Consider the following 57671-nt stretch of genomic DNA (forward strand, 5'->3'; position numbering starts at 1 on the left):
CCGCGCCGCCGTACGGTCGAGGCGACTGGGTCATCCAGTTCGTCGCGAACTGATCGACGGCGGTGTGCCGGGCGGTGGCGAGCCGCCCGGCTCACCGCCGCGCGGCGGCCTGGGTTCGGTGGCAAGCTCGGGGAGCCACCGTCCGAGGAGCCGCCCGTGGATGACGTCGAGCTGGCCATTGTGGACACCGTCCGCGACTTCGTCGACCGCGACGTCCGCCCGGTCGTCCGCGAGCTCGAACACGCCGACACCTACCCCGAAGAGCTCATCGAGCAGATGAAGCGGCTGGGCGTCTACGGCCTGGCCATCCCCGAACCCTACGGCGGTCTGCGGGTTTCCACCGAGTGCTACGCGCTGGTGACCGAGGAGCTCGCGCGCGGCTGGATGAGCCTCGCCGGGGCCATGGGGGGCCACACCGTCGTCGCGAAGCTGATCCTCACCTTCGGTACCGAGGAACAGAAGCAGCGGTACCTGCCGCGGATGGCGACCGGCGAGCTGCGCGCGACGATGGCGTTGACCGAGCCCGGCGGTGGTTCCGACCTGCAGGCCCTGCGCACCACCGCGCGCAAGGACGGCGGCGGGTACGTCGTCGACGGCACCAAGACCTGGATCAGCAACGCGCGCCGGTCCGGCCTGGTCGCGCTGCTGTGCAAGACCGACCCGGAAGCCCGGCCGGCGCTCAAGGGCATCAGCATCCTGCTGGTGGAGAAGGTGCCCGGGTTCACCGTCTCGAAGGATCTGCCCAAGCTCGGCTACAAAGGCGTCGAAAGCTGCGAAATCACCTTCGACGACTGTCGCGTGCCGGCGGCCGCGCTGCTCGGCGAGACCGAGGGGGCGGGGTTCGCGCAGATGATGCGCGGGCTGGAGATCGGCCGCATCCAGGTCGCCGCCCGCGCCACCGGCGTCGCGCGGGCCGCGTTCGACGACGCCTTGGCGTACGCCCAGGAACGCGAGTCCTTCGGCAAGCCGATCTGGCAGCACCAGGCGGTCGGCAACCACCTCGCGACGATGGCGGCCAAGCTGACCGCCGCCCGCCAGCTGCTGCTGCACGCCGCGCGCCGGTACGACGCGGGTGAGCGCGCCGACCTGGAAGCCGGAATGGCGAAGCTGTTCTGCTCGGAGACGGCGATGGAGGTCGCGCTCACCGCGATCCGCGTCCACGGCGGTTACGGGTACTCCACGGAGTTCGACGTCGAGCGCTACTTCCGGGACGCGCCCCTGATGATCGTCGGGGAAGGGACCAACGAGATCCAGCAGAACGTCATCGTCGGGCAGCTCGTCGCTCGCGGAGGCCTGAAGTGAACCTGTCGGACGCGGTCGCCGGCTGGCAACCCGATGCCGTCGAGACGTCCGAGGTGATCGGCGCGTGGCCGGCCACGGCGTTCGCGGCGCTGCTCGACCAACCCGCGCCGGCCGGGCCGTTGCCTCCGTTGTGGCACTGGTTCCACTTCCTCGAGCCGACCCCGCAGGCCGCGCTCGGCGACGACGGCCACCCGGCGGAGGGTCACTTCCTGCCGCCGATCCCGGACCGGCGCCGGATGATCGCCGGTGGCCGGCTGGACGTCCGCGCGCCGATCCGCATCGGCGACCGGATCGACCGCCGGAGCGAACTGGCCGAGGTCGCCGTGAAGGAGGGCCGCAGCGGGCAGATGGCGTTCGTGACCGTCCGCCACGAATACCGCCGCGGCGCCGAACTCCTGCTCACCGAACACCAGGACGTCGTCTACCGGTCCCAGCCCGCCGGGCAACGGCGGCAGCTCGCCGAGCCGGCGCCGGCCGCCGAGCCGCCGCACGAGTGGAAGATCAGCACGCCGACCGGGCCCCGGTTGCTGTTCCGGTTCAGCGCGCTGACCTACAACACCCACCGCATCCACTACGACCGGCCGTACGCGACCGACGTCGAGGGGTATCCGGGGCTGGTCGTGCACGGTCCGCTGCTTGCGTTGCTGTTGCTGGAGATTCCCCGCCGGCACGGTGACCGGCCGGTGACGTCGTTCGCGTACCGGTTGTCCAGCCCGGTGTTCGCGGGTGCGACCGTGCTGACCCACGGGCGTCGCGACGGCGGGAAGCTCGCCCTGTCCGGCATGGTCGAGGGCGGCGCCACCGCGATCACCGGCACCGCGACCTAGGCTCGCTTCCGCGCCATCCACTGCCAGACGTGGGTGCCGCCGGCGCTGGGGTCGTTGCGGGCCACGTAGATCCACGACCAGTGCCCCGGGAACTGGTGGCCGTTCCAGATGACGTGGTCGTAGAGCGTCAGGGTCGAGCGGGGGATGAGCTCGTGCGCGTGGACCGAGTTGGCCTGCGGGTCCACCGTGTCGTCGTCACGGGAGGCGACCAGCCAGGTGGGCGTGCGGATCGCGGTCAGCTCGGCGTCGGGGATCAGCGGCGGGTTGCCCTCCTGCCGCGCCTCGACGACGCCGCAGATCGGCACCGACGCCGCGAACGTGGCCGGGTAGACCGTGGTCATCTTCAGGCTCATGTAGCCGCCGTTGCTGCAGCCGACGACGTGGACGCGGCGCGGATCGACCGGCCGGGTGCGGAGCAGGTCCTGGATGATCTCCTGGATGAGCGGGGCGAAGCGGGGGCCGTCGTCCATCCAGGCGGCGGTGCACTGCGGGGCGACGACGTAGGCGCCGTCGAAGATCTCCTGCGCTTCCGGGGTCGAGAAGCCGAGCGCGCCGCGGTTGGCGCGCAACGTCGTCTCGTTGTCGTAGTAGCCGTCGGGCAGGGACGCGCCTTCGCCGCCGCCGTGCAGCCAGACGATGAGGGGACGGCGGCCGTGTCGTGCCGCGGGGGAGTACAGCCGGTACTTCATGCCGGAGCGCGAGGCGTGGTGGCTGAAGGCGTCGACCTCGGGGTTGACCAGCCGGCCCTGGGTGAACCGCGTGAAGGTGATCGGGCGGCCGTGCCGGCGGAGTGGAGCGTTCTGTGTGATGGTGTAGACCAGATCGAGCCTTACGTTGCGGCTCTTGCTGTTGAGGTAGCCGAGCGTGCCGCCGCCGGTCCGGCCTTCGCCGTGGTTCAGCTCGAGCACGATGTTCCCGCGCCGGTCGAGCCGCGCGGCCGTGACGGGCCGGTCGAGGTCGTAGCCGACGTCCTGGCCGCCCGTGTCGATCGGGCTGGTGGCCTTCGCGTGCACGGTGAACGTGGTGGTGGTCAGGCTCGCCGGGTCGATCGGCCCGGTCCGGGACGTGCCGAGGGTGAGCGAGGTGATCTGTTCGCCGCCGTCGAGCGTCTCGGCGTCGAGGGTGAAGCCCACGCCGGCGGCCGGGGCGGCGAGGGCGGTACCCGGCAACGCGAGGCCGGCGGCGACGCCCGCGCCGGTGACCAGAACGCTGCGGCGGCTGAACGCGGTGACCATGCGAACTCCTTTGTCCGTGGTGCGGATTCAGGTGGAGCGGTGCCGGTCAGGCACGTCAGTCTAGCGCCGCGCCGGTCGCGGGAAAGCGGTTTCCCCCGTGCGCTCGCACCCCCGGGACCGGGCCTTCGAAGCGTTCGACGTCGACGGCCGCGTGCTGGCCCGCGCACCCCTGCGACAGCCGTGACGACGGGATGTCCGCGGTGAGGACGTTCGGGTTGCCGTGCGCGCACAACGGCCCGGTCGGGTGGTCCTCGACCGGGTCGAACCACGCGCCCGTCGCGAGCTGGACCACGCCGGGGCGGAGGGCGTCGTCGAGGACCGCGCCGGCGAGGCAGGCGCCGCGGGCGTTGAACACCCGGACGACGTCGCCGGCCGAGATCCCGCGGGCCGCCGCGTCGGCCGGGTTGAGCCGGATCGGCTCACGCCCGGCCACCTTGCCCGCCTGGCTGACCTCGCCCGCGTCGAGCTGGCTGTGCAGGCGCGTGTGCGGCTGGTTCGCGATCAGCCACAGCGGCCCGGACTCGGTCGGCGGCAGCCAGACCGGGTGGCCGGGGCAGTCCGCGTAGCCGAAGCCGGCGACGGTCGCCGACGTGATTTCGATGCGGCCGCTCGGGGTCTTCAACGGATGCGCGTCCGGGTCCGCGCGGAAGTCCGCGAACAGCGTGTGGTGCTCGCGGCCGGGTGGCAGCCGCAGCTCGCCGGCGGCCCAGAACTCGTCGAACGACGGCTCGTCGCGCCAGCCGCCGTACAGGTGTTCCAGCCACTGCCTCGGGGTGCGGCCTTCGGTGAACTCCTTTTCCACCCCGAGGCGGAGAGCCAGCCCGGCGAAGATCGCGTAGTCGTCGCGTGCTTCGCCTGCGGGCTCGGCGATCCGGTGCATCGCGATCAGGTGGGTGTCCCGGCGGCCGGAGCCGAGGTCCTCGCGCTCCAGCGCCGTCGTGGCGGGCAGGACGATGTCGGCGTGCCGGGCCGTCGCCGTCCAGTGCGGTTCGTGGACGACCACCGTGTCCGGCCGGGTGAACGCGCGGCGCAGGCGGTTGAGGTCCTGGTGGTGGTGGAACGGGTTGCCGCCGGCCCAGTACACGAGCCGGGTGTCGGGGTAGCGCCGGGTCTCGCCGTTGTACTCGTAGGTTTCGCCGGGGTGCAGCAACAGGTCGGCGATGCGGGCGACCGGGATGAACTCTTCGACCGGGTTCACGTCCTGGGGCAGGTACGGCACCCGCAGCTCGGGGCCGGTGTCGCCGACGTCGCCCATCGAGCCGTAGCCGTGCCCGAACCCGCCGCCCGGCAATCCGATCTGGCCCAGCATCGCGGCCAGCGCGATGCCCGCCCACACCGGCTGTTCGCCGTGTTCGGTGCGCTGCAACGACCACGTGACGGTGACCAGGGTGCGTTTCGCGGCCATTTCGCGGGCGAGTGCGACGATGTCGGTGGCCGGGATGCCGGTGATCCCGGAGGCCCACTCCGGAGTCTTGTCGTGCAGGTAGCGCTCGAAGCCGGGGTAGCCGACGCAGTAGCGGTGGAGGAACTCCTTGTCGTGCAAGTCTTCCACGACGAGTGTGTGCGCCAATGCGAGCATCAGCGCCGTGTCGGTGGCGGGCCGGATCGGGTACCAGTTGGCGTCCACTGTGGACGGGAGGTCGTCGCGCAGTGGGCTGATGAGCGCGACCCGCCCGCCGAACCGGGCGAGGTGGCCGGGGGTGCCGTGGACAGTGACCCCGCCCGGCGTGACGAAGACGTTCTTTTCCGGCACGCCGCCGAAGGCGACGATCAGTTCGGTGTGTTCGGCGATCGTCGGCCAGGTCGACGCTTGCCGCAGCACCGCGTGCGTGTCGCCGACGACGTGTGGCAGCAGTACCGAGGAAGTGCCGTTGCTGTAGGTGTTGCGCGAGGCGGTGAAGCCGCCGATGGTGTTGAGGAAGCGGTGCAGCTGGCTTTGCGCGTGGTGGAACCGGCCGGCGCTCGCCCAGCCGTAGGAGCCGCCGAAGATGGCCTGGTTGCCGTGCTCGGTCCGGACGCGGTCCAGTTCGGCGGCGAGGCGGTCGAGGACGTCGTCCCAGGGCACCTCGACGAACTCGTCGCGGCCGCGGCGGTCGTCCGGGCCGGGACCGTGCTCGAGCCAGCCGCGGCGCACGGCCGGCCGGGCCACCCGGCTCGGGTGGTCCAGCGCGGCGGCGAGGTTGCCCAGCAGCGGCGACGGCGCCGGGTCGGCAGGGTGCGGCTCGACGCGCAGCCGGCCTTCGGCGTCGATTTCGGCGGAGAAGGCGCCCCAGTGCGATGTGCTCGGCTTCATGCCCCGACGGTAACCGCGCCGGCCGCCCGGTATGGACCACGTCCTGGTGGTGGGACGCGCGCGACCGCACTCGCCGGTGCCGCGGCGGCGCCGGTTGTTTCTCCCGGCCCGGCCCGGCCCGGCCCGGCTCGGTCTGGCCTGGCTCGGCTCGGCTCGGCTCGGTCTGGCCTGGCTCGGCTCGATCTGGCCCGGCCCGGCCCGGCTCTGCTCAGCCTGGCTCGGCTCGGTCCGGCCTGGCTCGGCTCGGCCTGGCTCAGCCTGGCTCAGCTCGAAAAGCCAATCGAGGCGGCCCGGCGGCGGAACCACGTCCCGCTGCTGGGCCGCGCGGCCCAGCCCAGCGCGGCCGCCGGCGGGCCCGCCCCGGCTCAGTCCAGCGCGGCCACCTTCCGCAACAGCACCGAACGTTCGCGCTGGTTGGCGCACAGCCGGGCGGCCAGTTCCAGCTCCGCGCGCGCCTCGCGGCGGCGGCCGAGGCGGGTCAGCAGCTCGCCGCGCACCGTCGGGACCAGGTGGGATCCCGGCAGCCGGTCCGTTGCGACCAGCTCGTCCACGATCGCCAAGCCCTCCTCCGGGCCCGACGCCATCGCCACCGCGACCGCCCGGTTGAGCTCCACCACCGGCGACGGCGCGACCCGGCCGAGTGCCTCGTACAGCACCACGATCCGGTCCCAGTCGGTCGCCTCGACCGAGGCCGCCGACGCGTGGGTCGCGGCGATCGCGGCCTGCAGGCCGTACGGGCCGAGGCCGCGGACCGACGCCTTGGCCAGCGCGGCCAGCCCGCGCCGGATCGCCGCGAAGTCCCACCGCCGCCGGTCCTGGTCCTCGAGCAGGATCGGCGAGCCGTCCGCGTCCGTCCGGGCCGGGAAGCGCGCGGCCGTCAGCTCGCACAACGCGAGCAGGCCGTGCACCTCCGGCTCGTCCGGCAGCAGCGCGGCCAGCGTCCGGGCCAGCCGGATCGCCTCGTACGCGACGTCGGGACGCAGCAGCCGGTCGCCCGACGTGGCCGTCGAACCCTCGGTGAAGATCACGTACAGGACGCTCAGCACGCCGCCCAGCCGTTCGCGGCGCTCGGCGGGCGGCGGCAGCTCGAACGGGACGCCGGCCGCGGCGATCGTCTTCTTGCCCCGGGTGATGCGGGCCTGCACCGTCGGCACCGGGACGAGGAACGCGCGGGCGATCTCCTCGCTCGTCAGGCAGCCGACCACGCGCAGGGTCAGCGCCACCCGGGCGTCGGGGGAGAGCACCGGGTGGCAGCTGACGAACATCAGCGCGAGGACGTCGTCGTCGATCCGGTCGGGGTCGGCCTCCTCCGCTGCTCCCGGGTCGGCCGCCAGCAGGGCGTACCGGTCCTGCAGCGCCGTCCGGCGCCGGATCGCGTCGATCGCCCGCCGCCGGGCCGTGGCCTTCAGCCAGCCCGCCGGATTGGCCGGCGGGTCGAGCGGCCACGACCCGAGCGCCTCGGCGACCGCCTCCTGGGCGGCGTCCTCGGCCAGCCCGAAGTCGCCGGTGAACCGGGTCAGCGCGGCGACGATCCGCGCCGACTCGATCCGCCAGACGGCCTCGACGTCGGCCGGGCCCATCAGTTCCGGCCGTCGGTGCCGGCGCCGTCCGGGACCTCGTCGGAGCCGGGCACCCGCCGGACCTCGACCTTGGCCCCGCGCGCCGCCGGGACCCGCTTGGCCCACTCGACCGCCTCTTCCTTCGAGGCGACGTCGATCAGGAAGAAGCCCCCGAACAGCTCCTTCGTCTCGCCGTACGGCCCGTCGGTGACCACGGGGGTCTCGCCGCCGAAGTCGACCACGACGCCCAGCTTCGGGTCGTCGAGCCCTTCGGCCGCGACGTAGACCCCGGCCTTGACCAGGTCTTCGATGAACCGGCGGCTGGTGGCCATCATCTCGTCGATGGTCGCCATCATCGCCGCGTTCGACTCGTCGGTGCCCCGCATGATCAGCATGTACTGCGGCATCGTGCTCTCCTCGTCCGCGGGGCCGCCTCTCGGCCCTCGCCCCCTCTTGTCGAACGGGCGACGCGCGGATCAACACGGCCGAGGAAAAACTTTCCGACGCCCGGTCCCGGTGGGGATCGTACCGCCGCGCGGACGAGGTGGGCCGAGGTCATCTTCCGGCTTGCGGGCCGATCATCGAGTTCACGTCGATCGGCTTCGGGATGGCGCCGAGCTGCAGCAACAGGTCCGGCACGCGCTGCAGGCGCCGCGAGTCCAGGATCGAGCCGTAGCCCGGCAGGGTGAGCAGCTTGGCCGTGTCCTCGTCGATCTTGGCGAACCGCACCAGCAGCGGCTCGACCTTGGCGCGGTCGATCAGGGCCTCGTGGGTGGCCTTCTGCATCGCGCGCTGGAACGCGGCCAGGGTCTTCGGGTTCTCCCGGACCCACTTCCGCGTCGCTCCGTAGCCGGTCAGCGGGAAGTCCTGGGTGGCGCCGGTGTTGATGTCGATCACCGGAATCGCGCCCGCCGTCTTGGCGGCCTGGGTGATGTACGGTTCCGGCAGGTAAGCGGCGTCGGCCTCGCCCTGCTGCAGCGCGGCGGCGATGTTCGGCAACGGGATCAGCACCCATTTCACCTTGCCGAAATCGACGTTGTGGTCCTGCATCACCGAGCGCGTGAGCAGATCCGACGCGGTGTTCTTGGCCGTAATCGCGATCTTGCTGCCGGCCAGGTCGAAGATTGTTTTCACCGGCGAATTCGGCACCGTGACGATCGCATTGCTCTTGGCGTTGACCGACGTCGCGTCGGCGACCAGCTGCATGTCGGCGGTACCGGTGCCGGTCGCGGTGAAGAACGGCGGGTAGGTCGAGAACGCGATGTCGGCCTCGCCCGAGATCGCCTTCGTCAGCGAAGCCTGGCCGCTGGCGGCGATGACGGAGTCGACGGTGAGACCCTCGGCCTTGAAGAAACCTTCGTCCTGGGCCAGCCAAAACGGCCCGAGGTCGGTGGTGGGCAAGATCGACACCTTGAGCGTCGACTTCTCCAGGTCGCTGCTCGCCGCGGCGTTCGGCTGGGCCGATCCGAGTGCCCCGCAGCCGGTGAGGACCGTGACGGCGGCGAGGGCGAGCGCGGCGCGAACCCGGCCACTGCTCCTGACGATTCCAAACAAGGCCTGCTCCTCGAAGGAGGTGAGTGAGGGTACCGAATCCAGGGGAGTCGTGTGAATCATTCCCCGGCGTCAGGCAGGCCACTGTAGGAGCCGGTTCAACGCTTGACAACGCGGGATGCGGGCGAAAACGGGATTTCACCAGAATGGCCGCAGGCATTCTTGATCGACGATCTTGCCGGTGATCCGGAGATAACGAAGAATGCTACGAATCGCCGTGGCGAAAAGGCGGTGGGCCGCTGTTTTCCCGGGCGGACGGCCGCTGGGGGCGCGGATTCGGGTCCGCTCGGCGGGGTTTGCCGAACGTCATTGCGTGACCGGGGCCGGGGGTATCGATGGGCCATTGGGGTTAACCGATGATCTGCGGCGAAGGGATGGCTCGGCTGCGGAAAACGTGGTCCGACGGCGGCGGCCGGAGCGGAAAACAACGGATCCGCGGCGGTCGGCCACGGCTGGCCCGGCGGGGGCCGGCTTTTGGGAAACCTGACGGCCGCCGAGCGCCCCCTCGTGGGGGTTTGGAGTTTCGGAATAATCGCAAACGCGCTCGCGGGAAGATCGTGCGGCCGGGTCGAAATCGTCGAACGCCGGCTTTGGCGGGTGGGTGGCGCTCGGGGGCGAGAAATCCCGAATGCGCTGTCGATCCCGGAGGTGTCCCGTCATTCGTCGGCCGAACCGCCGTCGCGCCGCGGTTTCACCGGTTCGGTCGCATTTTGTCGCCGGTGGCGTACACTGCGGGCGCACCCGGAGCGCCCGCAGTGAGAATGGTCGACATTCGCCATTCCGCCGCGACGGCCCGGCGGTTGGTGATCCCTCCTCGTCCACCAGCGGAAATCACGGCCGGATCACGAGTCGGCGAATTTACCGGAATTGATGTTTACCCGGACGATCGGAGTTGTTCCGGCAAACCTCTTGTTGGGGAACAACTTTTACTTCTATTATTCCGGGTGTGCGACCGCTCACGGACGGTACCGAACTGCTGGTCGGACGGGACAGTGAGCTGTCCTGGCTGGTCGGCTGGATCCGTGGTGTCGCGGCCGGTCGAGGCAACGCCGTGCTGGTGGACGGCGAGCCGGGGGTCGGCAAGTCCGCACTGGTGCGGGCCGCCTGCGCCGCGGCCGCGGACGCGGACTGCCAGGTGTACTGGGGAGCCGGTGACGAGCTCGGCCAGGCCCTGCCGCTGCTCCCGCTCCTGGAAGCCCTGGGTGTCACGCAGGGTGCGCGGGATCCCCGTCGGCAGGCCATCTCCGAGCTGCTGCGGGGCGGAGCCGTCTCGGGCCGGGGCGCCGACCTCGCCGCCGCGGCCGCCGAGCAGCTGATCGCGCTGGTGGACGAGCTCTGCCAGGCCGGGCCGGCCGTGCTGGTCGTCGACGAGCTGCAGTGGGCCGACCGCACGACGGTGGCGGTGTGGAGCCGGCTCGCCCGGGCGGTCCGGCAGCTCCCGCTGCTCCTGATCGGCGTGCTGCGCCCGGTGCCGCGCCGCGACGACCTGCGGTCGCTCTTCCGGATCGTCGGACCCGACCGGCGGCTGCGGCTGGGCCGGCTCGCCGAACCGGCCGCGCTCGAGCTGGTGGCGGCGCTGGCGGGCGGTAAACCGGGCGCCGAGCTGGCGCAGCTGGCCGACGGCGCCGCCGGGAACCCGTTGTACCTCACCGAACTGGTCGACGCGCTGAGCCGGAGCTCGTGCCTGGAGGTCGACACCGCGGGCATCGTGGAGCTGACCGGCGCGGCGACGCCGGACTCGCTCCCCGAGGCGATCGCCGACCGGCTGGGCTTCCTCGGCGAGCAGGCGCAGGGCGTGCTGCGCGCGGCGGCGCTGCTCGGCGTCGGCTTCTCGGTCGCGGACCTGGTGGCCGTGACGGACACCCCGCTCGCCGACCTGCTGCCCGCCCTCGACGAGGCCCGCGCGGCCGGGGTGCTCGTGGCGGCGGGCGACGACCTGGCGTTCCGGCACCCGCTGATCCGCACGGCGTTGTACGACGAGATGCCGACGGCGGTCCGGATCGCCTGGCACCAGGCCGCCGCGTGGGCGCTGGCCGAGGCGAGCGCCCCGGTCGAGCGCGTCGCGCGGCAGCTGCTGCCGATGGTCTCGACCACCGACAGCCGGGTGCCGGTGCCCGCGTGGGCGGTGCGGTGGCTGCTCGAAGTCGCCACGCTGCTGATCGGGCAGGCGCCGGTGGTCGCCGTCGCGCTGCTGCGCCGGGCGGTGCGCGACGCGCCGCTCGACGACGCCGTGACCGGCGCGCTGGCCTGCCGGCTGGCCGACGCGTACTACCAGGTGGACAACCTGGCCCAGGCCGAGCGGATCGCCTGCCGCGCCCTGGATCGCGTCCGCGACCCCGACGTGCGCGTCGACCTGCACACGACGGTCGTCCAGTGCCGCGGGGCGACCGGTCGCGCCGCCGAATCCCTCGCCGCGCTGAACGAGGCGCTGACCCAGCCGGGCCTGGAAGCCCGGCACCGGGCGAAGCTGCTGGTGCTCATCGCGCGGACGCACCGCGACCTCGGGGACGTGCAAACCGCGGGCGAGGTCGCCACGGCGGCGCTGGTGGAGCTCGGCCCGGCCGAAGACCGCTGGGCGACCGGGTGGGCACTGCACCTGCTGAGCCTGGCCGCGATGTCGCGGGGCGACTGGGCCGGCGCGCTGCCGCTGTTCGAGCGCGCGATGGCCATCGTGCGGGGCGACCCCGCGCTGATCGACCTCACCCTGCTGCTGCGCATCAACCAGTCGGTCACCCTCGGCGCGCTCGACCGCCTCAGCGACGCGCTCGCCGCCGCCGCCCAGGCGCGGGAGCTGGCCGATCGCACCGGCAGCGTCGTGCGCCTGGCGCAGGCCCAGAGCGGGATCGGGCACGTGCTGCTGGGGGCGGGCCGGTGGGACGACGCGCTCGCCGAGGTGGACGTCGTCCCGGACGACCGCAAGGAACCGGCCGTGGTGTGCGGCGACCACGGGGTCGCGGCGATCATCCACTTCCACCGCGGCGAAACGGCCGACGCCCGCCGCCACCTCGACGTCGCGGCGCTGCACGCGGAACGCATCGGCGACCGGGTGGTGGATTCGCTGGCGCGGGCCCGCGGCCTCGCGTTCGAGCACGCGGGCGCGCCGGAGCGGGCGCTGGCGGTGCTGACCGCGGCGATGCCCAGCGAGGACGCGAGCCAGGAACTGCTGGCCGAGGCGGCCCGCCTCGCCACGGCGACCGGCGACGACCGCACGGTCGCGCAGATCGAGGCCCGGGTGAGCGCGCTCGCGGCCGAGTCGCCCATCCCGCACCGCCGCGCCCTGTCGTTGTACTGCCGCGGTTTGCTGGACGAGGACGGGACGATGCTGCTGCGAGCGGCCGACGCCTACGACGAGGCGGGCCGCCCGCTGTCCCGGGCGAGGGCGCTGGAAGCCGCGGCGATCGCGTTCGCCAAGGGCCGCGAAGAAGACCGCGGTTCGGCACGGGCGGCGTTCACCCACGCGACCGACGTGTACGCGGAGCTGGACGCGCAGTGGGACGTGGCCAGGCTGCGCGCGATGTTCCGGGCATTGGGCATCCGCCGCGGCCCGACGGTGAAGCACCGCCAGACCACGCACGGCTGGGACAGCTTGACCCCGACCGAGGGCCGGATCGCGGCGCTGGTGGTGGAGGGGCTGTCGAACCCGCAGATCGCGGCCCGGCTGTACCTGTCCCCGCGCACGGTGGGCACGCACGTTTCGCACATCCTGAACAAGCTGGGCGTCCACTCGCGGATCGACATCGCCCGGGAAGCGGCCCGCCACCAGCCGGCGTCGGGCTGAGCGGTCGGCGAAGTGCCCGGCTCGGAGGTCTTGAATGACTCATTCAGGACCTCCGAAGACCTGAATGAGTCATTCAAGGCATTCGCCGGGGCGGGATCGGCCGCGGCACTCGGCTGCCGGGGCCCTGGCTCGGCCGGGGTGGGACCGCCGTAGGCGGCCGGGTGCGTGTGGGCGCGGCCTTCCGGGCGTCGGCATCGTCCGGAAGGCCGCTCGCCACCAGCCCGCGCCGGGCTGAGCGGCGGCGGTGACCTCGGCCGGTTTGGGTGCGGCTTCCCGCGCGTCGGCATCGCGCGGGAAGCCGCTGCTCGGCAACCCGCCTGGGGCTGAAGTCAGACTCCGACCTCCGGCGCGTTCCCCTGGGGGCGCACGGTGATCGTGCGGGCCACCCGGGCCGGGGTGCGGCGCGTCACGGCCACGTGCCCGCTCGTGATCTGGCCCAGCAGGATCGCCAGCACGAGCACCAGCGGCGTCTGCCACGTGCCGGTGTGCGTGTGCAGCCAGCCGCACGCCAGCACGCCGAAGCCGGCGATCAGGTATCCCACGCCCTGGACCATCGCGGACAGCGACAGCGAGCTGTCCTTGCTGCGCAACGAGATGGTCGTCAGCACGAACGCGAGCGAGCCCATGCCCGCGCCGGTCGCCACGGCCCACAGCCAGGGCGCCGCCGCCGGGGCGAGGAGCAGGCCGGTCACCCCGATGACGTTGGGCGTGGCCAGGACGACGACGAGCAGGGTCTGGTTGCGCCACCGGCGGGTCCAGCCCGGGACCAGCAGCATCATCGGCAGCCCCATGGCCATCGACACCGCGAGGCACGTGCCGGCGGTCGTCGGCGAGACGCCCGCGTCGCGCAGGATGCCCGGCAGCCAGCCCATGACCAGGAACGTCACCGTCGAGATCAGTCCGAAGTGGATGGTCAGCGCGGCGGCCGGCGGCCCTCCGGCCGCTTTTTGGGGCGCCACGAGGGATTCGTCGGGAGTGCGTTGCCACATCTGCATGGTCAGCAGCGCCACGATCGCCCACAGCCCCAGGGCGTACCGCCACGACGACGACATGACCACGGCCGGCGTGACCAGCGCGCCGGCCGTGCTGCCGAGCCCGAGCCCGAAGGTGAAGGCGGCGGAACCCCCGGCCAGCAACGGCAACATGGTGCCGAGCACGGCGATGGACAGGCACGCCAGCGCCGTTCCGACGAGCAGTTGAGACGAGCCCCCGAGCACCCGGCCGGCCAGCGACAGCACCAGCCCGGCCAGGCCCACGGTGACGGTCCGGTGGGCGCCCACCCGGCCGCACAGCCACGGCGTCGCCCAGCCGCCGAGCCCGATGGCCCACAGCGGCAACGCGACGAGTACCGCGGCGACGAGGCTGCCGGCGACGGAGATGTCCGGCAGGGCCGCACCCAGGCTCGTGACGGCGGGCCGCAGGTTGATGGCCAAGAGGAAGATCACAACGGTGGAGGCGGTGGTGGTAGCACGAGACATCGCTCCTCCTCGGCTTCGAGGTCGGAGCGGCGGGCCCCGTGGAACAATGCTTCGCGGAACGCGTGGATCAGACATCCGTCACCTGACGGATGGCCGGAAGGTCCGTTGTGCGTCAACGGTTCTACGTCGTCCACCGGACCTGCGAATGGGCGTGCATCGGCACGACCGGCCGGTTCGCGGTGACACTGGGGAGTCGGCTGACGCGCAAGCACCCATCCGGGCGACCGCGGACCGGCCGGGTGGTGTCAGTGCGTCAGCAAGTCCAGCACCAGCGCCAGCGGCGGCCACGCGGCGCGGCCCCGGCGGGTGCACGCGAAAGCCCGTTGCCGGACAGCCGGATCGGCGAGCGGCAGCAGGGCGACCCCCGGCCGGGTCGGCCGCCCCACCGGCAGCAGGCCGACGCCGCGGCCGGGCGCGGTGATGAGGTCTTCGACGAGTTCGAGGCTGTCCGCGCGGTGCGCGACCCGCGGCGTGAACCCCGCCATGGACGCGAGCGTGCGGAGCACGTCCTCGTCGGCGGTGTTGCGGGAGTTGCCGATCCAGTCGTGGTCGCGGAAGGCGTCGAAGACGGCGAGAGTCCCTTCGCCCCGCACCCGGCGCGCGTCGGCCGCGGGGACGCCGAGGCCCCACGCCGCTGTCCACAGTGGACTCACGGCGACCGCGGGGTCCACGGTGGCGGGCGCGAGGTCGTAGTCGTAGACGAGCGCGAGGTCGAGGTCGTCCGCAAGCAGGGCCGCCAGTGCTTCGGCGGGCTCGAACTCGCTCACGAGCACCCGCACACCGGGGTGGCTCCCGGCGAGCCGGGCCACGGCGGGCAGCACCGAGCGCCGGACGGCGGTGGCGAACCCGGCGACGCGGACGGTGCCCGCCGGTTCGGCGTGCGGGTCGAGGTCGGCGTGCGCGGCCTCGACGGCGGCCAGGATCGTCACGGCGTGGTCGGCCAGCCGCCGCCCGGCCGGGGTCAGGCGCACGCGGCGGCCGTCGGGTTCGAGCAGCGGCGTGCCGACCTCCCGGGCCAGCACGGCGATCTGCTGGGACACCGTCGACGTCGTGGTGCCGAGCACGTCCGCCACGGCCCGCATCGACCCGTGCCGGGACAGCTCCAGGAGGTATTCCAGGCGGCGCGTGTCCATGGCCGGATTGTCCATGATTCCTGAATGGACTGTCCAGCACCGGCAAGTGGACGCGAACGGTGTGTGGGTTATTTCCTGGAACTGTGCCACCCACGACCCGTTCCGGAGCGACCCTCGCGGTCGCGGCCATGTTGTGCGTCCAGCTCGGTCTCGCCGTGTCCATCGGCCTGTTCGACCGCATCGGCCCCGAAGGAGCCGCCTGGCTGCGGCTCGCGTGGGCCGGCGTGCTGCTGGTCGTGCTGGTGCGGCCGCGGCCGTCGTCGTTCCGGCGGACGACGTTCGCGGCCTGCGCGGCGCTGGGGGTGGTCACGGCCGGGATGACCATGCTGTTCATGGAGGCGGTGGCGCGGCTGCCCCTGGGTACGGCGAGCGCGCTGGAGTTCCTCGGGCCGCTGACCGTGGCGATCACCCGCGGCCGCGGGGGCAGGAAGGTGTGGCCGGCCTTCGCCGCGGTCGGCGTGGTGCTGCTGACGCAGCCGTGGCAGGGCGGCGCGGACCTGGCCGGCGTGGGGTTCGCGCTGGCCGCGGCGGTGTGCTGGGCGAGCTACATCCTGCTGACGCAGCGGGTCGGCGACGAAGTGGCGGGGGTGCGCGGGCTGGCGGTGTCGATGCCGGTGGCCGGGCTGGTGGCGACGCTGGTGTACGGGCCCGCGGTGCTCGGGCACCTGACGTGGCAGCTCCTGCTGACCGGGCTCGGGCTGGCGGTCCTGCTGCCGGTGGTGCCGTTCAGCCTGGAGATGCTCGCCCTGCGGCGGTTGACGACATCGGCGTTCGGGACGCTCATGAGCCTCGAGCCCGCGATCGCGTTGGTGATCGGTTTGGTGGTGCTGCACCAGGTCCCGGACGCGGCCGCGGTGGCCGGGGTGGCGTTCGTCGTGGTGGCGGGGGTCGGTGCCGAGCGGACCGGTGCCCGGGAGCCGGTGAAGCAGCCTGCCGTGTCTTGAATGACTCATTCAGGACCCCCGAAGACCTGAATGAGTCATTCAAGACGTTCGGTGGCAGGGTGGCCGGGTGGCGCAACTCAGAGCGGGCCGGCCCTGCGAAGCAGCCGGCTCGAGGGAGCCTGGCGGCTTACCTCAGGGCGTCGAGGCGCCCGGCTCGTGCGAGCCCGGTGGCTGACCTCGGAGCGTCGAGGCGGCCTGAGCGAGCCCGGCGGCTCACCGCAGCTCGTCGACCAACCGCCGCGCCGCCATCGCCGCCCCATCGGTGCGCATCTGCGCACCCAAAGCCGCCGCCCGCGCTCGCGTCTCGGGCTCCAGCGCCGTGTCGAACGCGGCGCTCAGTGACTCGAACGTGGCCGTCGCGCCGTCGAGTGCCGCGCCTACCCGGCACGCGGCCACCCGCTCGGCCCAATACGGGTTGTCCGCCACCCGGATCGGGACCACCACCTGCGGCACCCCTGCCCGCGCGGCCGTCTGCGTCGTGCCCGCGCCGCCGTGGTGGACCACCGCCGCCAGCTCGCCGAACAGGCGCTGGTGGTTCACGTCGCCGATGGTGAAGCAGCCGGCCACGGCCAGGTCCGCCCAGCCGCGGGACACCAGCACCCGGTACCCCCGCGCGCGGCTCGCCTCGACCGACCAGCGGGCGATGTCCGGCGCCGGGCCGATGCTGCCGAAACCCACGTAGACCGGCGGTTCGCCCGCCTCCAGGAACTCCACCAGCGACGGCGGCAGCGGCCGCTCGTCCACCCGCGTCCACGCCCCGTCCTGGACCACCTCGAGCCCCGGGACCGCCGGCCCCAGGACCGGGTCCGCCGCCAGCCACGGCCGGTCGGAGTAGACGTGGTCGCGCACGTTGTCCACCGGGGCCAGGCCGAGCGCGGCCCGGTGGCGGTTGAGCGGCTCGCGGAACTGCGCGTTCACCCGCTGGGCGTCCACCGCCCACGACGCCGTGTGGTCGCTGCCGTCGCCCTCCGGCCAGCCCGGCCGCGGCGGCGGCGCGTGGTGCGGCGACGGCAAATTCACCACCGAATAAGTCACGTACACGTAGGGAATCCCCGCGGCTTCGGCCACCGACCGCGCCGCGACCTGCGCCAAGCCGGCGGCCACCAGCGCGTCGCAACCTTCGACAACCGACGGGAAAACCTCGAACTGCGTTTCGACGAGTTCGGCTCGGTACCGCGTCAGCTCGGCCGGGGTCGCCCCGCGCGTCAGCGCCCGCACCGGCGGTCCGACCGGCACCGCGTCGATCCCGAGACCGGCGATCCGGTCCGTGAACTCCGGCGGGACGCACATCCGCACGTCGACGCCGAGGGCCCGCAGCCGCACCGCCAGGGCCACCAGCGGTTCGACGTCCCCGAGCGTTCCGTACGTGGACAGCAGCACCCGCGTCACCGCGGTGCCCCCGCGTAGAAGCCGACCGGCATCGTGACGTCCGCGCTCGCGGCCCCGCACTCCAGCATCCACAGCGCCGCGGCCGGGCCGAGCTCCCGGCCCAGCACCCCGAGCGCGGCCGGGTCCGGCGCCACCGCCCGCGCCTGCGCCACCCCGCGCGCGAACGCCTCCGGGTCCCAGCCGCGCGCGTCCCCGTCGCCGAGGGAGCGCGCCCCGCCGGTCAGCGCCGCGACGGGCATCGCCTCCGGCACGCCGAGCAGGCCGTGGGTGCGTTCGCCCACCAGCACCCCCATCCAGCGCGAGGTTTCCGGGGTGGGCCGCGGCCCGGTCCACCGGGGCCGCCCGTCGAGGTCCGGCAGCTTCGCCGGCGCACCGGACACCGCCCAGCGGCCCGCCCACTCCACGGCCAGGCCCGGGGCGCTGCGGGAGGCGGGGTTGTGGAACCGGGCCATGTCCCACCGGGTCCCGACGGCCACCGCGGCCAGGTCGCGGTGCGGCCAGACCCGCGCCTCCCACCAGAACCCCCACGGGAACGCCGCGGTGTGCCCCCACCACCAGTCCTCGCCCAGGTCCGGGTCCGCGAGCTCGAGCGTCAACCCGGAGAACGACCGCACGCCGTGCGGACTCGGCCGCTCGACCCGCGGGGTCACCATCGCCGCGAGCGAGTCCGGCGAGACCACGCCCCCGCGCAGCAAGGATTGCAGCAACCGCGCGAAATCCGCCGCGCTGGTGTACATCCCGACTCCCGGGTACGCCGCCGTGCGCAACGGCGGGCTCGGCACGCAGAAGTCGCCGAAAGCCGCGTACCCGGTGGCGCCGGAAGGGGTCCCCGTGCCGTCGTCGATGCCCGTGGAAGTCATCCCGGTCGCGGCGAACACCTCCCGGCCGACGCGGGCACTGTACGGCTCGCCGGTCAGGTGCTCGACGACGCCGCCCAGCACGCCGACGCCGAAGCTCGAGTACGAGTACGGGCCGGGCGCCGTCACCAGCGGCAGCGCCCCGCCGTACTCCACCGAACGTCCGGCCTCGTGCCGCCGCCGGACGTAGTCGAGGATCGGCTCGGCCGGCGCATCGCACGCCGTCGCGGTGACGATGTCGCTGTAGTAGCCACCCTGGTGCGAGGCCAGCATCGCGGTGGTGACGGGCTGCGCGTCGCCACGCAGTCCCGCGGGCAGCACGTCGTCGACCGGCGTGTCCAGGCCGACCACACCGGCCTCGACCAGCTGCATGAACGCCAAGCCCGTGACGGGTTTGGTGAGCGAGCCCGCGGGGGCGGGCGTTTCCGCGGTCATCGGCGTGCCTGCGGCCAGGTCGGCGAACCCGGTCGCGGCCGTCCGCAGGTCCTCGCTCGTCGCCACCGCGACGGCGACCCCGGGCGTGCCGGTGACGGCGGCCAGCCGGGGCAGAACGGCGTCGAGCGCCCCCATCACGTCGTCGAGCACGCTCACCCCTCGGTGGTGTTGTAGTTGACGATCCGCTCCACCATGAAGGCGCGCGCCCCGGCCAACGGGCTGTCCGCGTCGCGCCGCGCCACGTCCGGCAACCGGTGGGCCTCTGCTTCGGCGACCACCACCGTGCCCCACAGCGCGTTGAACCCCGAAGGATCGGCGGGCTTCTCCGCGGCGGCCTCGACGGTCACGACGCCGTCCCCGCCCGAAACGGCGAGGGCACCCATCTGCCGCAGCACGCCGGGGTCGCTTTCCTTCGCCGCCACCACGCTCCAGTCCGCCTGCCGCACGGCGGCGACCAGGCTGCCGACGTCGCTGACGACGATGTCCGGGAGCACGAGGGCCACCGGTCCCCGCGTCATCGGCAGGGCGCACCGGATCGCGCCGTCGAGGCCCGGCGCGGTCACGTCGTCCTGGAGGACGAAGACCAGCTGGAAGGTCCCGGCGTAGCGCGCCAGGTACTTCACCGTGTCCAGCTTGTGTGTCCCGAACACGACGACCACGCGCACGCTGAGGCCGCTCTTCACCAGCTCGACCGCGGGCTCCAGGCTGCGGTCCAGCACGGTGACCCCGGGCGCCAGGCAGTGCAGCTCCTTCGCGTACGGCGCTCCGAAGCGCGTTCCGAAGCCGGCGCAGGGCAGGATGATCGAAACGTCGGGGTCGCTCACCGCAGCCGCACCTCCAGCGCGACCCGGTGCCGCCCGCGGGGCAGCGGCACCCACGCCGGCTCGCCCACCGGCTCCACCGCCGGGAAGCGGTCGAACAAGCTGCGCAGCGCCACCTCCGCTTCCACCTTCGCCAAGGCCACGCCGAGGCAGAAGTGCGGCCCCCAGCCGAAGCCGACGCTGCCTTCGCGGCCGCCGTGCTCGGCCTGCCAGCGGACGTCGGCCGCGTGCGGGTGGGCGAACCGTGCCGGGTCGCGGTTGGCCGCGCCGAGCACCGCCTGCACCGCGTCGCCCGCGCTGATCCGCACGCCGCCCACCTCCAGATCGGTTGCGGCGTAACGCAGTCGCGCCAGCTGGACCGGGCCGTCGGTGCGGACCAGCTCGCGCACGGCGGCCGGCCACAGCGCGGGCTCGGCGCGCAACAGCTCCCGCTGGGCGGGGTCGCGCATCAGCGCGAGCGCCGCGTTGGACAGCATGTGCGCCATCGTTTCGTGCCCGGCGAGCACCAGGAACACCACGAGCGCCACGACGTCGACGTCGGTCAGGTCGTCCTGGGCGACGACCTCGCTGAGCAGGTCCTCCCGCGGTTCGGCGCGGCGCCGGTCGACCAGGGCGTGGCAGTAGGCGAACATCTCGCCCAGCGTCGGCGTGATCCGCGCCGGGTCGCCGTCGACCAGCACCTTGCCCCAGCGCCACCAGTCCGCCCAGTCCGTCTCGGGGACGCCGACCAGTTCGCAGACCACGGCCATGGCCAGGGGATAGGCGTACTCGTCGAGCAGGTTCGCCGTCGGGCCCAGGCCGTCGAGCAGCTCGTCGACGATCTGCTGCACCCGCGGGCGCAGCTTGGCGACCCGCGACGCGCTGAACGCGTGGCTGATGCTGCGACGCAGCCTCGCGTGCTCGGCGCCGTCGAGGCTGAGCAGGCTGGCGCGCAGGTAGGGCAGGTGCTCCGGGGGCGTGCCCAGCGCGAGGAACGCCTCCTCCTGCGTCTGCGCGCCCTGCCCTGGCAAGCCGGTGGGGTCGTTGCGCACGGCCGGATCCGACAGCACCGCGCGGACGGCGTCGCTGCCGGTGACCAGCCAGCCTTCGCCGCCGCCCGGCAGCCGGGCCCAGCAGACCGGGGACTCGGCGAGGACACGGTCGTACCCGCCCATCGGGTCGTCGAGGACGGCCGGATCGCGGACGTCCACCACAGGTTCGGACGACATGTCAGCCTTTCAGCGGGCCGCCGTTGATGGCGACGCGGTGCCCGAAGCGGGTGTGCGGGTAGTAGTCGTAGGTCGCGTGGTGCTGGACGCAGCGGTTGTCCCAGAACACCAGCGTGTTCGGCTCCCAGCGCACGCGGCACGCGAGCATCGGCCGGTTCGGCACGACGGAGAACAGCAGGTCGAGCACGGCCTGGCTTTCGTCGGCCGACAGCTGCGGGATGCGCGAGGTGTAGGCCGGGTTGACGTACAGCAGCGGCCGGTCGGTCTCCGGGTGCCGCACGACCACCGGGTGCTCGCTGACCGGCGGCTCGTAGCCCTCCGGGATCTTGTGGCCGCGGAAGGCGTGGGCGCCGTCGTGGATCGCGGTGAGCCCGGTCAGGAACTCCTTCAGCTTGGGGGAAAGCATGTCGTACGCGAGGTGCATGTTCGCGAAGAGCGTGTCGCCGCCGCTGCCCGGCTCGGGCATCCGCGTGATGTGCAGCATCGAACCGAGCGACGGCTCCTCGTCGGCGGTGCCGTCGGCGTGCCAGCCGTTGCCGAACACGGTCGCCGCCTCCGGGGCGGTCGCGACCTCGAGGATGTAGGGGTTGCCGTGCTCGGGCGGCGGGTTCACCGGGCGCAGCTCGCCGAAGTTCGCGGCCAGGCGCTGGTGGTCGTCCGGCGTGATGTCCTGGTCGCGGAACACCAGCACGTGGTGGTCCAGGAACGCCGTCTTGAGCTCGGTGAGCTGCTCCTCGGTCAGTTCCCGCGTGAGGTCGAGGCCGGTGACCTCGGCGCCGATGACCGGCGTCAGGCCCCGCACGGCCAGGGTCCGGTAGTCGCGTGCCGGCCGCGTCGTGATCCGCTTGACGGCGTCGAGTTCGTACTGCTCCATGGTTTCCTTCCCTCTGTGGGTCTCACAGTCCGATGGCGGCGGCCACCGCGGTGACGTGCGGGGCGCGCACGATGCCGTAGTGGGTGGCGGGCAGTTCGTGCCAGTGGCTCGGTTCGGGCAGCAGGGTTCGCCAGCCGCCGCGGTCGGCCACCGGCAGGCCGGGTTCGGGTTCGGCGGCAAGCCAGACGTGGCTGGGGGTCGCGCCCAGGCGGGGCAGTTCGTGCCCGGCCATGCTGCGCAGGTTGGCCCGGCACGCGCGGGCGAGCCTTCGCACGTGCTCGCCGGCGGTCCCGCCGGAGGCGCCCAGCTCGCGCTCGAACACCGTCTCCAGTTGCGCGTCGCTGTAGTCCGCCGCGCTCGCGCCGGGTGGCGGCGGGTCGATGAGGTGCAGGGCCCGCACCGGCTGCCCGGCCGCCTCGGCTTCGGCGGCCATGCCGGCCGCGACCCAGGCGCCGAACGACCACCCGGCCAGCTGCTTTTCCCTGCCGGGGAAGCGTTTTTCCAGCGCCGCGTGGTAGCGGCGGGCGCGGTCCGTGATGGACCATCCCGGAGGTTCCGGCCGGCTCAACGCGGGGTCGGCGATCACGCAGACGCCGAGTTCGGGCGGGAGGGCCGCGACGAGCGGGCGGTAGGCGTGGACGTCCCCGCCGACCGGATGGACGAGGCAGAGGACTTCTGCGGTCGTCCCTTCGCGCCAGACCTGCACCTCGACGTCGCCGGTGCCGGCGGCTTCGGAGAGCTTGGCCAGCAACGCGGCCATCGTCACCTCCGGGCCGAGCCAGGCGAGGTCGAGGTCGACGCCGTAGAGGCGTTTCACCGAGTCGACGACGTCCAGCAGGGTCAGGGAGTCGGCACCGAGGTCGTAGAGCGGCACGTCCGGATCGAGTTCGGCGACGCCCAGGAGAGCGCGGACCTCCTCGGTCAGGTCCGCTTCGGCCGGCTTCGCCGCCCTTGGCTGGGCTTCGCGTTCGTGGAACGCCCGGGCGTTGTCGAGTCCGGTCGTCGCGACCAGGAGCTGCGGCAGGCCTGGTGCCAGTGCGCGGGCGAAGGTGCGCCGGCCTTCGTCGTCGCTCAGGCCGACGGCCAGGTGGGCTTGGTGCCGGGCGTCGGTTTCCAGGGCCGTGACGGCCATGCCGCTGTCGCGCCAGACGTCCCAGCCGATCGAGAGCCGGAGGGTCGGGCCGGCGCGGTGGGCGAGGGCGTCGAGGAACCCGTTGGCGGCGGCGTAGTCGAGCTGGCCGGTGCCGCCGAACTGCGCGGACAGCGACGAGCAGTAGACGGCGAGCTTGGGCTGGTGCCGTTCGATCAGTTCTTCCACGAGCAGAGCGCCGGCGAGCTTGACGTCTTGGGTGCCTTCGCCGCGGGTGGCGATCAGGCCGCCGGTCGGTGCCCCGGCCGCGTGGACGATCCCGGTGAGCGGGGCCGGGATCTCCTCGGCGGTGATCTTCGTGAGGTCGGCGGCGAGGAGGTCGACGCGGTCCGCCCACGGCTTGAGCGTGTCGGGCAGTCGTGGGTTGCGGGCCAGCAGGATGACGCGGCCGGTGGTGCGGGTCAGCAGTTCTTCGGCGACGGCGGTCCCGACGCCGCCCGTGCCGCCGAGGACGAGGTAGGTGCCGTCGGCCGGCGCTTCGGGCTCTCCGGTTTCGACCGGTGCGGTGTCCTGCGTCCACCAGAACCCGCTGCGGCGGGCGACCCGCTGCGGCGGGGTGGGGCCGGTGAGCAGGTCGGCGGTGTGGTCCAGGTCGGGGTGGTCGAGGTCGACCCAATGCCCGCGCAGGCCACTTTCCTGGGGGCCGACGGCGGTGATCCCGGCGAGCAGCCCGGCTTCGGGTCGCGTGACGGCGCTGTTCGCGGGCGCGGCCCCGGCGGAGAGCCACCAGGTCCGGAGTGGACGGTCATGGGCGGCTCGGAGGAGCGCGGCCGGGGTGTCGAGGCAGGCCCATTTCGCTCGGTTCAGGGACTTGTCGCCGACGGGGCCGGTGATGCCGAGGGGGAGGGTGTGGAGCCAGTCGATTTCGGTGTCCGGCAGGGAGTCCAGGACCTGGCGGAGGTGTGTCGAGTCGGCGGGGTCGGCTTCGAAAGTGTCGGGGCTTCGGCGGGCGAAGCGCTCGGCGGCGTGGACTCGGACGACGCGCGAGTAGGCGGCGTCGAGGGCAGGGGCGGTGAGCGGTCCTTCGCCGGAGATGACGAGGACGCGATCGGTCCTGCGGTCGGCGGCCGTCGCCCGGCGGAGCCGGACCCAGGTGGGCTGGTGCAGCCACTCGCCTTCGGGGCGCCGCGCGACGGCGGACTTCCGCGGGAAGTCGAAGTCGCGGGTGGCGAAGGCGGGCGGCGGAAAGTCCCACGGCGCGGGGGCGGGGGTCTGGCCCCAGTCGACGGGATGGCCGGCGAGCCAGGCAGCAGCCAGCTCGGCCGGCTCTGATGACGTGAATGACTCATTCATGTCGCCAGATGACATGAATGACTCATTCATGTCGTCGACAGAGCCGATGTCGACACCCGCACCGACCTCCCGCGGCTCAGCCGCGCGCAACCACTCGACCGCCGCAGCCGCGTCCTCGCAGGCCACCGCCAGACGCCAAGCCCCCTCCGGCCGCCCCGACTGCAAGTGCCGCAGCACGTCCACATAGGACTCCGGATGCGCCGCCAGATACGCGGCCACCCGGCCCGCTTCCAACCGCAACGCCTCCGCACTACGCGCCGAAAGCACCAAGCACCGCACCGGATCCGGCCGCGCCGGCGGCACCGGACGGACCGACTCCAGCACCACGTGGGCGTTGGTCCCCCCGATGCCGAAGCTGCTCACCCCCGCCACCCGCGGCCCGGCCGGCCACGGTTCGGCGGCCGTCGGCACCCGGAACGGCCCCAGCTCCAGCGCCGGGTTCGCGGCCCGGAAATCCACCGTCGGCGGCACCACCCCGTGGTGCACCGCCAGCGTCGCGCGGATCAGCCCCACCACGCCCGCCGCCGCGCCCAGGTGGCCGATTTGGCTCTTCACCGACGAAAGCGCGCACGCGGAGACGTCCGGCATCGCCTCGCGCAGGGCCGCCACCTCGATCGGGTCGCCGAGGCGGGTTCCCGTGCCGTGCGTCTCCACGTAGCCGACGTCCGCACCCGACCGCCCGGCCCGCCGCAGCGCCGCGCGGATGGCCGCCCGCTGCCCGGCCGGGGACGGGGCGCTGTACCCCTGCTTCACCGCGCCGTCGTTGGTCAGCGCCGAGCCGGTGATCACCGAGTACACCGTGTCGCCGTCCCGGCGGGCCGCCGAAAGCGGCTTCAGCACCACCACGCCGACGCCGCTGCCGCCCACCGTGCCGTCCGCGTCGTCGCTGAACGGCCGGCAGTGCCCGTCCGCCGAGAAGATGTGCTGCGGCCGGTACCGGTACCCCTCGGCCAGGGTGACGTCGACGAGCACGCCGCCCGCCAGCATCACCCCCGCCTCGCCGCCGCGCAGCATCGCCGCCGCCTGGTGGACGGCCACCAGCGAGCTCGAGCACGCCGTCTGCGTCGTCAGCGCCGGACCGGTCAGGTCCAGGTGGTAGGCCACCTTCGTCGCCAGGAAGTCCTTCTCGTGGTGCAGGGCCAGCTGGAAGCCGTCCGGCAGCGCGGCCGGGTCGGCTTCGCGCAGCAGCTGCTGGAAGTACGTGTTCTCCCCGCAGCCCGCGATCAGCCCGACGCCGGCCCCCGACGTGATCCCGGCGTGGGAAAGGGCCTCCACGCACGTCATCAGCAACTGCCGCTGCTGCGGGTCCATCAGCGCCGCGTCCCGGTGGCTGACGCCGAAGTACGACGGGTCGAACGCCAGCGGGTCGTCCAGGAGGCTGCGCGCGCCGACCAGGCCCTCGGCCGCCGCGAACTCCTCGATACCCCGGCGACCCGAGACGACCGAGTCCCAGAACGCCGCCAGGTCCCGCGCGCCGGGCAGCCGCACCGCCATGCCGACGACGGCCACCGGCTCGTCGGCCGCGAGCCGGGAGGCCGACGTCGCCGCGGCCGGCCCGCTCTCGAGGTGCCGCGTCAGGTCCCGGAGGGTGACGTGCTCGAAGAGGTCCGCCACGGTGAACCGGTAGCCCGCTTCCGCGCACCGCAGGTGGAACCGCATCAGCGACAACGAACTGGCGCCGGCGGCGAAGAACGTCTCGTCGGGACCGATCGGCGCGCCGGTCACCTCCTCGAACAGCGCCGCCAGCTCGCTCGACGGCCGGGTGGCCGTCCGGTGCAGATCCGTCCCCGCCGTCCGGGGAGCGGCGTCCCGGTCGAGCTTCCCGCTGGGCGTACGCGGCAACGCGGCCACGACGCGGAAGCGGTCCACCCGCGCGTGCGGCGGCAGCAGCGGCACCAGGAAGTCCGCCAGTTCGGCCGCGGACGGCGTCCGGCGGCACTCCAGGAACGCGGCCGGCCGGTCACCCTGGACCGTGACGACCGCGTTGACGACGTCGGGGTGCCGCAGCAGCGCCGCTTCGACCTGCCCCAGTTCGAGGCGGTGCCCGCTGAGCTTGACCTGCCGGTCGGCGCGGCCGTCGAAGTGCAGCAGCCCGGCGCGGTCGAAGTGCGCGAGGTCGCCGCTGCGGTAGTACAGCTCCGGCAGTTCGGCGAACTTCTCCGGAGCCCCTTCGCCGAGGTAGCAGCGGTTCGCCGCGAGACCCCCGATGAGCAGCTCGCCGACCTGCCCGGGCGGCAGCGGCGCGCCCGTCGCGTCGGCGACGCGCAGGACCGCGTTGGCCACCGGGCGGCCGATGGCGGGCCGTTCGGGCCACGACGCCGGATCGCCGTCGAGCGTCAGCGCGCTGACGACGTGGGTTTCGGTCGGCCCGTAGTGGTTGTGCAGCCGCGCGCCGGGCAGCCCGGCGAACCAGCGGCGGATCGCCGGCGTGCACACCAGCTGCTCGCCGGCGGTGATCACGTCCCGCAGCCGCGCGGGGTACCGCCCGAGCCGGACGCCGTGCTCGGCCAGCAGTTGCAAAGCCACGTACGGCAGGAAAATCCGTTCGATCCCGGCCGTGTCCAGCTGCGCCAGCAACGCCGGGACGTCGTGCCGCCACTCCGGCCGGATCAGGTGCAGCCGGCCGCCGCCGCAGAGGGTCGTGAAGATCTCCTGGAACGACACGTCGAACGACAGCATCGAGAACTGCTGCGTCGCCGCGGGCGGGGCGTCCTGCCACTGCAGCAGGTTGGCCAGGGTGCGGTCCGGGACGCGCACACCCTTCGGCACGCCGGTCGAGCCCGACGTGAACAGCGTGTAGAGCGGCCGGCCGGCGCGCCGGGCCGGGACGTCCGGCACCGGCCCGTCGGTGAGCGTGACGAACCGCCGCTCGACGTCGGTCTCGAAGGTCTCGTCCGGGGCGAGCAGCACGCAGCGCGGCCGCACCCGCTCGAGCATCGCGCGCAGCAGCTCCGGCGGGTACGCGGGATCCAGCGGCACGGCGGTGATGTTCAGCCGGGCGAGCGCGAGCAGCGCGACGACGTGCTCGGCCGACGGCCGGAAGTACAACGCGATGTCGGTCGCGTCGGCCGGCAGGGTGGCCGCGAGCCGGGCCGCGTGCGCGTCCAGTTCGGCGTAGGTCAGCGTGGCGTCGCCGGTCAGCGCGGGGGCGTCGGGCGTCCGCGCGACCTGCCGCGCGAAGCCGTCGGCCACGGTTTCCCACGTCAGTTCCGCCACGGCAGCACGGCCGTGGTCACGGTGGTCCGGAGTCCGGGCGTCGCCGTGCAGGGCGCGCTCGAAGACGTCGCCGAGCGCCGCCGCATCGGCTTCGGTGAAGTGTCCTTCGCCGTATTCCCAAAGACAATCGAAGCCGTCCGGCCGTTCCACAACGGACAGCGTCAGTGCGCACTTCGCCTCGGCCGCTTCGATCCACTGTGGACTGACCGAGCAGCCGGGCAGCTGAAGCGCGCCGAAGTCGGTGTTCTCCAAGACGAACAGGTAGTCGAAGGCCGCGTACCCGGGGTCGAGGTCGGCGAACGCGACGTCCTGGTGGTCCAGGGCCGCCCCCGACGCTTCGCCGAGCCGCCGGAGCTGGGTGTCCAGTTCCTCGTCCGGGTCCACGGAAAGCGGCACCCGCACGGTGTTGGCGAACATCCCGACGCTGTCTTCGAACTCCCGCACCGGCCGGTTCGCCACCGGCGCGGCGATCCGGGGCCGGGTCCGCCCGGTCACCGCGTACAGGCTCCACGCGAACACGCCGAGCAGGAGCTGAAACCGGGTCAGGCCCAGCTCGCCGGCCCATTCGTCGACGCGCTCGCGGCCGATGCGCGTCGTGTGCAGCCGCCCGGCCAGCGATGCTTCACCGAGGGGCTCGGCGTCGTCGGACCGCTCGGTCAGCCGGTCGCGGTAGCCGGGGGAGGCGAACCAGCTGGCCTGCCAGGCGGCGAAGTCGAGGGGCGTGTGCGAGTCTCGCGGCGAGTCGCCGGACAGCTCCCGGAACAGGATGTTGAGCGACCAGCCGTCGACCGCGATGTGGTGCAGGCACAGCAGAAAGGTGCCGTCGGGACGCCAGGCCGCGCGCAGCAGCCGGCCCGAGGCCAGGTCGAACGGTGCCGTGAAGAAGTCCTCGCCGGGCTCGGTCCACGGGTCGTACGCCGGCTTCGCCACCTGCCGCAGGCCGTCGGGGGTGGCCTCGAACGCGGTGCGCAGCGCCGGGTGCCGCTCGACCAGGCCGCGCACGTCCCGGCGCAGCGCCTCGATGTCGGGGCCACCGGTGATCCGGAACGCGAGCGGCACGTGGTAGGCCGTGGACGCGGGATCGCGTTGCTGCACCAGCCAAAGCCGCTGCTGCTCACTGGTGGCGGGTGCGGTGGTCGCGGTGGTCGGCGCGCCCGGCTCCGGGTAGGCCGCGCGGCCCGCCCCCGCGATCGCCGCGGCGAGATCGGCGAAGGTGCCGCGTTGCACGACCGACGGCGCCAGGTCCACGCCCCAGCGTTCCCGGATCGCGAAGCGCAGCCGCAGCGCCTTGAGCGAGTCGCCCCCGGACCGCAGCCACGTGTCGCCGGGACGGAGATCCGGGACGTCGAGGGTTTCCGTGACGACGGCCAGGATCTCGCGCTCCCACGCCGTCGCTTCGCCGCCGGTGTCCGGTCGCCACGCCGGGAAGCCGCCGGCCAGGAGCGCGGTTTCGTCGACCTTGCCGTTGGCGTTGCGAGGCAGCTCGCCGACGCGGAAGACGTGGTGGGGCCGCATGTAAGCCGGCACGGTTTCGGCCAGGTGCGCTTCGAACGCGTCGAAGGACAGCTCGCCGGCCACGACGAAGGCGAGCAGCTCGGCGGTCGCGGCGCGGCGCACGGCCACGTGGACCTGCCGGATCTCCGGGTGCGCGAGGAGCCGCTGCTCCAGCTCGCCCGGCTCGATCCGGAACCCGCGGACCTTCACCTGGCGGTCGGTGCGCCCGACGTAGGCGTACCGACCGCCCGGCAGCACGCGGACCAGGTCGCCGGTGCGGTAGAAGCGCGCGCGGCCCTCGTCCAGCCACGGCAGCCGGACGAACCGCTGCCCGGTTTCCGCGGGCAGGCCGCGGTAGCCGAGCGCGACGCCGGCCCCCGAGATGTACAGCTCGGCGACCTCGCCTTCGGTGGCCACTCGCTCGTCCGTTTCGAAGACCGCGATCGCGCCGGTGCCCGGCAGCGGACGGCCGATCGGCACGACGTCGCCGTCGAAGCCGCGCGGGATGGCGTAGCTGAGCGCGAACGTCGTCGTTTCCGTCGGCCCGTAACCGTTCTGGAGCCGCGTCGGCGAATCCGGGTTGGCGCGGTACCAGCGGCGGATCAGCGGGGCGTTGAGCTGTTCGCCGCCGATGACGACCCGGCGCACGGTCGCGAAGCTGCCCGGCACGGTCTCGGCGACCGCGTTGAACAGCGTCGCGGTCACGAACATCGTGTCGATGCGCTCGCGCACGAGGGCATCGGCGAACGCTCGCGGGTCGCGGACGGTGTCGTCGTCGAGGATCACGCACGTGCCGCCGGTCAGCAGCGGGACCCACACCTCGAAGCTGATGGCGTCGAACGCGGGGTTGGCCAGGCAGGCGAACCGCGTGCCGATGTCGAGCCAGCCGGGTTCGGCCAGGCGCAGGACCCCGGCGTCGCGCACCTCGACGCCCTTGGGCCGGCCGGTCGTGCCGGAGGTGGAGAAGAGGAACGACGCCGGCGCGGGTTCGGCGGGCACTCCGACCTCGGTCGGCGTCAACTCGGGTAGCTCCTCGCAGACGACGACCGCGCCCGCGTCGGCGAGGATGGCGTCGCGGCGCGAGGGCGGGCTCTGCCGGTCCAGCGGGACGACCTGAGCGCCCAGGCGCAGCACGCCGAGCAGCACGAGGACGAGATCCGCCGACCGCGGCAGGGCGACGGCGACCGCGTCGCCCGGGCGGACTCCGCGGCGCGCCAACGACTCCGCGACCGCCGCGGCTCCCGCGTTCAGCTCGGCGTAGGTGAGCCGGCGGTCGCCGTCGGACACGGCGAGGGCGTCCGGGTGCCGCAGGGCCCGGTCGTGGACGCGGCGGGCGATCGACGTCATCGGGCCGCCAGCTCGGCCGAGATCAGCTTGGCGACCAGCGGCAACGCGGCACTCTCCAGCATGTCCCAATGCCCGCAGTCCGCGGGGACCACCTCGAACTCGCCACGGGCGCGGCGGCGCCAGAACTCCGCGCTGCCGGGGATCGTGTCCTCGCCGACGGCCTGCACGAACACCACTCGCGCCGCCGTCTCCCCGGGGTCGTGCTCGCGCGCGGTCAACCGGTTGTGGTTGTACGTGCGGTGGTAGCGCTCGATCTGCGCGTCCTCGATCCCGGGGTACATCCCGTTGAAGCGAACCAGTTTCTCGCGGAACTCGGCGGCCGGCACCGGTTCGATCGCGGCCTTCGCGGCCGGGTCGTCGGTGGCGTTCGTGTCGAGCAGGACGACGCTGACGCGCCCGGCGAGCCGGCGGCCCATCTCGTAGGCGACCAGCCCGCCGTACGACAGTCCACAAAGGACCAGCGTCTCGTCCGGTCGCGGGTCGACGAGCCGCAGGTACTCCTCGGCCATCGCCTCGACGCTCGGCAGCGGCTCCTCATCGGCGTTGAGCCCCGGGGACTGGATCCCGAGCACCCCGGCCTCCACGGGCAAGGCGGCGCTGAGCGGCAGGTAGCAGAACGCCGTCCCCCCGGCCGGGTGCACGCAGACGACGCGGGCTCGGCCGTCGCCTCGGCGGAACTCGATCAGGCTGCCGGTCTCGGGTGGACGGTCCGCGCGCAGCAGCGCGGCCTGCTGCTCGATGGTCGGGTGCAGGATGACGTCCCGGATCGGCAGCTCGCGGCCGAACTCCGCGCCGATCGCGTGGGCCAGCTTGATCGCCGAGATCGACGTGCCGCCGACGTCGAAGAAGCCGTCCGAGACGCCGATCGCGGGGTGCAGCAGCAGGTCGCGCCAGATGGCCAGCAGCGCCAGCTCGACGTGGTCGCGCGGGGCGGTGGTGTTGACGGTCGCGGGCGCGCTCGCCCGAGCGTGCGCCAGGACGGCGTCGCGGTCGAGCTTGCCGCTGCGGCTCAGGGGCAGCCGCTCGAACTCGGCGAACACCGACGGGATCATGTAGTCCGGCAGCCGGCCGGCCAGCGCGGCCCGCCACTCGTGCGGGGTCCGGCCGCCACCACCCGCGACGCCGGCGACGAGCCGCGGCTCGCCTTCGCGGTCCACCAGCACGGCGGCTTCCTTGACCCCGGGAACGGCGAGCAGCGCGGCTGTGACCTCGCCGGGCTCGATGCGGAACCCGCGCAGCTTGATCTGGTCGTCCCGGCGGCCGGCGTACTCGGCTTCGCCGCTCGGGAGCCACCTCGCGAGGTCCCCGGTGCGGTACATCCTCTCGCCGGGCGTGAACGGATCCGCGACGAACCGTTCGGCGGTCAGCCCGGGCCGGTGCAGGTAGCCGCGGGCCAGGCAGTCGCCGGCCAGGAAGACCTCACCGGCCACACCCGGCGGCACCGGTCGCAGCCGCTCGTCCAGCAGGTACAGCCGGGATCCGGGCAGCGGCCGCCCGATCGGCGCCGGCCGGTCCCGCGGCTGGGGGTCGAAGTACGCGGTGGCGTAGAGCGTCGCTTCGGTGGGTCCGTAGCCGAAGCAGATCCGCAGGCCGGGCCGGGCGGCGGCGAACCGGGCGAGCGCGGCCTCCGGCAGCGGTTCGACGCCGGTCAGCAGCTGGCGCAACGCGAGCCCTTCGACGCGCGTGGGATCTTCGTCGATCCATCGGACGTAGGCGGGTGGCAGGAAGGCCTGGACCACCCGGTGGTCCCGCAGCCACGCCATCAGCGCCGCGGGATCGGGCCGGACGTCCTCGGGGACGACGTGCAGCACGGCGCCGGTGGTCAGGGGGAGCAGCAGTTCGTGCACCGACGCGTCGAAGCCGATGCTCGACCACGCCGACGTCGCCTCACCGGGGGTCGCGCCGAAGCGGTCGAGCCACTGGTCGAACAGCGCGAGGACGCTGTGGTGGGTGACGGCGACGCCCTTGGGACGCCCGGTCGAGCCCGAGGTGTAGATGACGTAGGCCGTCTCGCCGGGGCTCGTCGCGACCGGTCGCCGGGTCTCGTCGCCTTCGGCTTCCAGCGCCGTGACGTCGTCTTCGAGGACCAGCACCGGGCGCGCGTCCTCGACCATCGCGGCCCGCCGCGCGGCCGGCTGCGCCGGGTCGAGCGGGAGGTAGGCGGCGCCGGTCTTCAGCACGCCGAGCACGGCCACCACCAGCTCGGCCGACCGTCCACTGAGGACGGCCACGACGTCGCCCGGCCCGGCTCGGAGGGCGTTCGCCAGCTTCGTGCTGCGGCGGTCCAGCTCGCGGTAGGTGAGGGTCCGGCCGTCGCAAACGAGCGCGGGCGCGTCCGGGGTGGCGTCGGCGTGGGTGGTGAACCGGTCGACCAGCCCGCCAGGACGCCGGCGCGGGCTCGGGCCGGTGCTCCAGGCGGTGAGGATTTCCCGGCGTTCGGCGTCGTCCAGCAGTTCGTAGCTCGCGATCGCGGCGCCGGGCCGCGTGGCCAGCTGGTCGAGCAGCCGGCCGAGGTAGCGGGCGTACCGCTCGGCGGTGGCGTGGTCGAAGAGAGCGACGGCGTAGTCGAGGTGCCCGTTGACGTCACCGTCCTCGTCGGCGAGGCCGAGGGCGAGGTCGAACTTCGCGGGCGCGTGCTCGACGTCGAGGGATTCGACGGTGACGCCCGGCAGCTCGAGGACGTCGTGCAGGGTCGGCACCCAGGCGACCATGGTCTGGAACAGCGGGGTGTGCGCCGGGCTGCGCGGCGGGTTGACCAGTTCGACGACCCGTTCGAACGGCAGCTCGACGTGGTCGATCGCGCCCCGCAGGGAGGCCCGGACCTGCTTGAGCAGCCCGGCACCGGTGGGCGAGCCGGCCAGTTCGGCGCGCACGGCGAGGGTGTTGACGAAGAAGCCGATGGTGTCGGGGTATTCGCCGCCGGTGCCCCGGTTGGCGGTCGGGACGCCGACAACGATGTCAGTTTGCGCGGAAAGCCGGGATAGGAGGATGAACCAGCAGGTCAGGATGGTGGAGTAGAGGGTGACCCCGTGCTCGCGCGCGACGGTCTTGAGCCGGGCGGTGAGGTCGGGCCCGAGCGAGACGGGCACCCGCGCGCCGCGGTGGTCCTGCCGGGGCGGACGCGGCCGATCGGCGGGTAAGTCGAGTACGGGTGGTACGCCGTCGAGCCGTTCCCGCCAGTACGCCTCGTGCGGCGCCGGGCCGGGTCCGGTCAGCCAGTCTTGCTGCGCTTTCGAGTGGTCCCGGTAGGGCCGCGCGGCCGGCAGGTCCGGGGTCGTACCGCTCAGTTGAGCGGCGTAGAGGAGCCCGAGTTCGCGCAGCAGCAGGGTCCGCGACCACCCGTCGAAGACGACGTGGTGCACGGTGATCAGCAGGACGTGCTCGCCGTCCGGGAACTGTCGGTGGTCCCCGGTAGCGTGGAAACCGGGGGGCGGCGCCCCAGCCCTGGTCAACAGCCGCGCCCGGGCGAGCGGGGCGCGCGTGAGGTCGAACGGCTCGGAAGCCTCGGCCCGCCGCAGTTCGTCTTCCGGCTTCCCGGTGACGTCCGTGACGGGGCAAGGAAAGCCGTGACCGGCGGGTTCGACGATTTGCACCGGCCGCCCGTCCTCGACGACGATCCGCGTGCGCAAGGCTTCATGCCGGTCGGCGAGGGCGTCGAAGGCCCGTTGGAGAGCTTCGCGGTCGAGGGGTCCCCGGAGGGCGAAGGCCATGGTCTCGTTGTAGGCGGGGCCGGCGCCGTCCAGCTGGGAGACGGTCCAAAGGCGCTGCTGGCCGGACGACAGCGGGGCGGACACTCGCATCGAGGACGGCCTTTCCTGGCGGGGCGGGCGAACGGGTACAGCGTCGTGCCGTCGCAGCCGAGGTCGGGGAAACGCTCTCTGTCTGTCCGGACAGTTAACACCACACCATCGGGTGATGACGAGGGGTGACGGAAGTTTGCCCGGAAGTCCCTTCCGGGGGTTCCCGGCCGTGCGGGTCGCCGGGGCGGGACGGGACCCGGCCGGGGGAGTCCACAGTGGACGGAGCAAGCGCGGGTGCGCCGGCCGCGGGATCCGGCCGGCCGAGCGGCGGACGGGTCCGCAGAGGCGAGTGGCCCCGTCACGCGGCGGCCCGGTGAGCGACTCTCTCGTCCTGAATGAGTCATTCAGGTCTTGGGAGGTCCTGAATGACTCATTCAGGACACGGGTCGGCGGCCCCCGCGAGACGCCGACCTCGCCTGCGGCGAGAACCCGCCGCCCACGAGGAACCCGCCACCGGCGCCGGCAGGGAGCGTGCCCGCCAAGCGCGAGCACGCTCCCCATCAGCGGAGGACGCCTGGCTTACCTCCCCGCAACCTCGGCCGCGGTCAGGACCCGGTTCCACACCACGACGTCATCGACACTCCCGGGCCAGAAGTCACTCTGCCGCCCACCCGACACCGCGCGCCCGATGGCGAGCGGTCCCGGCGCCGCGTCGCCCGTCGGCTGGCTCCACGTCTTGGCCTGTGCCACCCCGTCGACGTACAGCACGTACGTGCCCGCATCCGCGTCGTGCACCCCGACCAGGTGATACCAGCGCCCGGCCTCCGGCGCCGCGTCCGACAACGCCCGCCCCGAGCTGGTCGAGAACGCCAACCGGTTGTCAGCCGCGGAGTACTGCAAGTAGAACCCGCTGCTCGGCGCACCGTCCTGGCTGACCGCCGTCGCCCACGAACCCGTGCGGTCCAGGCGGACCCACGCGCTCACCGAATAGTTGCCGGTCGTGTCCAGCACCGGCCCGCCCGTCTGCGCGTACTGCCCCGAGCCGTCGAACTGCAACGCCGTGCCGCTCACCCCGGGGACCCACGAACCCGTCGAGGTGGCGTCGTGGGCGCCGGCCGTGTCGTGGGCCGTTGTGCCGGTTCCCTCGTCGAGGGTCCACGCTCCGACCGGATCCTGCTGACCCGCCGCGTGGGCGACTTGGACGTTTTGCCGCTGATGCGTGGATCCCGGCCCGTCGGGACCCCGGTACGACGCGGTCGCCGTCAGCGTCGCCGCGCTGCCCGGCTCGGCGTCCGCCGGGGCCGTCAGCGTGACCGTCCACGTCCGCGACCCGCCGGGCGGGATCGCGGCGGCGGACTGCCCGGCGAGCGCAGCCGACCAGCCGGCCGGCACGGCGACCGTCACGCGCGGAGCGACAAGCGGGCTCCGCGTCGTGTTCCGCACCGTCACGGGCACCGATGTGCTCCCCTTGACCGTGATGACGCCGGTGCCCGGTCCGACGGCGATCCGGGCGTCCGGGCTCGACGGTGTCCAGGACTCGAACTCCGTGACCCCGACGAACGCGCCCGGCGGGTTGGTGAACACGAGCCGGACCTTGCTCGTCGTCAGGGTGGGGAACGTGACGCGGTTGACGCCGTTGCCCACCGGTGCCACCGGCGCGCGGACCTGGCCGGGCACCTCCTGCCACGCCGAGCCCGTCCAGTACTGCAGGCGGTAAGCCGCGGCCGGTCGGACCCCGCCGCCGTCGTCGTAACCGTGCCAGCGGATGTCGGAAACCGGTGTGGGGGCGCCGAAGTCGACGCCGTAGAAGTCGTTCGCGTTCGGCGACGAGTAGTTCGTCCAGCGCGTGTTTTCCGGGACCTCGTTGTACCAGACCTTGCCGTCGAGGGCGTTCCACGCGTTGTCGTAGGTCCACGTGTACGACGTGATCGGCCGCGGGTAGCCGGTGCGCAGCGGGTTGGCGGCGTCGTTCACCAGGTCGTCGGACCGGGGGAGCAGCGTCGGGCCGACGTCGATCGTCGTGTTCCGCAGCGTCGCCGAGCGCTGGACGAGCCGGCCGTCGACGTAGAGCCGCATCCCGGCGCCCTGTCCGTAGTGCCGGCCGTCACGGTCCCACAGCACGGTCACGTTGTGCCCGTGGTAAGGCACGTTCTCGGCCGCGAAGTGGTCCCAGGTGGACGGTGTCAGCGGCCGGACGTCCAAAGTGGAACCGGACTGCGGGCGGAGGCCGATCAGCCCGGACAGCACGAGATCGGTGTAGGTCGAGTGGTTGTAGTCCTCGCTGTGGTTCTGCCCGTCGTAGATCCAGGCGTCCCGGTCCGGGTCGTGGGCCTCGGCGACGTACGGCTTGCCGTTCTTGGTCTGCGTGCGGGCGTACGTGGCCAGCGCCGCCGCGTAGTCCTCTTTGGACACAGTGGTCGCGGCCGGGTAGTCGTCCAGGAGGTTCGCCAGGCCGGTCAGGGTCTGAGAGGTGGCGAAGGGCCAGCTCGGCCCGTCCCAGCGGCAGCAGTTGCCGGCGTCCTTCATGAAGAACGGACTGCGACGCTCCGTCGTGGTCGGGCCGTAGGCGCTCGCGAAGCCGTCCGGGTCGAGCAGTTGCGACCACGCCCTGGCGGTCCCGGTGCCCGCCGCGCCGAACATCCACGGGACGAACCCGATCTGCTCGCGGCTGCCGGACAGCCGGTGCTCCGGGTTGTCGTCGCGCGGCATCGCGTAGTAGAAGCCGCGAGCCGGGTCCCACAGCCACTTCTGCAGCGACGCCTTGAGCCCGGCGGCGCGCTGGGCGTACTCGGCGGCGAGCCGGTGGTCGCCGACGGAGTCCGCGATGCGGCTGATCGCCACGGCATCGCCGTACTGGTAGGAGTTCAGCGTCGGCCGGTACCCGGCGCCGCCGTGGTACGGCTCGGGCGACTCGTAGGAGGACGCGGAGAACTCCATGGCGTCCCAGACCGGCACCGACCAGTACAGGCCGAGCTGGGCGTCGAACTGCTTGTCCCAGCCGCGGTACTGGCGCACGAGGTCCGGCAGCAGTTCGCGCAGCGGCGCGAAGTCGCCGCTCACCTGAGCTTGGCCGTAGGCGGAAGTGGCCAGCCAGACGCTGTACTCGTGCGCCCAGTCGGTGGTGTCGGCGTTGACGTCGTCGGTGGCCGGCTTGGGACCGGCGCCCGGGCCGGTGAGCCAGAACCGGAGGTAGTCCTGGGCGTAACCGGGGTCGCGCAGCCAGCGCCCTTCGGTCAGCTGGTGCCCGGCAGCGGCGTTGATCGCCTGGTAGGGCGCCGCGTAGCCGCAGCAGTCGAGGAACTCCGTCGAGATCCAGCCGTCGGCAGGATCGGTGTAGCGCAGGTGCTCCTTCCACACCCGCCACCGGTAGTAGTAGACGCTCTGCATGGTGGCGTCCGGCAGGTCGACGAACGGGATGTTGGCTTCGTACCAGGCAGGATCGGCGTAGCCGGCGAGCGCGGCGGCGTGGTCGAGGAAGTGCGTCCCGCCGCTCGGCGCGGGTACCTTGCCGGCCGCGGCCGCGACACCGGGGAAGCCGAACAGGACGGCCGTGGCCAGCCAGGCGACCACGCCTCGAGTGCGTCTCCAGGACCGCCGCATCACGCCTCCCGAGCAGGTTTACAACGTTGTAAAACACAGGCTCGACCACTATCGCTCAAGAGAAACCAAAAGGGAACACCCGCGGCGGGGACAAGCTCGGACAAGAACGCCCACGGCCCGGCTACGCCGATAAGTCCGGAATGCCTGGCGGGCGCGCGGTTTCGGGACGCGACAATGATCACTCCCGCCGCCGGCCGCCGCTTCGGCCACGCATGATGGGCCCGAGATGGTCGAAGACTTCCGCCTGCGCTCGGTCGCCGCGGCGGCGTACGGGCCGGCGGCCCTCTTCGGCCTGTCCGAAGGAGCCGTGCTGCCGGTCATCGCGCTCAGTGCGATCGATCGCGGGGCGAGCACCTCGACGGCCGCGCTCATCGCCGCGATGCTCGGCGTCGGGTCGCTCGCCGCGAACATCCCGGCCGGCGTGCTCGCGACGCGGATCGGGGAACGCCGGTCGATGCTGCTGGCCGCGGGCGTCATGGTCGCGGGCGTGGCGGCCTGCCTGGCCGACCTGGGCCGGGGGCCGGGGTCGCTGCTGCTCTACGGCTGCGGCGTCACGCTGATCGGGGCGGCGAGCGCCGTCTACGGCCTGGCCCGCCAGTCGTACCTGACCGGGATCGTCCCGCCGCACATGCGGGCCCGGGCGTTGTCGACCCTGGGCGGGAGCATGCGGATCGGCCTCTTCCTCGGGCCGTTCGCCGGTGCCGCGGCGATGCGGGTCGCCGGGCTGCCCGGCGCGTACTACGTGAGCCTGGCCGCGATCGCCGCCGCGGCCGCGCTGGTGCTGCGCGTGCCCGCCCTCGACGTCACCGCCGCCGACCGGGCCGCCGCGTCCGCCGTGACGACGCGGAAGATGCTGCGACAGCAGTGGCGGGTGTACGCGACCCTCGGCGTCGGCGTCCTGCTGCTGTCGGCGATCCGGCAGACCCGCCAGACCGTCGTTCCCCTGTGGGCGGCGCACATCGGGCTGTCGCCGACGACCAGCTCGATCATCTACGGCGTCGCCGGGGCGATCGACGCGCTGACGTTCTACCCGGCCGGCAAGGTCATGGACCGCCACGGCCGGCGCTGGGTGGCCGTGCCCTCGACCCTCGTGCTCGGCACGGCCTTCCTCCTCGTGCCGCTCACCCACGGCGCGGCCCTGCTGACGGTCGCGGCCATGGTGATGGGCTTCGGCAACGGCATCGGCTCGGGCATCGTGATGACGCTCGGCGCCGACGTGTCCCCGGCAGCCGGCCGGCCGACGCACCTCGGGATCTGGAACGAGCTCGCGGACATCGGGACCGGCGTGGGTCCGCTGGTCCTGTCCGCGATGACCGCGCTGGCCGGCCTCGGCGCGGGGATCGTGGCCAGTGGCGGGATCGGCTTCCTGGCGGCCGGGGCGCTGTGGCGGTGGATTCCGCGCCGGGCGGGCCCCGCCGGGCGGACCCGCGCGTGACGCTCCCTGGACCGGGGAACCGGGAGCGTCACGCTTTCAGGCGCCGGGCCGGTTGCCGGTCGGGATCGTGATGGGCGTGGTCGTCGGCGAGGACACCTTGTTGAGGAACAGCATCGCGATCGCGCGGATGAACTGGTCGAACAGGTAGAACCCGGCCGGCGCGATCGGCAGCAGCCCCTCGCGGAACGCGATGTAGGCCGGCCAGCCGGTGCGGACCAGCGCGGCTGCCGCGTAGTCGCGGGGCAGGCCGAGCCAGTCGCCGACCGCGTCGCTGAGCACGTACCGCACGAACTCGTTGAGGAACCCGCGCGTCACGCCCAGGTCGATCTGCGCGGTCAGCCCCAGCAGGTCCTCCGCCAGCTCCTTGCCCTCCGTCGTCGGGGACAGCAGCGGCGTGAGCACCCGCGTCGACTGCGCGTCCGCCTCGGCCCACGTCTGGGGGATGAACTCGTCCCGCACGCCGAGCAGGTGGATGGCGACCTGCCACTGGTGCAGGAAGGCCTCTTCGTCGGCGGCCGACATCGGGATGCGCCATTCGAGCAGCTTCCGGTGCACGTAGGTGCCGAGGCTGTGGAAGGTCACCAGGATGTCGCCGTTGCTGATCGGGATCTGCTCGTCGGCGACCGCCCGCCAGTGTGGCGACTGCGGCAGCAGGTGGCGCACCGCGGCGTGCACGAGGCGCGTCTTGTTGGCCGTGACCACGAACTGGCCGCTGGGCTGGAACGCGTTCAGGTCGCTCAGGTCGTAGCCGAAGGTGAACGTCTTGGCCGCGCGGTCCTGCATGTTCGCCCCGCCCGCTGACCAGTAGACCGACTTGGCCTCCCGCGGGATCACCGTGCTCATGATGCCGCTGCCCAGGCCGTAGAGCATGAACAGGTAGGTGTCCTTGCGCCGGTTGAAGTCGGCGGCGCGGCGCAGCTTGACGGGGTCGGCCCAGGAGGGCAGCCGGTTCGCCTGCCGGAGGTGGCCGGCGAGGTCGGCGGGCAGGCCGGTCGGCAGCGGGTCGCCGTTGTTCACCCACGGCCGCAGCGCGGTGTTGAGGGCGGGCACCCCACCGGTGTCGAGGACGCCCGCCATCAGGCGGTCGACTTCGTCGTCCCAGACCCACCACGGGTCGGTGGCGGTGCCCGCCGACGCCCAGGCCGGGACGACGCTCGTCGCGCTCGCCAAACCCAGCGCGACGCCGAGCGAAAGGACGCTCCTCCTGCTGAGATCGCTCATTAACTTACCTAGCTTCCTTGGTAGGCAAAAACCGCTTCGAGCACGCATCTAAGGAGAGATTCTCCATTAACATAGCGAGCCGTGTCGCCGGTCGGCAAGAGGCGTCCGGGGCCGGTCGTGGTTGACTGGCACGCATGGTCCCGTTCGCCCTTCACCCCGCCCGGTGGCCGCGGTGACCGCCGAGCCGGCCGCGGCCGTCCGGCCGCGCAACCGCAAGCAGCTCATCGTCGAAGCGGGGGCCACCGTCTTCAGCGAGCGCGGCTACCACGCGGCGTCCATGGAGGAGATCGCGGCCGGGGTCGGGATCACCGCGGCCGCGCTGTACCGGCACTTCCCGAACAAGTACGCGTTGTTCGCCGAGTGCGCGAACGTGATGGCCGACCGGCTCGTCGCGGCGCTCGACGAGGTGCCGCCGGACGCCCCGTTGACGGACGTGCTCGCCGCCGTCACCCGGGTCACCGTCGCGCACCGGGCGGCCGGTGGCGTGTACCGGTGGGAAGCCCGGTACCTCGACCGCGCCGACCGCCGGCTGCTGAAGGGGAAGTTCGCGCACGTCGTCGGGCGGGTGGCGGACCTCGTGCGGCGCGAGTACCCGCTGCCCGGCGAGGAACTGCGGGCCGTGGCGGCCCTGGGCGCGATCGGGTCGATCACCATGCACCACAACTCGATCGGCCGGCGCCGGGTCGAAGACCTGCTGCGGGCGTCCGCGCTGCGCGTGGTCGCGACCGACGACTCGACGGCGAGGGTCGCGGGCCTCGTCGAACTGCCCGCCCGGCCGGTGCCGCGCACCCGGCGCTCGGAGATCCTCGCGGCCGCGATCCCGCTGTTCGAACGGGACGGGTTCGCCGCGGTCACCAACGGCATGATCGCCGAGGCCGTCGGGCTGGTGCCGTCCGGGCTGTACCGCTACTTCCCGGGCAAGGCCGACATCCTGGCGGCGGCCTGCCTGCAGGCCGCGGACCTGCTGGCCCAAGCCGTCGGACACAACCTGCGCGGGGTGACCGATCCGCTCGCCGCGTTGACCGCCCTCACCGCGACCTACGTGGCCTACAGCTTCGAGCACAGCGCCCTCAACAGCGTGGCCAACGCCGAGGTCGCCGGCCTGCCCGCGGGCCTGCGCCGGCCGCTGGTCGCCGCGCAGCGCGAGCACATCGCCGTGTGGGAGGAGCACCTGCGGCACGCCCGGCCGGACCTCGACACGCGCCAGGCCCGGGTGCTGGTGCACGCCGGTTTCGGAGTGGTGGTCGAAGCCGGACGGCACCTGCGGTGGCAGGACACGCCCGAGCACCGGGCCGCCGTGGCCGCTTTGCTCATGAGTGCCTTGGACCTCTGACGGCCGTCCGTCAGCGGTTGCGCCAGACGGGCCGGCGCTTCTGGGCGAAGGCCGTGATGCCCTCGATCGTGTCTTCGCTGACGAGGAGGTCGTCGAACGCCGGGGACGGGTGGTCGACCGCGTCGACGGGGTCGGGGATGTCCCGCGTCTCGGCCATGATCCGCAGCGACGCCCGGACCGCCGTGGGGGAGCCGTCGAGGATCCGCGCGGCCAGTTCGCGGGCGCCCTCCACGGCCCGGCCCGCCTCGGTGACGCGGTTGACCAGCCCGTAGGCCAGCGCCTCTTCCGCGTCGAGACGGCGACCGGCGAGGATCATCTCATTGGCGACCGCCGGCGGGACCGTGCGCGGGAGGCGGACCAGGCCGCCGGCGCCGGCGACCAGGCCGACCTTGACCTCCGGCAGGGCGAACCGCGCGGTCGCGTCCGCGACGACGAGGTGGCACGCCAGGGCGATCTCGCAGCCGCCGCCCAGCGCATAACCGTTGACCGCCGCGATCACCGGCTTGGTCATGTCCCGGCGGCTGGTGAGCCCGGCGAAGCCGTTCTTGGGAACCCACAAGGGTTTTCCGGAAGCCGAGTGGACGAGGTCGTTGCCGGCGGAGAAGGATTTGCCGCCCGCGCCGGTGAGGATCGCGACCCACAGGCCGGGGTCGGCGAAGTAGGCGTCGAAGACCTCGTCGAGCTCCTCGTTGGCCGCCGGGTGCAGGCTGTTGCGGGACTCCGGGCGGTTGATCGTGACTTCCAGGACGTGCCCGTCGCGGCGGACCAGCACGTGCTCGTAGTCCTCTCGCAGCACTTTCGGCCGCGGCGGGACCAGCTCGGCCATCCGGGCTCCGGTGGTGGTGACGCGGTTGCCGAACCCGAAGGACCGCACGAACACGCGGCTGCCGATCGGCTCCCCGGTGGCCAGCAGGTCGAGCGTTTCCGCGTCGCCGTCGTGGGTCATGGCGAGGAAACGGCGGCCGTCGGCTTCGAGCCGTCCGATGACGATGCCGGTGCGTTCGCCGCCGCGGCCGTGCTTGACGGTGTACGTCTCGATGGTGGCCCAGCCGTCGGCTCGCCGGGCCTCGGCCGGCGCCGGCCACGAGTCGATCTCCGCCTGCAGCGCGGCGCTGTCGCCGGCGCGCCACGCCACCGGCGTCGTCGAGTAGACGGCGGCGGAGTGCTTGCTCATCAGCCCGCCGTTGGCGCCGACGAACCCGAACGTGCCCGGTTCGGCCCGCAGGCGGCGGACGGTCTCGGCGATGGCGTGCATCGAGTAGTTGTTGCCCGCCCCGCCGAAGAACGGCAGGCCGCCGGTGAGGGTCAGGCCCCGCGGGTCGCCGGGGTCGAGGCCGAGCCCTTCGCACACGGTGAAGACGGGCACCGGGAAGCAGCTGTAGAGGTCCATTGTGGACAAGTCGGCGACGTCGATGCCGGCGACGTCGAGGGCGTGCCGGGCGGCCAGCACCGACGCGGGGCTCGTGCTGAAGTCCGCGCGCTCCATGAGGTCGCGTTCGCGCAGGTCGGCGTGCCCGTGCAGGAAAACCCGCTTGTCGCGCGGGATTCCGAGCCGTTCGGCGGCCGCGACCGACATCAGGACGACCCCGGCGCCCTGGTTCACCTTGTCCCGCGCGACGAGGTAGCGGGTGTAGGGATCGGCGATCGGCCGGTTCGCCTCGGACGGCGTCGCGAGTTCCTCGGCGCTGCGTCCGACGGGCGCGGCGGCGTAGGGGTTCGCGGCGGCGACCTGGGTGAACGGCGCGAACAACGCGCCCATCGCGGCGGCGTAGTCCTCGCGGGACAGCTCGAGGCGGGCTCGCCGGGCGTTCTCGAACAGCGCGTACTGGCTCGGGGCGTCCACGAGCCCGTGCGCGACCTGGTGCCGGGAGGCGAGTCCCCGCAGGCCGTAGCCGCGGTCTTCGAGGCTGCCCTCGACGTGCTCGGTGAAGTCGGGCCTGTCGGCGGCGTGGGCGAGGTGCTGGACGGTGGAGATGGCTTCCGACCCGAAGACGAGCGCGACCTCGATCTCGCCGGCGGCGATGGCGGCGGCGAACTCGGTGACGAGGTGCTGGGGGCTCTGCCCACCGGCGACGTCGAGGATCGCCCGGGCCGGAGCCGCCCCGACGCGGCCGGCCACCGAGCGCGGGTAGTTGTCCGACCGGCCCAGGGGAGCGGATGCGATCGGGGTGGAGTTCTCGAACTGGCGGATGCCACCGACGGTGTCGACGGCAGCGGCGACGGTCGCCGGGTCGGCCCCGGTGTCGGCGAGCGCGGCCCGGACGGCCTCGGCGGCGAGGTCCACCGCGGACAGCCGCCGGTAACCGGGATCGTCGAGGCGTTCGGCGAACTGCCCGGCGCCGACGAGGACCGGGGTGCGGGGGTCGAGGTCGGTCATGGGGTGCTCCGGGTGACCTGTGCGGGGGTGGGGCCGTGCCCTGGGCAGGCGAGGTGGCCGGCGTGGACCCGGGCCGGGGTGTAGGGGTCGAGGCCGGTCACAAGGCACTCCTCGTCACCCGCATCGGCGTGGGGCCGTACCCCGGCCAGGCGAGGCGGCCCTGCCCGGCCAGGTACTCGATGTGGGCGACCGTCTCGGCCACCGCCGACAGCCGCATGAAGCCGATCTCCGGCCACGGGCGGGACCACGTCAGCTGCGTCGCGATCTCCCACGGCGTCGGCCGCCCGAGCTCCGTCACCACCGCGACGATCTCCGCGCACCGCTGCTCGTGGTGCTCGCGCAGCAGCTCGCTGCGCCCGGCGAGGCCGCGGAAGCGGTACTCGTGCGCGGGCAGCGCGTCGTGGTCGTCGAACGTCGCCGTGTGCTCCAGCGAGCGGAGGAACTGCCCCAGGGGCGGCTCGGCGGCGCCCGGCCACGAGCCGATCGCCGGGGTGATCCGGGGCAGCACGTGGTCGCCCGTGAGCAGCAGCTGCGCGTCCGGCTCCTGCAGGCACAGGTGCCCCGGCGTGTGCCCGGGCGTCCACACGGCCCGCAACCGGCGGCCGCGCACCGGGACGAGGTCGCCGTCCTCCAGCAGGACGTCCGGCTCGGGCAGCTCGGCGGCCGGCCGTGGGGCGGCGTCAAGCGTCTCGAGGAGGTCGGCGATCTCCGCTTCCGGGGCGCCGCAGCCGCGCAGCCACGTCGTGATCTCGGTGCGGGTGTCGCCGTGCTCGTCGCGACGGCGCTGGGGGAGCGTCGCGCGTTCGGCCGGGTGCATGCCGATCCAAGCGCCGGACTCCGCGCGCAGCCGGGCGGACAGGCCGTGGTGGTCGGGGTGGACGTGGGTCGTGACGATCCCGGCCACGTCGGTCGTCGACGCGCCCGCGGTGGCGAGGCCGTCGAGCAGGGCCGTCCAGCCCTCGTCGGTGTCCCAGCCGGGGTCGACGACGACCAGGCCTTCGTCGGCCGGGACGAGGTAGGACAGCGTGTAGCGAAGCGGGTTGTCCGGGATCGGCACCGGCACCGACCACAGCCCGCCCGGCAGTTTCTCGACCGGCGGCCGCCGCCGCGCGCGCCACGCCGCCTGCTGCTCGGTGCCGAGCACTTCGATTCCCGGCATGTGTGCACCTTCCGCGAGATACTGAACAAGGTGCGTCCAGTAATAGCCCGACTCTATAGTGGTCGGATTCCGTGCGGCAATGACCCCGGATCACGGGGCGAGGTGAGGCGCATGACGGGCGAGGCCGGGCGGCCCCGCGACCCCGAGGTCGACCGGCGGGTGCTGAGCGCGGCGGCGGAGGTCTTCGGCGAAGACGGCTGGGGCCGGTTCACGGTCGACTCCGTGGCCCGCCGCGCCGGGGTGGGCAAGGCGTCGATCTACCTGCGCTGGCCGAACAAGAAGGAACTGCTGGCCAGCTGCCTCGAAGCACGGATCACCCCGGTCGCCGACATCGACACGGGCTCGGTGCGCGAGGACCTGGTCCGCCTCGCCGAGCAGATGCTGACGGCGTTCTTCGGCGAGTCGGGCCGGGCGACGACGAGGCTGCTGATGGACGCCGACCGCATCCCCGGCGTGGCGGAGCGGGTGGCCCAGCTGCGCCAGGCCCAGGTGCTGGCGGCCCGCGCGATCGTCCGGCGCGGCATCGCCCGCGGCGAGCTGCACGGCGGAACGAGCGTGACGCTCCTGCTGGACGCGATCGTCGGCGGCTGCCTGAACCACGCGCTGGCGACCCCGGCCCACCTGCGGCCCCAGGTCGCGGCGGGGTTGACCGACTACGCCGGCGAGCTGGTCGACTTCGTCCTGGGCGCGGTGACCGCCGGTTAGCCGATCCCGGGGTCCGCGACCGGGAAGGTGTCCATCCAGGTGATTTCCAGCCGCCGGTGCACGATCCGCCACCCGTCGGGCCGGCGCTCCAGGCGGTCGACGAAGAACCCGGTCTGGATGAGGTTCCACCCGCGGCCGCCGGTTTCGCCCTGGTGCGTGTGGATGTGCGGCGTGCGGGCCGTCGCGGTGTCGCCGTCGAGTTCCACAGTGGACACGCCTTCGAAGTGCTGCCACCGGCGCAGCCCGCTCATCGAGCCGCGCGGGCCCCGCATGACCTCGGCGAGTTCGCGGTAACCGATCCCGTCGAGCGGGGCGCCGGTGACGGAGTAGTCGACCGTGGCGTCGGGTGCGAACACCTCGTCCCACTGCTCGAGCACGTCGTCGTCGCCGTCCTGGTGGAGGTCCTGGCCGAGGCCGTACCGCGTGACGAGGTCCTGGATCTCCGCCCGGTCCAGCAAGTACCGCAGGCGTTCTTCGACGGACTTCGTGGTCATCGTTGTCATGCCTCGACGCTAACCCTACGCTGACAATGTGGGTAGTACACACAAAAAAGTAAGTGCAGAGCGTCCACAGTGCACGATCGACCGGGTCGAACACGCCGTCTCGATGATCGAGGGCCGGTGGAAGCTGCTGATCCTGCACCACCTGTTCCTGCAGGCCCCTCGCCGCTTCTCGGAGCTCCGGCGGGCGATCCCGGCGGCCACCGAGAAGATGCTCATCCAGCAGCTGCGCGCGCTGGAGGCCGACGGCATCGTCCACCGGAAGGACTACGCCGAGGTGCCGCCCCGCGTCGAGTACTCGCTGACCGCGGCCGGGGCGGCGCTCGAACCCGCGCTCGACGCCCTCCACGACTGGGCCGCGAGCGAGCACTTGGCGACCACCGTGCGGGCGGCTCCGCTCACACCGCCGGCGGACGCAGGTGCGCCAGGCAAAGGTCCAGCGCGCTCTCGAGGTGCCGCGCGGACCCGGTCGACATCAGGATCGTGACCCCGCCCTGGATCGCCGCGATGATCGCCATCGCCGTGGCTTCCGGATCGATGTCCTGACGCACGTCGCCGCGGTCGCGCATCGCCTCGATCCCGGTGCGGACCCGCGCTTCCCACTGCGCGAGCAGTTCGCCGGTGACCTCCTGCGCCGCCGGGGTGTGCCGCCCGAGCTCGGTGATCAGGACGCCGAGCGGGCAGTGCACTCCCTGCCGCCGGTAGCGCTCGACGACCGCGTCGCGCCAGTTCCGCCAGGCCGGCCACGTGGTCAGCCCGTCCAGGTGCGGCTGCTGGTCTTCCAGGACGCGGTCGGCTTCTCGCCGCGCCACCGCCAGGAGGAGCTGCTCCCGCCCTTCCGGGAAGTAGTGGAAGAGCTGGCTCTTGCCGGTCCCGCTGCGCCGGCCCACGTCGTCCAGCGTGGTGGCGTTGACGCCGCGCTCGCGGATCTCGGCCGCGGCGGCGTCGACGATCCGCAGGCGGGTCGCGGCGCCCTTCTTCGTCAGCAACGCGAGCCTCCCGGATTGTACTTGCGGGTACATTTTAGGCGGACGACACTGGCCGGGTCAACGAAGATCACCTTCGGCGGAATCGGAGAAAACCCATGCAGGCCATCGTCGTCGACCGGCTCGGCGGACCGGACGTGCTCACCGCCCGGGAGGTCCCGGACCCCGAGCCGGGGCCGGGCGAGCTCCTGGTCGACATCACCGTGGCGGGCGTCAACTTCATGGACACCGGCGCGCGGCAGCGCGGCCCCGCGGGCGGATCGGTGCCGTTCGTGCCCGGCGTCGAGGCGGCCGGGGTGGTCCGGGCCCTGGGCCCCGGCGTCACCGGATTCGCGGCCGGCGACCGCGTCGCCTGGGTCTACGCCTACGGCAGCTACGCCGGCACGATCGCCGTCCCGGCGGCGTCGGCCGTCCCCGTACCACCCGGGATCTCCGACGAGGTCGCCGCCGGTGTGCTGATGCAGGGCATCACCGCCCACCACTTCACCACCGAGGCCTACCCGGTCCGGGCCGGCGACGTCGTCCTCGTCCACGCCGCCGCCGGCGGGCTCGGCCGGTTGATCACCCAGATCGCGAAGCACCGCGGTGCCGAGGTGATCGGCGTGGTTTCGCGGGAGGAGAAGGTGATCGCCGCGAAGGAGGCGGGGGCCGACCACGTGCTGATCTCGGCCGGCGAGGCGTTCGTCGGCGAAGTCCTGCGGCTGACCGGCGGCGAGGGCGTCCACGCCGTGTTCGACGGCAACGGCGAGCCCACCTTCCGGGCCTCCCTCCGCGCTCTGCGCCGCAACGGGACCCTGCTCTACTACGGTGCCTTCATCGGCGACGTCCCGACGATCGGCATGCAGGAGCTGCCGCGCAGCATCAAGATCTGCTACCCGACCTTCCGCGACCACATCGCCACCCGGGAGGAGCTGCTGAGCAACTCCGCGGACCTCTTCGCGCTGATCGCGTCGGGAAAGCTGACCGTGGCGGTGGGCGGACGCTACCCGCTCGCGCAGGCGGCGCAGGCGCACCGCGACCTCGAATCCCGGCGCACCACCGGAAAACTGCTCCTGCTGACCGGGCACTTCGCGTCTACAAAGGACTAATCGCGCGGCCGCAGGCCCTGCACGAGGCTGTGCACCGTCCCGGTCACGACGGCGTCCGGGGACCGGTCGCCGATCAGGCCGCCGGTGATGATCGACGCCAGGCCCTGCAGCACCGCAAGGACCGCCATTGCCACGCGGTCGGGCTCGTCGGCGACGATCTCGCCGCGCTCCCGCGCCCCGTCGATCAGTGCCACCGGTGCTGCGAACGCCCGCTCGTTCGCCTCCCGCAGCTCCGGCTGCGCGGGGTCGTCCTTGTGCGCGAACACCAGCGCCAGCAGCGCCGGGAACCGCGTGGCGAACCCGACGTAGACGTGCGCGAACGCCGTCAGCCGCTCCTCGAAACCGCCCCGGGCGCGGCCGAGGCCCTCGTCGAGCTCGTCGCCGAGGCGCCGCAGCCCGCGCACCGCGAGCGCGTCGAGCAGGGCCTGCTTGTCGGCGAAGTGCTGGCGCGGCGCGTTGTGGCTGACGCCGAGCTCGCGGGCGAGGCCACGCAACGAGAGCCCGGCGACACCACTGCGCTCCACTGTCCGCTCGGCCAGGTCCAGCAGCTCGGAACGCAGGTTGCCGTGGTGGTACGGCGTCGCCTTGTCGTCCATGGCCGCAGTGTAGCCATTGCCCACAATGTGGTCGTTGACAACAATGTGGGCAGTGCCTACATTGAAGGAAAGCCAGAGATGTCGAGGAGCCCGCCATGCCCTTCCCCGTCCGCTTCCACCACGTCAGCGTCTCGGTCGCCGACCTCGACGCGCAGCGGCGCTGGTACGCCGACGCGCTCGGCTTCACCGAGGTGATCGAGCAGTTCGAGGTACCCGAAGCCGGTGTCCGCACCGCAGTGGTGCAGACCGCCGGCGGGACCCGGATCGAGCTGATCGAACGCGCGGGCTCCACGCGCGCGGAAGCGTTCGCCGACCCGATGGACGTCCTGCGTGCCCAGGGCTACGGCCACTGGGCCCTCGAGGTCGACGACCTCGACGCCGCCTACGCGCGGCTGACCGGCGCGGGTGCGCAGCCGGTGTGGCCGCCCGCCGACGCCGTCCGGCCCGGCGCGCGGTTCGGGTACGTCAAAGACCCCGAAGGGAACCTGATCGAGCTGATCCAGCCGGCTCGGTCGTAGACCTCGAAGCGGGCCGGCTGACCGGCCGGTGTTGCCGGTGCAGGTCACGCGCAGGCCCGCCGCGACCGGATCGCTGAAACCGTTGTCCGGCAGTGGTTCCGCGGCAGCTACGACCATCAAGCGGTGAACAGCGACCAATTCTCGGCGTGCTTGAACCCCATTTCCTCGTAGAGGGGCACGCCCAGCGGGCTGGTTCGGCGACGTACGCGCGCATGGCGGGGTGCTCCAGCACGGCCGGCTGCGCGAACACCGCGAACAGGGCGTCCGGTCCTTCGTACCCGGCGGCCATCGTGGTCCGGTACAGGTCGCTGTCCGCGCCGGACACGCGCCGGATCCCTTCGACCGCCGTTCCGTCGCCCGCGTCGAGGTCCTTCAGCATGAAGGGCAGCAGGGACTGCTGCCCCAGGCCACCGAAGCCAGCCGCGCCGACCCGGCGAACTCGGTCTCCGGTCCGATGTAGACGATCCGTAACCGCGGCCGGGTGGTGACGCCCGTCACGCCGGTGGGCTGTCACAGGGTTCCCGCACCCGGTGTCTTGAGGTCGTTCACCCGCAACGACACGAGTGAGGACGAAGCCATGGAACCCCGCCTGGACCTGTTCACCACCGAGACCGGCGCCCGGCTCGGCAAGCGGTTCGCGAACCTCGGGCAGGTGGTCGCGCGGTCGCCGCTGCCGAAGGCCACCCAGGAGCTGGTGAGCCTGCGGGCCAGCCAGATCAACGGGTGCGGCTGGTGCATCGACATGCACACCAAGGAAGCCGCGGCCGCCGGGGAGACCTCCGTCCGGCTGCACCTCGTCGCCGCCTGGCGGGAGGCGACCGTGTTCACCGAAGCCGAGCGGGCCGCGCTCGCGCTGGCCGAGGAGGGCACCCGGCTCGCCGACCACCACGACGGCGTCTCCGACGCGACCTGGGCCCGGGTCCGCGAGCACTACGACGACGAGCAGGTCGCCGCCCTCGTCGCGCTGGTCGCCCTGATCAACGCCGCCAACCGGCTCGCGGTGATCGTGCACCAGAAGGGTGGTTCCTACGAGGCTGGCATGTTCGCGGAGGTGAGCGGCTGACGGCGCAGCAGCCCGGCGAGGACGGTCCCGAGCACGACTACCGGGGTGATCGCCAGGAACGCCCCGCCGATCGTGTGCGCGACGTCCTCGCCGAGCAGGGTGCCGAACACGGCCACCCCGAACGCGGCGCCGATCGAGCGGGCGAAGGTGACGACCGCGCTCGCGGCGCCGATGTCGGCCGGCGGCACCGAGTTCTGCGCCGCCGTCAGCGCCACCATCGGGACCATGCCGATGCCGACGCCGGCGACGAGGAAGTAGACGATCAGTGCGAGCTGGGCCGTCCCCGGCGCCAGGGTGCTCAGCAGCAGGAGCCCGGCGACGTTCAGCGCCATGCCGGTCACCAGGACCACCCGCAGCCGCGCCGGGTTCGCCACCCACCGGCCGGCGAGCGACTGGCTGACGACCAGCCCGAGCACCAGCGGCAGCAGGTGCACGCCGGACAGCGTGGCCGACACCCCGTCGGCGACCTGCAGGAACGTCGGCAGGTAGACGAGCACGCTGAACATCGCGACGTTGGCGATGAACCCGACGAGCGAGGCGAGGACGACCGTGCGGGAGGCGAACATCGACAGCGGCAGCACCGGCGCGGCGGCCCGGCGTTCGACCGGGACCACCAGGACGGCCAGTACGACCGCCGCGGCCGCGAGCGCCAGCGTGCCCGGGGACGTCCAGCCCCAGCGCGGCCCGAACGAGGTGATCAGCACCAGCGCGGTGGCCGCGCCGGCCAGGAGCAGCGCGCCGAGGTAGTCGATCCGCGCCGCCGGCTTGCGGACCGGGGCCGGCAGGGCGCGGGCCGCGAGGACGACCGCGACCAGCCCGACGGGCACGTTGACCAGGAACGCCCACCGCCACGACAGGTGGTCGGTGAACAGGCCGCCGAGCAGCGGGCCGGCGATGCTGGCGACGCCGTACACCGAGCCGAACCGGCCCTGGTGGCGCCCGCGCTCGGCGGGTTCGGCGATGTCGCCGACGAGCGCGAACGTGAGGACGATCATCCCGCCGCCGGCCAGGCCCTGGACGGCGCGGGCGGCGATCAGCTGGGGGAGGTCCTGGGCGAGCCCGCACAGCGCGGACGCGACCAGGAACGCCGTCGTGGCGACCAGGTACAGGCGCTTGCGCCCGAGCATGTCGCCGAGCTTGCCCCACAGCGGGGTGGCGGCGGTCGAGGCGAGCAGGTAGGAGGCGGTGATCCAGGCGATGTCGCGGAACCCGCCGAGGTCGGCGGCGATCTTCGGCAGGGCCGTGGAGACGATGGTCTGGTCCAGCGCGGCCAGCAGGACGGCGAGGATCAACGCCGCCATCGCCGGGCGCACCGCGGGTCTGGCGGGGTTGTCGAGGGTCATCGGTCGTTCGCTTCCGGGATCGTGATGGTCTGGTATTCGGTGTAGGTGCCGAGGCCGACGGCGCCGTATTCGCGGCCGAGGCCGCTGGCCTTGAACCCGCCGAACGGGCCGTCGAAGCCGATCGGCGCGCCGTTGACGGTGACGGTGCCGGTCCGCACGCGGCGCGCGACGGCCAGCGCGTGCGCCGGGTCCGCCGACCACACCCCGCCGGAGAGGCCGTACTCGGAGTCGTTGGCGATGCGGACGGCGTCGTCCTCGTCGTCATAGGCGATGACGACCAGGACCGGGCCGAAGATCTCCTCCTGGGCGATCCGCATCCCGTTGTCGACGTCGGCGAAGAGCGTCGGCGTGACGTAGTTGCCCTTTTTCAGCCCCGCCGGGACGTCCGGGCCGCCGGTGACGAGCCGCGCGCCTTCGGCGATGCCGAGGCGGATGTAGTCGAGCACGCGCTGCTGCTGGTCGCGGCGGATCATCGGGCCGATGAAGGTCGCGTCGTCGGCCGGGTCGCCGACGCCGAGGGACTCGATGAGCTCCTTCAGCCCGGCGACGACCTCTTCGTAGCGGCTGCGCGGGGCGAGGATGCGGGTCTGGGCGATGCAGGATTCGGCGTTGTTGAGCAGGGAGCCGAACTTGAGGCCCTGGACCGCCGCGTCGACGTCGGCGTCGGGCAGGATGATCGCGGCCGACTTGCCGCCCAGTTCGAGGCTGACCCGCTTGAGCTGCTCCCCGGCCAGCGACGCGATGCGGCGCCCGGCGCGGGTCGACCCGGTGAAGGCGATCTTGTCGACGTCCGGGTGCTTGACGAGGTGTTCGCTCGTCTCGCGGTCCGCGGGCAGGACGCTGATGACGCCGTCGGGCAGCCCGGTCTCCACCAGCAGGTCGGCGAGCAGGCTCATGCTCAGCGTGTTCTCGGGCGAGACCTTGAGGACGACGCTGTTGCCGGCGAGCAGCGCCGGGATGATCTTGGCCATGGCCGAGGAGAACGGCGAGTTCCACGGGATGATCGCGGCGACCACGCCGATCGCCTCGCGGCGCACGACCGACCGGAACGGCAGCGCCGGGTCCGACGGCTCGAGGGTCTTCTCCCAGTCGAACTCCGCGGCCGCCTTCAGGTAGGCGGTGGCCTGGCGGCACAGTCCGGGCTGGCCGGCCTTGGTGAACCACAGCGCCGAGCCGTTCTCCGCGGAGATGAGCGCGGCGATCTCGTCCGCGCGCTTCTCGCGGAGGGTGGCCAGCCGGCGGAGGACGGCGATCCGCTCCGCGGGGGTGGTGTGCGGCCACGGGCCTTCGTCGAAGGCTTTCCGGGCCGCCGCGACGGCGCGGTCGACGTCGGCGGGCAGCGCCTGCGCGGCGCGGCCGATGACCGCGTTGTCGTGCGGGGAAACGATGTCCACCAGCTCGGTGCTGCTGGGGGTGGTCCACGCGCCGCCGATGAACAGCTGGTTGCGGGTGATCACTGTTGCCTCCTGGTCATATTCGATCTGCCACATCAATGTAGCACTTAATGCATGGAAGGCGCACACGTGTGAGGCGGTGCACAGTGATGCGAAGGCCGACGTACACGCACTGCGTCACGTGACGCTCGCGAGCGGAAATCCGGCGTAACCACGCTCCGGGCGTGGCATCCCCGACCGTGGTCCCGGCGCGGTGCCGGTTCACCGTCCTCGGCCCGCCCGGGCTCCGGTGGGGCGCGGCGGAGCCGGATCCGGGCTCGCCGCAGCAGCAAGCCGTGCTCGCGGCGCTGCCGGCCGCCCGCGGCCGGCTCGTGCCGATCGGCGAACTCGTCGACGGCCTGTGGGGCCGGCCGGCTCGCCCGGGACGCCGTCGCCGCAGGGCGGGCGGTCTGGCGGCGGTCGGCCTCGGCGCTGTGTGAACGCCTGGAACATCGTGCGGGAGAAGGCATCCCGGACCCGGTGGTGCGGGTCGACTCCTTCGAGCGGCACCGCGAACTCGAACGGTGGCTGCGCGAGTGCTCGCTGCCGGGCGCCGTGGTCGTCGTGGCGGGCCGGTGTGGTCCGGGGCGTGGACGCGGAGCTCGTCGCGTCCATTGTGGACTTCGCCGCCGGGCACCCGCTCGCGCTGGCGCCGGCCGCCGAGGTCGGCCGCGGCATGGCGGCCACCGGGCAGCCGTCCCGGCGCGAGGCGGTGCGGTACGTCGTCGACACGGTTGTGGGTCGGCGCTGTCCCGACGGCCCGGCACCGGTGGGCGCTCCACGTGTGCGCGCACGCCCGCCCCACCACCGAGGACCTGCTCCGCGCCGCGCTCCCCGGTGGCGACGCCGCCGAGCTCTTCGACTGGTTGCGCGCGCGGCCCGAAGTCGAGTCGGCCGGGCCCGGCCTGGAGGTCACCGGCGTCCTGCAGGTGGCGCTGGACGTCCACCTGCGGTGGCGGGACCCGGCCGGCTACGAGCGGCTGCACCGTCGGATCCGGCGGGCGGGGGTGGCGGTGCGCCGGCCCGCCGGGCACCCGCGCCTCGGCCTCTTCGACCGCGTCAGCCGAACGTGAAGGAGTAGGCCCGCACGCCCGGGCTGACCGAGAACGTCAGCTCGCCGCGGCCGGAATGACCGTCCAGCACGGTGTAGAGCGTCGGTGGGCCGGCGACCGTGATCGTCGTCGTGCCGTCCACCGTCACGGTTCCGGTCCCGCCGAGTACCCAGTGGACGGACGTGGCGTGGAAGTCGAGCCGCAGCCGGGCGTCCGGTCCCGCGGTCAGGTTGTCGGTGTCGGAGGTCCAGGTGCCGTCCAGGGCGAAGGTGTCGGCGTCGAGGGCGGCGGGGAAGGTGTAGCCGCGGGTTTGCCCGGTGGCGACCCGGGTGCCGGTGGTGGCCAGGGGAGCGTGCTCGGCGCCGAGGTAGGTCTCCGGGGTCAGCGACGTGGTCGGCGTGGTGTCGGGGACGTCGGTGGGCGGCGGGAGCCGGGTCGTCCCGGCGTCGGTGAGCGCGGTGCGGATCTGCTGTTCGAACTCCGCGTAGCCGCCTTCGCCGTTGCTCGACGTGCGGACCTGCCCGGTCGCGTCGATGAGGTACGCGGCGGGCCAGTAGTGGTTGCCGTAGGCGTTCCAAGTGGCGTAGTCGTTGTCGACGGCGACGGGGTAGCGGACGCCGAGGGCGCCGGCTTGGTCGGCGACGTTGCCCGGGTCGTGCTCGAACGCGAACTCGGGCGTGTGGACGCCGATCACCTCGAGACCGGCGTCGCGGTAGGCGCCCGCCCAGTGCTCGAGGTGCGGCAGGGCGCGTTGGCAGTTGATGCAGCTGTAGGTCCAGAAGCTGACGACGACGACCTTGCCGCGCAGCGCTTTCAGTGAGACGGGTTGCCCGCCGGGGGTGTTGAGCCACGTGGTGATGCCGGCGAACTCCGGGGCGTGGGTGAGGCGGTCGAGCTGATCGGTGCCGACGGCCCGCTGGGCGGCGGCGGTGTAGTCCGGCACGGTGCGTTGCAGCGGCGCGGCGAGGTCGAACGCGGTGACGGCGGCGACCAGCACCAGCGCGGCACCGGTCGCGACGCGCAGGCTCCGGGCGTGCGTCCGCAGGAACCGCGCCCGGCGGGCCAGCGCCCCGCCCGAGAGGGCCAGCACGAGCAGCGGGATACCGGAGCCGATCCCGAAGGCGGCGGTCAGCAGCAGGCTGCCGAACCCGATGCGGCCGGTCGCCCCGACCACGGCGATGGTGGCCAGGACGGGTCCCGCGCAGGGGACGTAGACGAGTCCCAGTGCCAGGCCGGTGGCGAACCCGCCTCGACCGTCGGCGGCGGCCCGGCCGCGGAGCCGGGCGAAGGGCCGTTCCAGCAGTTCGCCGGCGCGGGGGAAGAGCAGCCCGATGCCCAGCAGGACGAGCGCGGCGATGCCCGCGGTCCGCAGCAGGCCGGTGGGGAGGTCGAGGGCGCTGAGGAGGAGGGAGCCGAAGAGGGTGGCGAGGCTGAAGCTGGTGACGAGCCCGCCGACGACCGCCCAGGGGCGCCGCGCGCCGGCGGTCAGGACGACGGGCAGGACCGGGAGCACGCACGGCGAGACGCTGGTGACGATCCCGGCGAGCAGGCCGGCGAGGAGCAGGGTGGGCACCGGACCGACGGTAGTGACGTTCGTGGCCGGATCGCGGTTTGTCGTTCGACGGTAAGGGTTTCGTCAGGTTTTGCGCGGTGACTGTCCACTTCGGACCCGTGTGCGTCGCGGGTGGCTGTCGTGCTGTCGCCGTGGTCACATCGAGTCGCACTTTGTGTCACTACATGCTCTAATTGACACAACGATGACGCACTTAGTAGACAGGAGCAAGGCGATGGGCAGGACCTGGTTGATCACCGGAGCATCCCGGGGCTTCGGCCGCAGTCTCACCGAAGCGGCCTTGGCGGCCGGGGACGCCGTCCTCGCCACCGCCCGGCAGCCCCGGCAGCTGGACGACCTCGTCACCCGGTACGGCGACCGCATCCGTCCCTTCGCCCTCGACGTCACCGACGCCGGCGCGGCAGCCGGTGCCGTAAAGGAAGCCACCGACGCCTTCGGCCGTCTCGACGTCGTCGTCAACAACGCCGGCTACGCCAACAGCGCGCCCATCGAAGAGATGCCCGAGGAGGACTTCCGCGCGCAGATCGAGACCAACCTCTTCGGCGTCGTGAACGTCACCCGCGCCGCGCTGCCCGTCTTCCGGGCGCAGCGGTCCGGAACCTTCGTGCAGTTCTCCTCGATCGGCGGCCGCGTCGGCGGGACCCCCGGGATGGGCGCCTACCAGACCGCGAAGTTCGCGGTGGAGGGCTTTTCCGAGGTGCTCGCGAGCGAGACGGCCCCCTTCGGCGTGAAGGTGATCATCGTCGAGCCCGGGGCGTTCCGGACCGACTGGCAGGGCTCCTCGATGACCCGGCACGCCGTGGGCGCCGACTACGAGGAAACCGTCGGCGCGATCCACCGCTACCGCGACGAACACGACGGCAACCAGCCGGGCGACCCCGCGCGCGGCGCGAAGGTCGTCGTCGACGCGGTCGGCTCGGACGACCCGCCGCGGCGGCTCGTCCTCGGTGGCGACGCCGTCGTGGCCGCGTTGAAGGCCGGCGAGGAACGGGCCGCCGAGACCGAGCGGTGGGCCGAGGCGAGCCGCGCGGCCGACTTCCCGCTCGGGGAACGCTGAGCGGCCTCAGCCGGGTGACGGTTGCGTCCGGGAAAGCGACACCGAAGGGTAGGTTGGGGACGTGAGAGCCGACGCCGCGCGCAACCTGGAACTCCTGCTGACGACGGGCGCCCGCATGCTCGCCGACGACCCGGCCACGAGCATCGCGGCGATCGCGGCCGAGGCCGGCGTGGACCGCCGGACCGTCTACCGGCGCTTCACCGGCCGCGAGGAGCTGCTGACGGCGGTGTACCAGGCCCGGCTGGACGCGATCGAGGCGGCGATCGAAGCGGCCCGCCTCCGCGAGGCGCCGGTGCCGGTGGCCCTGCACCGGTACGTCGAGGAGATCGTCGGGGTCAACCGCAAGTGGCCCACGGAGGTCAGCCGCATGCGCTCGGACCCGGAGATCTGGGCGCGGCGCCTGCGCGCGATCGACGAGGTCGACGCGTTCCTCCGGCGAGCCACCGACGAGGGTTTCCTCCGGCCGGACCTGCCAGACCGCTGGCCCGGCAACGTGCTCGGCCAGCTGGTGCACCTGTCCACAAAGGAGCTTCCCGGGCTGAGCGACGCGCAGGCGGCCGACGTCATCGTCGACACGTTCCTGCGGGCGTTCGGCGCGAACTGACCGAACAGCAGGAAACCCCGGTGGGGGACGACGCGGCTTCGGGTACGGTCGCCGGTTGTGCCGACCAATGGAAAGCGCGGCCGCCGGCCGGCGCACGGCGAGCC

At 73.0% G+C, this 57671-nt stretch carries 41 protein-coding genes (2 of these 41 running past the window's edge); 17 read left to right on the forward strand and 24 right to left on the reverse strand.

Annotated features, from left to right (window positions below):
- The 3 genes from ACERZO_RS19010 to ACERZO_RS19020 all read left to right on the forward strand — a co-directional run.
- Positions 1 to 53: the 3' portion of a hypothetical protein gene (locus ACERZO_RS19010; protein ID WP_372666018.1), read on the forward strand. It extends 1345 nt beyond the left edge of the window; the window shows 53 of its 1398 coding nt (coding positions 1346-1398); its start codon lies off the left edge, out of view; the stop codon is at positions 51 to 53.
- Between the two features lie 103 nt (positions 54 to 156).
- A complete protein-coding gene (locus ACERZO_RS19015) occupies positions 157 to 1302 on the forward strand; it encodes an acyl-CoA dehydrogenase family protein (RefSeq protein WP_372666019.1) in 1146 nt (381 codons plus the stop codon).
- Positions 1299 to 2129 (forward strand): FAS1-like dehydratase domain-containing protein, encoded by an 831-nt coding sequence (locus ACERZO_RS19020; RefSeq protein ID WP_372666020.1) that lies wholly within the window; start codon positions 1299 to 1301, stop codon positions 2127 to 2129. The genes ACERZO_RS19015 and ACERZO_RS19020 overlap by 4 nt, the downstream gene beginning before the upstream one ends.
- Here the strand turns inward: ACERZO_RS19020 and ACERZO_RS19025 are convergent.
- The 5 genes from ACERZO_RS19025 to ACERZO_RS19045 form a co-directional block, all read right to left on the reverse strand.
- Positions 2126 to 3364, reverse strand: a complete 1239-nt coding sequence (locus ACERZO_RS19025) for a prolyl oligopeptidase family serine peptidase (RefSeq protein WP_372666021.1) — start codon at positions 3362 to 3364, stop codon at positions 2126 to 2128. The two genes, ACERZO_RS19020 and ACERZO_RS19025, sit on opposite strands and share 4 nt — an antisense overlap.
- A gap of 55 nt (positions 3365 to 3419) precedes the next feature.
- Positions 3420 to 5657, reverse strand: a complete 2238-nt coding sequence (locus ACERZO_RS19030) for a molybdopterin-dependent oxidoreductase (RefSeq protein ID WP_372666022.1) — start codon at positions 5655 to 5657, stop codon at positions 3420 to 3422.
- Between the two features lie 365 nt (positions 5658 to 6022).
- Positions 6023 to 7237, reverse strand: a complete 1215-nt coding sequence (locus ACERZO_RS19035; protein ID WP_372666023.1) for an RNA polymerase sigma factor — start codon at positions 7235 to 7237, stop codon at positions 6023 to 6025.
- A complete protein-coding gene (locus ACERZO_RS19040; RefSeq protein WP_372666024.1) occupies positions 7237 to 7623 on the reverse strand; it encodes a YciI family protein in 387 nt (128 codons plus the stop codon). Before ACERZO_RS19040 ends, ACERZO_RS19035 begins: the two co-directional genes overlap by 1 nt.
- Positions 7624 to 7771: 148 nt before the next feature.
- Positions 7772 to 8770 (reverse strand): ABC transporter substrate-binding protein, encoded by a 999-nt coding sequence (locus ACERZO_RS19045; protein WP_372666423.1) that lies wholly within the window; start codon positions 8768 to 8770, stop codon positions 7772 to 7774.
- A gap of 943 nt (positions 8771 to 9713) precedes the next feature.
- Here ACERZO_RS19045 and ACERZO_RS19050 point away from each other — a divergent pair.
- Positions 9714 to 12545 carry a helix-turn-helix transcriptional regulator gene (locus tag ACERZO_RS19050; RefSeq protein WP_372666025.1) on the forward strand — a complete coding sequence of 944 codons (2832 nt, stop codon included), beginning with the start codon at positions 9714 to 9716 and terminating at the stop codon, positions 12543 to 12545.
- A gap of 329 nt (positions 12546 to 12874) precedes the next feature.
- Here the strand turns inward: ACERZO_RS19050 and ACERZO_RS19055 are convergent, their stop codons facing one another.
- Complete coding sequence (locus ACERZO_RS19055; RefSeq protein WP_372666026.1) at positions 12875 to 14023, reverse strand: MFS transporter; 1149 nt, start codon at positions 14021 to 14023, stop codon at positions 12875 to 12877.
- A 245-nt stretch (positions 14024 to 14268) separates the two neighbouring features.
- Positions 14269 to 15156 carry a LysR family transcriptional regulator gene (locus ACERZO_RS19060; RefSeq protein WP_372666027.1) on the reverse strand — a complete coding sequence of 296 codons (888 nt, stop codon included), beginning with the start codon at positions 15154 to 15156 and terminating at the stop codon, positions 14269 to 14271.
- Positions 15157 to 15239: 83 nt separating this feature from the next.
- On the opposite strand from ACERZO_RS19060, the gene ACERZO_RS19065 reads away from it, so the two are divergent.
- Complete coding sequence (locus ACERZO_RS19065; RefSeq protein ID WP_372666028.1) at positions 15240 to 16100, forward strand: EamA family transporter; 861 nt, start codon at positions 15240 to 15242, stop codon at positions 16098 to 16100.
- Positions 16101 to 16313: 213 nt separating this feature from the next.
- On the opposite strand, the gene ACERZO_RS19070 is transcribed toward ACERZO_RS19065, so the two are convergent.
- The 8 genes from ACERZO_RS19070 to ACERZO_RS19105 form a co-directional block, all read right to left on the reverse strand.
- Positions 16314 to 17489 carry a glycosyltransferase gene (locus tag ACERZO_RS19070; protein WP_372666029.1) on the reverse strand — a complete coding sequence of 392 codons (1176 nt, stop codon included), beginning with the start codon at positions 17487 to 17489 and terminating at the stop codon, positions 16314 to 16316.
- Positions 17486 to 18931 carry a serine hydrolase gene (locus ACERZO_RS19075; protein ID WP_372666030.1) on the reverse strand — a complete coding sequence of 482 codons (1446 nt, stop codon included), beginning with the start codon at positions 18929 to 18931 and terminating at the stop codon, positions 17486 to 17488. The genes ACERZO_RS19070 and ACERZO_RS19075 overlap by 4 nt, the downstream gene beginning before the upstream one ends.
- 2 nt (positions 18932 to 18933) lie before the next feature.
- Positions 18934 to 19605 carry a hypothetical protein gene (locus ACERZO_RS19080; RefSeq protein WP_372666031.1) on the reverse strand — a complete coding sequence of 224 codons (672 nt, stop codon included), beginning with the start codon at positions 19603 to 19605 and terminating at the stop codon, positions 18934 to 18936.
- Complete coding sequence (locus tag ACERZO_RS19085) at positions 19602 to 20810, reverse strand: cytochrome P450 family protein (RefSeq protein ID WP_372666032.1); 1209 nt, start codon at positions 20808 to 20810, stop codon at positions 19602 to 19604. Before ACERZO_RS19085 ends, ACERZO_RS19080 begins: the two co-directional genes overlap by 4 nt.
- A 1-nt stretch (position 20811) precedes the next feature.
- Positions 20812 to 21684 (reverse strand): TauD/TfdA dioxygenase family protein, encoded by an 873-nt coding sequence (locus ACERZO_RS19090; protein ID WP_372666033.1) that lies wholly within the window; start codon positions 21682 to 21684, stop codon positions 20812 to 20814.
- 22 nt (positions 21685 to 21706) lie between these two features.
- Positions 21707 to 30184, reverse strand: a complete 8478-nt coding sequence (locus tag ACERZO_RS19095) for an AMP-binding protein (RefSeq protein WP_372666034.1) — start codon at positions 30182 to 30184, stop codon at positions 21707 to 21709.
- On the reverse strand, positions 30181 to 33984 hold the full coding sequence (locus ACERZO_RS19100) for a non-ribosomal peptide synthetase (protein WP_372666035.1): 3804 nt from the start codon (positions 33982 to 33984) through the stop codon (positions 30181 to 30183). Before ACERZO_RS19100 ends, ACERZO_RS19095 begins: the two co-directional genes overlap by 4 nt.
- Positions 33985 to 34503: 519 nt before the next feature.
- Complete coding sequence (locus tag ACERZO_RS19105; RefSeq protein WP_372666036.1) at positions 34504 to 37494, reverse strand: MGH1-like glycoside hydrolase domain-containing protein; 2991 nt, start codon at positions 37492 to 37494, stop codon at positions 34504 to 34506.
- 256 nt (positions 37495 to 37750) lie between these two features.
- On the opposite strand from ACERZO_RS19105, the gene ACERZO_RS19110 reads away from it, so the two are divergent.
- Positions 37751 to 38959: an MFS transporter gene (locus ACERZO_RS19110; RefSeq protein ID WP_372666037.1), complete on the forward strand. Its 1209-nt coding sequence runs from the start codon at positions 37751 to 37753 to the stop codon at positions 38957 to 38959.
- A gap of 36 nt (positions 38960 to 38995) precedes the next feature.
- On the opposite strand, the gene ACERZO_RS19115 is transcribed toward ACERZO_RS19110, so the two are convergent.
- The gene (locus ACERZO_RS19115; RefSeq protein ID WP_372666038.1) at positions 38996 to 40180 is read right to left on the reverse strand and encodes an oxygenase MpaB family protein; all 1185 of its coding nucleotides are present in this window, start codon (positions 40178 to 40180) and stop codon (positions 38996 to 38998) included.
- Between the two features lie 172 nt (positions 40181 to 40352).
- Here ACERZO_RS19115 and ACERZO_RS19120 point away from each other — a divergent pair, with 172 nt between their 5' ends.
- On the forward strand, positions 40353 to 41513 hold the full coding sequence (locus ACERZO_RS19120) for a TetR/AcrR family transcriptional regulator (RefSeq protein WP_372666039.1): 1161 nt from the start codon (positions 40353 to 40355) through the stop codon (positions 41511 to 41513).
- 10 nt (positions 41514 to 41523) lie between these two features.
- Here ACERZO_RS19120 and ACERZO_RS19125 read toward each other — a convergent pair whose 3' ends face one another.
- Positions 41524 to 43890, reverse strand: a complete 2367-nt coding sequence (locus ACERZO_RS19125) for an acetyl-CoA acetyltransferase (RefSeq protein ID WP_372666040.1) — start codon at positions 43888 to 43890, stop codon at positions 41524 to 41526.
- A gap of 97 nt (positions 43891 to 43987) precedes the next feature.
- Positions 43988 to 45049 carry an MBL fold metallo-hydrolase gene (locus ACERZO_RS19130; RefSeq protein WP_372666041.1) on the reverse strand — a complete coding sequence of 354 codons (1062 nt, stop codon included), beginning with the start codon at positions 45047 to 45049 and terminating at the stop codon, positions 43988 to 43990.
- Positions 45050 to 45160: 111 nt separating this feature from the next.
- Here ACERZO_RS19130 and ACERZO_RS19135 point away from each other — a divergent pair, with 111 nt between their 5' ends.
- A complete protein-coding gene (locus tag ACERZO_RS19135) occupies positions 45161 to 45754 on the forward strand; it encodes a TetR/AcrR family transcriptional regulator (RefSeq protein WP_372666042.1) in 594 nt (197 codons plus the stop codon).
- Here the strand turns inward: ACERZO_RS19135 and ACERZO_RS19140 are convergent.
- Positions 45751 to 46257 (reverse strand): nuclear transport factor 2 family protein, encoded by a 507-nt coding sequence (locus tag ACERZO_RS19140; protein WP_372666043.1) that lies wholly within the window; start codon positions 46255 to 46257, stop codon positions 45751 to 45753. The two genes, ACERZO_RS19135 and ACERZO_RS19140, sit on opposite strands and share 4 nt — an antisense overlap.
- 103 nt (positions 46258 to 46360) lie before the next feature.
- Here ACERZO_RS19140 and ACERZO_RS19145 point away from each other — a divergent pair, with 103 nt between their 5' ends.
- Positions 46361 to 46741 (forward strand): winged helix-turn-helix transcriptional regulator, encoded by a 381-nt coding sequence (locus ACERZO_RS19145; protein WP_372666044.1) that lies wholly within the window; start codon positions 46361 to 46363, stop codon positions 46739 to 46741.
- Here ACERZO_RS19145 and ACERZO_RS19150 read toward each other — a convergent pair.
- Positions 46653 to 47243: a TetR/AcrR family transcriptional regulator gene (locus ACERZO_RS19150; protein ID WP_372666045.1), complete on the reverse strand. Its 591-nt coding sequence runs from the start codon at positions 47241 to 47243 to the stop codon at positions 46653 to 46655. The two genes, ACERZO_RS19145 and ACERZO_RS19150, sit on opposite strands and share 89 nt — an antisense overlap.
- A 95-nt stretch (positions 47244 to 47338) precedes the next feature.
- Between ACERZO_RS19150 and ACERZO_RS19155 the strand changes: the two genes are divergently transcribed.
- Positions 47339 to 48328 carry a quinone oxidoreductase family protein gene (locus ACERZO_RS19155; RefSeq protein ID WP_372666046.1) on the forward strand — a complete coding sequence of 330 codons (990 nt, stop codon included), beginning with the start codon at positions 47339 to 47341 and terminating at the stop codon, positions 48326 to 48328.
- Here ACERZO_RS19155 and ACERZO_RS19160 read toward each other — a convergent pair.
- On the reverse strand, positions 48325 to 48924 hold the full coding sequence (locus ACERZO_RS19160) for a TetR/AcrR family transcriptional regulator (RefSeq protein WP_372666047.1): 600 nt from the start codon (positions 48922 to 48924) through the stop codon (positions 48325 to 48327). The genes ACERZO_RS19155 and ACERZO_RS19160 overlap by 4 nt on opposite strands.
- Before the next feature lie 95 nt (positions 48925 to 49019).
- Between ACERZO_RS19160 and ACERZO_RS19165 the strand changes: the two genes are divergently transcribed.
- A complete protein-coding gene (locus ACERZO_RS19165; protein ID WP_372666048.1) occupies positions 49020 to 49442 on the forward strand; it encodes a VOC family protein in 423 nt (140 codons plus the stop codon).
- A 577-nt stretch (positions 49443 to 50019) separates the two neighbouring features.
- Complete coding sequence (locus ACERZO_RS19170) at positions 50020 to 50505, forward strand: carboxymuconolactone decarboxylase family protein (RefSeq protein ID WP_372666049.1); 486 nt, start codon at positions 50020 to 50022, stop codon at positions 50503 to 50505.
- Here the strand turns inward: ACERZO_RS19170 and ACERZO_RS19175 are convergent.
- Together ACERZO_RS19175 and ACERZO_RS19180 are read right to left on the reverse strand one after the other, a co-directional pair.
- On the reverse strand, positions 50469 to 51848 hold the full coding sequence (locus ACERZO_RS19175; protein ID WP_372666050.1) for an MDR family MFS transporter: 1380 nt from the start codon (positions 51846 to 51848) through the stop codon (positions 50469 to 50471). The two genes, ACERZO_RS19170 and ACERZO_RS19175, sit on opposite strands and share 37 nt — an antisense overlap.
- Complete coding sequence (locus ACERZO_RS19180; RefSeq protein ID WP_372666051.1) at positions 51845 to 53305, reverse strand: aldehyde dehydrogenase; 1461 nt, start codon at positions 53303 to 53305, stop codon at positions 51845 to 51847. Before ACERZO_RS19180 ends, ACERZO_RS19175 begins: the two co-directional genes overlap by 4 nt.
- A 161-nt stretch (positions 53306 to 53466) precedes the next feature.
- On the opposite strand from ACERZO_RS19180, the gene ACERZO_RS19185 reads away from it, so the two are divergent.
- Together ACERZO_RS19185 and ACERZO_RS19190 are read left to right on the forward strand one after the other, a co-directional pair.
- Positions 53467 to 53721, forward strand: a complete 255-nt coding sequence (locus ACERZO_RS19185; RefSeq protein WP_372666052.1) for a hypothetical protein — start codon at positions 53467 to 53469, stop codon at positions 53719 to 53721.
- 342 nt (positions 53722 to 54063) lie between these two features.
- Positions 54064 to 54354, forward strand: a complete 291-nt coding sequence (locus ACERZO_RS19190; protein ID WP_372666053.1) for a hypothetical protein — start codon at positions 54064 to 54066, stop codon at positions 54352 to 54354.
- Here ACERZO_RS19190 and ACERZO_RS19195 read toward each other — a convergent pair.
- Entirely contained in the window at positions 54341 to 55906 is a 1566-nt protein-coding gene (locus tag ACERZO_RS19195) for a cytochrome c biogenesis protein DipZ (protein ID WP_372666054.1), read from the reverse strand. The two genes, ACERZO_RS19190 and ACERZO_RS19195, sit on opposite strands and share 14 nt — an antisense overlap.
- A 214-nt stretch (positions 55907 to 56120) precedes the next feature.
- On the opposite strand from ACERZO_RS19195, the gene ACERZO_RS19200 reads away from it, so the two are divergent.
- From ACERZO_RS19200 to ACERZO_RS19210, 3 genes are all read left to right on the forward strand, one after another.
- Positions 56121 to 56963 carry an oxidoreductase gene (locus ACERZO_RS19200; protein ID WP_372666055.1) on the forward strand — a complete coding sequence of 281 codons (843 nt, stop codon included), beginning with the start codon at positions 56121 to 56123 and terminating at the stop codon, positions 56961 to 56963.
- A 61-nt stretch (positions 56964 to 57024) separates the two neighbouring features.
- Entirely contained in the window at positions 57025 to 57567 is a 543-nt protein-coding gene (locus ACERZO_RS19205) for a TetR/AcrR family transcriptional regulator (RefSeq protein ID WP_372666056.1), read from the forward strand.
- Between the two features lie 57 nt (positions 57568 to 57624).
- A protein-coding gene (locus ACERZO_RS19210; protein WP_372666057.1) for an IclR family transcriptional regulator crosses the window boundary here: on the forward strand, positions 57625 to 57671 show its start. The gene runs 730 nt beyond the window's last position; only the first 47 of its 777 coding nucleotides appear in the window; it begins with the start codon at positions 57625 to 57627; its stop codon lies off the right edge, out of view.

Source organism: Amycolatopsis kentuckyensis, assembly GCF_041679295.1.
GTDB lineage: Bacteria > Actinomycetota > Actinomycetes > Mycobacteriales > Pseudonocardiaceae > Amycolatopsis > Amycolatopsis kentuckyensis_A.

What these genes read in the sequence shown, in the direction of transcription:
- ACERZO_RS19025 (WP_372666021.1), bottom strand. Translation starts at nt 3,364, where the DNA reads ATGGTCACCGCGTTCAGCCGCCGCAGCGTTCTGGTCACCGGCGCGGGC.
- ACERZO_RS19030 (WP_372666022.1), bottom strand. Translation starts at nt 5,657, where the DNA reads ATGAAGCCGAGCACATCGCACTGGGGCGCCTTCTCCGCCGAAATCGAC.
- ACERZO_RS19035 (WP_372666023.1), bottom strand. Translation starts at nt 7,237, where the DNA reads ATGGGCCCGGCCGACGTCGAGGCCGTCTGGCGGATCGAGTCGGCGCGG.
- ACERZO_RS19040 (WP_372666024.1), bottom strand. Translation starts at nt 7,623, where the DNA reads ATGCCGCAGTACATGCTGATCATGCGGGGCACCGACGAGTCGAACGCG.
- ACERZO_RS19055 (WP_372666026.1), bottom strand. Translation starts at nt 14,023, where the DNA reads ATGTCTCGTGCTACCACCACCGCCTCCACCGTTGTGATCTTCCTCTTG.
- ACERZO_RS19060 (WP_372666027.1), bottom strand. Translation starts at nt 15,156, where the DNA reads ATGGACACGCGCCGCCTGGAATACCTCCTGGAGCTGTCCCGGCACGGG.
- ACERZO_RS19085 (WP_372666032.1), bottom strand. Translation starts at nt 20,810, where the DNA reads ATGTCGTCCGAACCTGTGGTGGACGTCCGCGATCCGGCCGTCCTCGAC.
- ACERZO_RS19090 (WP_372666033.1), bottom strand. Translation starts at nt 21,684, where the DNA reads ATGGAGCAGTACGAACTCGACGCCGTCAAGCGGATCACGACGCGGCCG.
- ACERZO_RS19095 (WP_372666034.1), bottom strand. Translation starts at nt 30,184, where the DNA reads ATGACGTCGATCGCCCGCCGCGTCCACGACCGGGCCCTGCGGCACCCG.
- ACERZO_RS19100 (WP_372666035.1), bottom strand. Translation starts at nt 33,984, where the DNA reads ATGCGAGTGTCCGCCCCGCTGTCGTCCGGCCAGCAGCGCCTTTGGACC.
- ACERZO_RS19110 (WP_372666037.1), top strand. Translation starts at nt 37,751, where the DNA reads ATGGTCGAAGACTTCCGCCTGCGCTCGGTCGCCGCGGCGGCGTACGGG.
- ACERZO_RS19115 (WP_372666038.1), bottom strand. Translation starts at nt 40,180, where the DNA reads ATGAGCGATCTCAGCAGGAGGAGCGTCCTTTCGCTCGGCGTCGCGCTG.
- ACERZO_RS19125 (WP_372666040.1), bottom strand. Translation starts at nt 43,890, where the DNA reads ATGACCGACCTCGACCCCCGCACCCCGGTCCTCGTCGGCGCCGGGCAG.
- ACERZO_RS19130 (WP_372666041.1), bottom strand. Translation starts at nt 45,049, where the DNA reads ATGCCGGGAATCGAAGTGCTCGGCACCGAGCAGCAGGCGGCGTGGCGC.
- ACERZO_RS19135 (WP_372666042.1), top strand. Translation starts at nt 45,161, where the DNA reads ATGACGGGCGAGGCCGGGCGGCCCCGCGACCCCGAGGTCGACCGGCGG.
- ACERZO_RS19140 (WP_372666043.1), bottom strand. Translation starts at nt 46,257, where the DNA reads ATGACAACGATGACCACGAAGTCCGTCGAAGAACGCCTGCGGTACTTG.
- ACERZO_RS19145 (WP_372666044.1), top strand. Translation starts at nt 46,361, where the DNA reads ATGATCGAGGGCCGGTGGAAGCTGCTGATCCTGCACCACCTGTTCCTG.
- ACERZO_RS19155 (WP_372666046.1), top strand. Translation starts at nt 47,339, where the DNA reads ATGCAGGCCATCGTCGTCGACCGGCTCGGCGGACCGGACGTGCTCACC.
- ACERZO_RS19160 (WP_372666047.1), bottom strand. Translation starts at nt 48,924, where the DNA reads ATGGACGACAAGGCGACGCCGTACCACCACGGCAACCTGCGTTCCGAG.
- ACERZO_RS19165 (WP_372666048.1), top strand. Translation starts at nt 49,020, where the DNA reads ATGCCCTTCCCCGTCCGCTTCCACCACGTCAGCGTCTCGGTCGCCGAC.
- ACERZO_RS19170 (WP_372666049.1), top strand. Translation starts at nt 50,020, where the DNA reads ATGGAACCCCGCCTGGACCTGTTCACCACCGAGACCGGCGCCCGGCTC.
- ACERZO_RS19175 (WP_372666050.1), bottom strand. Translation starts at nt 51,848, where the DNA reads ATGACCCTCGACAACCCCGCCAGACCCGCGGTGCGCCCGGCGATGGCG.
- ACERZO_RS19200 (WP_372666055.1), top strand. Translation starts at nt 56,121, where the DNA reads ATGGGCAGGACCTGGTTGATCACCGGAGCATCCCGGGGCTTCGGCCGC.